Annotated in this window: 46 protein-coding genes and 1 tRNA gene (1 of these 47 cut by a window edge); 43 read left to right on the top strand and 4 right to left on the bottom strand. The window is 65.5% G+C overall.

Annotation, left to right across the window (positions count from 1 at the left end):
• The 43 genes from tuf (CSC78_RS11710) (at position 1) to CSC78_RS11500 (ending at position 35476) form a co-directional block, all read left to right on the top strand.
• Positions 1-1191, top strand: coding sequence for an elongation factor Tu (gene tuf, locus CSC78_RS11710; protein WP_162338029.1), 1191 nt, complete (start codon positions 1-3; stop codon positions 1189-1191).
• 147 nt (positions 1192-1338) lie between these two features.
• A tRNA-Trp gene (locus tag CSC78_RS11705) sits at positions 1339-1414 on the top strand.
• A 60-nt stretch (positions 1415-1474) separates the two neighbouring features.
• Positions 1475-1864 (top strand): preprotein translocase subunit SecE, encoded by a 390-nt coding sequence (gene secE, locus CSC78_RS11700; protein ID WP_162338035.1) that lies wholly within the window; start codon positions 1475-1477, stop codon positions 1862-1864.
• 13 nt (positions 1865-1877) lie between these two features.
• The gene (nusG, locus tag CSC78_RS11695; RefSeq protein WP_162338034.1) at positions 1878-2435 is read left to right on the top strand and encodes a transcription termination/antitermination protein NusG; all 558 of its coding nucleotides are present in this window, start codon (positions 1878-1880) and stop codon (positions 2433-2435) included.
• Positions 2436-2635: 200 nt separating this feature from the next.
• Positions 2636-3064, top strand: coding sequence for a 50S ribosomal protein L11 (gene rplK / locus CSC78_RS11690; protein ID WP_055945202.1), 429 nt, complete (start codon positions 2636-2638; stop codon positions 3062-3064).
• Positions 3065-3067: 3 nt separating this feature from the next.
• Positions 3068-3766 carry a 50S ribosomal protein L1 gene (gene rplA / locus CSC78_RS11685; RefSeq protein WP_055945206.1) on the top strand — a complete coding sequence of 233 codons (699 nt, stop codon included), beginning with the start codon at positions 3068-3070 and terminating at the stop codon, positions 3764-3766.
• A gap of 494 nt (positions 3767-4260) precedes the next feature.
• Positions 4261-4797 carry a 50S ribosomal protein L10 gene (rplJ, locus tag CSC78_RS11680; protein WP_162338039.1) on the top strand — a complete coding sequence of 179 codons (537 nt, stop codon included), beginning with the start codon at positions 4261-4263 and terminating at the stop codon, positions 4795-4797.
• A 60-nt stretch (positions 4798-4857) separates the two neighbouring features.
• Positions 4858-5229 carry a 50S ribosomal protein L7/L12 gene (gene rplL / locus CSC78_RS11675; protein WP_162338033.1) on the top strand — a complete coding sequence of 124 codons (372 nt, stop codon included), beginning with the start codon at positions 4858-4860 and terminating at the stop codon, positions 5227-5229.
• A gap of 315 nt (positions 5230-5544) precedes the next feature.
• Positions 5545-9696 (top strand): DNA-directed RNA polymerase subunit beta, encoded by a 4152-nt coding sequence (gene rpoB, locus CSC78_RS11670; RefSeq protein WP_162338032.1) that lies wholly within the window; start codon positions 5545-5547, stop codon positions 9694-9696.
• A gap of 92 nt (positions 9697-9788) precedes the next feature.
• Positions 9789-14021: a DNA-directed RNA polymerase subunit beta' gene (gene rpoC, locus CSC78_RS11665; protein ID WP_162338031.1), complete on the top strand. Its 4233-nt coding sequence runs from the start codon at positions 9789-9791 to the stop codon at positions 14019-14021.
• Between the two features lie 234 nt (positions 14022-14255).
• A complete protein-coding gene (gene rpsL, locus CSC78_RS11660; protein ID WP_055945224.1) occupies positions 14256-14630 on the top strand; it encodes a 30S ribosomal protein S12 in 375 nt (124 codons plus the stop codon).
• A 12-nt stretch (positions 14631-14642) separates the two neighbouring features.
• Entirely contained in the window at positions 14643-15110 is a 468-nt protein-coding gene (rpsG, locus tag CSC78_RS11655; RefSeq protein ID WP_055945227.1) for a 30S ribosomal protein S7, read from the top strand.
• Positions 15111-15284: 174 nt separating this feature from the next.
• On the top strand, positions 15285-17375 hold the full coding sequence (gene fusA, locus CSC78_RS11650; protein WP_162338030.1) for an elongation factor G: 2091 nt from the start codon (positions 15285-15287) through the stop codon (positions 17373-17375).
• Between the two features lie 74 nt (positions 17376-17449).
• Positions 17450-18640: an elongation factor Tu gene (gene tuf / locus CSC78_RS11645; RefSeq protein ID WP_162338029.1), complete on the top strand. Its 1191-nt coding sequence runs from the start codon at positions 17450-17452 to the stop codon at positions 18638-18640.
• Positions 18641-19204: 564 nt separating this feature from the next.
• A complete protein-coding gene (gene rpsJ, locus CSC78_RS11640) occupies positions 19205-19516 on the top strand; it encodes a 30S ribosomal protein S10 (protein ID WP_027070119.1) in 312 nt (103 codons plus the stop codon).
• An 11-nt stretch (positions 19517-19527) separates the two neighbouring features.
• Positions 19528-20181 (top strand): 50S ribosomal protein L3, encoded by a 654-nt coding sequence (gene rplC, locus CSC78_RS11635; protein WP_162338028.1) that lies wholly within the window; start codon positions 19528-19530, stop codon positions 20179-20181.
• Positions 20182-20192: 11 nt separating this feature from the next.
• Positions 20193-20798 carry a 50S ribosomal protein L4 gene (gene rplD, locus CSC78_RS11630; RefSeq protein ID WP_062352428.1) on the top strand — a complete coding sequence of 202 codons (606 nt, stop codon included), beginning with the start codon at positions 20193-20195 and terminating at the stop codon, positions 20796-20798.
• Positions 20795-21094 carry a 50S ribosomal protein L23 gene (rplW, locus tag CSC78_RS11625; RefSeq protein ID WP_055941273.1) on the top strand — a complete coding sequence of 100 codons (300 nt, stop codon included), beginning with the start codon at positions 20795-20797 and terminating at the stop codon, positions 21092-21094. The genes rplD and rplW overlap by 4 nt, the downstream gene beginning before the upstream one ends.
• Before the next feature lie 11 nt (positions 21095-21105).
• On the top strand, positions 21106-21933 hold the full coding sequence (gene rplB / locus CSC78_RS11620; protein ID WP_162338027.1) for a 50S ribosomal protein L2: 828 nt from the start codon (positions 21106-21108) through the stop codon (positions 21931-21933).
• Positions 21934-21939: 6 nt separating this feature from the next.
• Entirely contained in the window at positions 21940-22215 is a 276-nt protein-coding gene (rpsS, locus tag CSC78_RS11615; protein ID WP_055941277.1) for a 30S ribosomal protein S19, read from the top strand.
• A gap of 12 nt (positions 22216-22227) precedes the next feature.
• On the top strand, positions 22228-22563 hold the full coding sequence (gene rplV / locus CSC78_RS11610) for a 50S ribosomal protein L22 (protein WP_055943295.1): 336 nt from the start codon (positions 22228-22230) through the stop codon (positions 22561-22563).
• A 2-nt stretch (positions 22564-22565) separates the two neighbouring features.
• Positions 22566-23285, top strand: a complete 720-nt coding sequence (rpsC, locus tag CSC78_RS11605) for a 30S ribosomal protein S3 (protein WP_056878821.1) — start codon at positions 22566-22568, stop codon at positions 23283-23285.
• A 6-nt stretch (positions 23286-23291) separates the two neighbouring features.
• Complete coding sequence (rplP, locus tag CSC78_RS11600) at positions 23292-23705, top strand: 50S ribosomal protein L16 (protein WP_055941282.1); 414 nt, start codon at positions 23292-23294, stop codon at positions 23703-23705.
• Entirely contained in the window at positions 23705-23890 is a 186-nt protein-coding gene (rpmC, locus tag CSC78_RS11595; protein WP_055941284.1) for a 50S ribosomal protein L29, read from the top strand. Before rplP ends, rpmC begins: the two co-directional genes overlap by 1 nt.
• A 12-nt stretch (positions 23891-23902) precedes the next feature.
• Positions 23903-24169 (top strand): 30S ribosomal protein S17, encoded by a 267-nt coding sequence (gene rpsQ, locus CSC78_RS11590; RefSeq protein ID WP_055941286.1) that lies wholly within the window; start codon positions 23903-23905, stop codon positions 24167-24169.
• Positions 24170-24183: 14 nt separating this feature from the next.
• Positions 24184-24552, top strand: a complete 369-nt coding sequence (rplN, locus tag CSC78_RS11585; protein WP_013535986.1) for a 50S ribosomal protein L14 — start codon at positions 24184-24186, stop codon at positions 24550-24552.
• A gap of 15 nt (positions 24553-24567) precedes the next feature.
• Positions 24568-24885 carry a 50S ribosomal protein L24 gene (gene rplX, locus CSC78_RS11580; protein WP_162338026.1) on the top strand — a complete coding sequence of 106 codons (318 nt, stop codon included), beginning with the start codon at positions 24568-24570 and terminating at the stop codon, positions 24883-24885.
• An 8-nt stretch (positions 24886-24893) separates the two neighbouring features.
• Complete coding sequence (gene rplE, locus CSC78_RS11575; protein ID WP_055941290.1) at positions 24894-25436, top strand: 50S ribosomal protein L5; 543 nt, start codon at positions 24894-24896, stop codon at positions 25434-25436.
• Between the two features lie 20 nt (positions 25437-25456).
• Positions 25457-25762: a 30S ribosomal protein S14 gene (gene rpsN, locus CSC78_RS11570; protein WP_062352415.1), complete on the top strand. Its 306-nt coding sequence runs from the start codon at positions 25457-25459 to the stop codon at positions 25760-25762.
• Positions 25763-25966: 204 nt separating this feature from the next.
• Positions 25967-26365 carry a 30S ribosomal protein S8 gene (gene rpsH, locus CSC78_RS11565; protein WP_093296356.1) on the top strand — a complete coding sequence of 133 codons (399 nt, stop codon included), beginning with the start codon at positions 25967-25969 and terminating at the stop codon, positions 26363-26365.
• A 16-nt stretch (positions 26366-26381) separates the two neighbouring features.
• Positions 26382-26909: a 50S ribosomal protein L6 gene (gene rplF / locus CSC78_RS11560; RefSeq protein WP_162338025.1), complete on the top strand. Its 528-nt coding sequence runs from the start codon at positions 26382-26384 to the stop codon at positions 26907-26909.
• Positions 26910-26938: 29 nt separating this feature from the next.
• Complete coding sequence (rplR, locus tag CSC78_RS11555) at positions 26939-27295, top strand: 50S ribosomal protein L18 (protein WP_055941298.1); 357 nt, start codon at positions 26939-26941, stop codon at positions 27293-27295.
• A 156-nt stretch (positions 27296-27451) separates the two neighbouring features.
• Positions 27452-27994, top strand: coding sequence for a 30S ribosomal protein S5 (gene rpsE / locus CSC78_RS11550; RefSeq protein ID WP_055941300.1), 543 nt, complete (start codon positions 27452-27454; stop codon positions 27992-27994).
• Positions 27987-28178 carry a 50S ribosomal protein L30 gene (gene rpmD, locus CSC78_RS11545; RefSeq protein ID WP_055941302.1) on the top strand — a complete coding sequence of 64 codons (192 nt, stop codon included), beginning with the start codon at positions 27987-27989 and terminating at the stop codon, positions 28176-28178. Before rpsE ends, rpmD begins: the two co-directional genes overlap by 8 nt.
• Positions 28178-28621 carry a 50S ribosomal protein L15 gene (rplO, locus tag CSC78_RS11540; protein ID WP_082563251.1) on the top strand — a complete coding sequence of 148 codons (444 nt, stop codon included), beginning with the start codon at positions 28178-28180 and terminating at the stop codon, positions 28619-28621. The genes rpmD and rplO overlap by 1 nt, the downstream gene beginning before the upstream one ends.
• Before the next feature lie 7 nt (positions 28622-28628).
• Positions 28629-29990, top strand: a complete 1362-nt coding sequence (gene secY, locus CSC78_RS11535; RefSeq protein ID WP_162338024.1) for a preprotein translocase subunit SecY — start codon at positions 28629-28631, stop codon at positions 29988-29990.
• A gap of 342 nt (positions 29991-30332) precedes the next feature.
• On the top strand, positions 30333-30689 hold the full coding sequence (rpsM, locus tag CSC78_RS11530; RefSeq protein WP_062352394.1) for a 30S ribosomal protein S13: 357 nt from the start codon (positions 30333-30335) through the stop codon (positions 30687-30689).
• A 12-nt stretch (positions 30690-30701) separates the two neighbouring features.
• Complete coding sequence (gene rpsK, locus CSC78_RS11525) at positions 30702-31094, top strand: 30S ribosomal protein S11 (RefSeq protein ID WP_055941307.1); 393 nt, start codon at positions 30702-30704, stop codon at positions 31092-31094.
• 14 nt (positions 31095-31108) lie between these two features.
• A complete protein-coding gene (gene rpsD, locus CSC78_RS11520; RefSeq protein ID WP_056878831.1) occupies positions 31109-31738 on the top strand; it encodes a 30S ribosomal protein S4 in 630 nt (209 codons plus the stop codon).
• A 50-nt stretch (positions 31739-31788) separates the two neighbouring features.
• The gene (locus tag CSC78_RS11515; protein WP_056878832.1) at positions 31789-32787 is read left to right on the top strand and encodes a DNA-directed RNA polymerase subunit alpha; all 999 of its coding nucleotides are present in this window, start codon (positions 31789-31791) and stop codon (positions 32785-32787) included.
• Positions 32788-32979: 192 nt separating this feature from the next.
• The gene (rplQ, locus tag CSC78_RS11510) at positions 32980-33354 is read left to right on the top strand and encodes a 50S ribosomal protein L17 (protein WP_142124587.1); all 375 of its coding nucleotides are present in this window, start codon (positions 32980-32982) and stop codon (positions 33352-33354) included.
• A 160-nt stretch (positions 33355-33514) separates the two neighbouring features.
• A complete protein-coding gene (locus CSC78_RS11505; protein ID WP_162338023.1) occupies positions 33515-34030 on the top strand; it encodes a disulfide bond formation protein B in 516 nt (171 codons plus the stop codon).
• 51 nt (positions 34031-34081) lie between these two features.
• On the top strand, positions 34082-35476 hold the full coding sequence (locus tag CSC78_RS11500) for a class II 3-deoxy-7-phosphoheptulonate synthase (RefSeq protein WP_162338022.1): 1395 nt from the start codon (positions 34082-34084) through the stop codon (positions 35474-35476).
• Positions 35477-35494: 18 nt separating this feature from the next.
• On the opposite strand, the gene CSC78_RS11495 is transcribed toward CSC78_RS11500, so the two are convergent.
• The 4 genes from CSC78_RS11495 to typA all read right to left on the bottom strand — a co-directional run.
• Positions 35495-39007, bottom strand: coding sequence for a bifunctional diguanylate cyclase/phosphodiesterase (locus tag CSC78_RS11495; RefSeq protein WP_162338021.1), 3513 nt, complete (start codon positions 39005-39007; stop codon positions 35495-35497).
• A gap of 102 nt (positions 39008-39109) precedes the next feature.
• The gene (locus tag CSC78_RS11490; protein ID WP_162338020.1) at positions 39110-40708 is read right to left on the bottom strand and encodes an amidase; all 1599 of its coding nucleotides are present in this window, start codon (positions 40706-40708) and stop codon (positions 39110-39112) included.
• Positions 40709-40759: 51 nt separating this feature from the next.
• The gene (locus CSC78_RS11485; protein ID WP_162338019.1) at positions 40760-41230 is read right to left on the bottom strand and encodes a DUF2127 domain-containing protein; all 471 of its coding nucleotides are present in this window, start codon (positions 41228-41230) and stop codon (positions 40760-40762) included.
• Positions 41231-41245: 15 nt separating this feature from the next.
• Positions 41246-41789 carry the end of a translational GTPase TypA gene (typA, locus tag CSC78_RS11480; RefSeq protein ID WP_162338018.1) on the bottom strand. Its footprint extends 1286 nt past the window's final position, so the window shows 544 of its 1830 coding nt (coding positions 1287-1830); its start codon lies off the right edge, out of view; its stop codon occupies positions 41246-41248.

Here is a 41789-nt window from a genome sequence, read left to right as displayed (position 1 = left end):
ATGGCAAAGGGTAAGTTCGAACGCACCAAGCCCCACGTGAACGTGGGCACGATTGGTCACGTTGACCACGGCAAGACGACGCTGACGGCGGCGCTGACGAAGATCGGCGCGGAGCGTTTCGGTGGCGAGTTCAAGGCCTATGACGCGATCGACGCGGCGCCGGAAGAGAAGGCGCGCGGCATCACGATCTCCACGGCCCACGTGGAATACGAATCGGCCTCGCGCCACTACGCGCACGTGGATTGCCCCGGCCACGCCGACTACGTGAAGAACATGATCACCGGTGCGGCCCAGATGGACGGCGCGATCTTGGTGTGCTCGGCCGCCGACGGCCCGATGCCGCAGACCCGCGAGCACATCCTGCTCTCGCGCCAGGTCGGTGTGCCGTACATCGTCGTGTTCCTGAACAAGGCCGACATGGTCGACGACGCCGAGCTGCTCGAGCTGGTCGAAATGGAAGTCCGTGAGCTGCTGAGCAAGTACGAGTTCCCGGGCGACGACACCCCGATCATCTCGGGCTCGGCCCGTCTGGCGCTGGAAGGCGACCAGAGCGAGATCGGCGTGCCGGCGATCCTGAAGCTGGTCGATGCGCTGGACAGCTGGATCCCGACCCCGGAGCGCGACGTCGACAAGCCGTTCCTGATGCCGGTGGAAGACGTGTTCTCGATCTCGGGCCGCGGCACCGTGGTGACCGGCCGTATCGAGCGCGGCGTGATCAAGGTGGGCGAGGAAATCGAGATCGTCGGTATCCGTCCGACCCAGAAGACCACGGTCACGGGCGTGGAAATGTTCCGCAAGCTGCTGGACCAGGGCCAGGCGGGCGACAACGCCGGTCTGCTGCTGCGCGGCACCAAGCGTGACGACGTGGAGCGTGGCCAGGTGCTGGCCAAGCCGGGTTCGATCACCCCGCACACCGAGTTCGAAGCCGAAGTCTACGTGCTGAGCAAGGACGAAGGCGGCCGTCACACGCCGTTCTTCAAGGGCTACCGTCCGCAGTTCTACTTCCGCACGACCGACATCACGGGTGCCGTGACCCTGCCGGAAGGCGTGGAAATGGTCATGCCGGGCGACAACATCAAGATGGTGGTCACCCTGATCAACCCGGTGGCGATGGACGAAGGCCTGCGTTTCGCGATCCGCGAAGGCGGCCGTACCGTCGGCGCCGGCGTGGTGGCCAAGATCATCAAGTGACGTCCTGACCCGGACGGGCCAGCCCGTCCGGCTTCGTCAGGCCGTCATCCCCGCGAATGCGGGGATCCAGTGCCTGGCGAAGCGACAAGGGCGGACCGGAACCTCGGTCCGCCTTCGCCGTCTAAGGGAAGGTTGTAGCAAATCGATACGCCAGTAGCTCAATTGGCAGAGCAGCGGTCTCCAAAACCGCAGGTTGGGGGTTCGAGTCCCTCCTGGCGTGCCACTTCCTTCCCCGCGGAGTCCGGATCCCCGGCACTCCCCAAAGCAAAGAGCGACAACTGACTTGAACAGCAAGGTCGAACAATCCAAAGCCGGTACGCCCGCAGCGGACATCGCCAAGTACGCGCTGGCGCTGGCGCTGGTCGTCGGCGGCCTGGTCGCATGGTGGTGGTTCAATGGCCAGTGGGCCACGCCGGTGCGCGCACTGGCTGTCGTCGCGGGACTGGTGCTGGGTGCGCTGGTGTTCCTGCAGACCGGCAAGGGTCGCGACACGCGCGAGTTCCTGTCCGAATCGCGTTTCGAACTGCGCAAGGTCGTATGGCCGACCCGCGAGGAAGCGACCCGCACGACCTGGGTGGTCGTCATCGTGGTCATCATCCTGAGCCTGATCCTGGCCGCCTTCGATTTCGGCATCCAGAAAGCGATCGAGCTGTTCCTGAATTTTGGTCGTTGAGGAGAGTGCCGCAGTGAAGCGTTGGTATGTCGTCCATGCCTACTCGGGCTTCGAGAAGTCGGTGGCCCAGGCCCTTCGCGACCGCATCGTCCGCGACGAGATGCAGGAAAAGTTCGGCGACGTCCTGGTCCCGACCGAGGAAGTTGTGGAGATGCGCTCCGGCCAGAAGCGCCGTTCCGAGCGCAAGTTCTTCCCGGGCTACGTGCTGGTCCAGATCGAGACCCATGACGAGGGCGGCATCCCGCGGATGGACAGCGAGAGCTGGCATCTGGTGAAGGACACCTCGAAGGTCCTCGGCTTCATCGGCGGTACCGCCGACCGTCCGCTGCCGATCCGCGACGAAGAGGCGGCTGCCATCCTCGACCGCGTCCAGGAAGGCGTCGAGAAGCCCAAGCCCAAGGTCCTGTTCGAGCCGGGCGAGATGGTCCGCGTCACCGACGGTCCGTTCAACGACTTCAACGGCGTGGTCGAGGAAGTCAATTACGAGAAGAGCCGCCTGCGTGTCGCGGTGCTGATCTTCGGTCGTTCCACCCCGGTGGAGCTGGAATTCGGGCAGGTCGAAAAGGCCTGATCCGGCGGCCCGGCGTATTCAGTCGGGACCGTAAAACCCTGATATACTGCGCGGCTCCCTGACGGCGATGCCGGGCAGGAGCCATGGCCGCCCTCGGGTGGCCATTGGCGCGTTCAAGAAAACGCGATGCCGGGACGCGTGATTTTCCCGGTCCGATGGGGAGCCTGAAACCCAGGCGCTAGCACCCGGAGAGCACTCACATGGCAAAGAAAGTTGTCGGTTACATCAAGCTGCAGGTGAAGGCCGGTCAGGCCAACCCCTCGCCGCCGGTCGGTCCTGCGCTGGGTCAGCGCGGCCTGAACATCATGGAATTCTGCAAGGCGTTCAACGCCGCCACGCAGAAGCTGGAGCCGGGCCTGCCGATTCCGGTGGTCATCACGGCCTATTCCGACCGTACCTTCACCTTCATCACGAAGACGCCGCCGGCGTCGATCCTGCTGAAGAAGGCCGTCGGCATCACGTCCGGCTCCAAGCGCCCGAACACCGAGAAGGTGGGCAAGGTCACCCGCAAGCAGCTCGAGGACATCGCCAAGGCGAAGGAACCCGACCTGACCGCGGCCGACCTGGACGCAGCGGTGCGCACGATCGCGGGTTCCGCCCGCTCCATGGGCCTGACGGTAGAGGGTTAAGAGATGGCACAGAACAAGCGACAGAAGGCCATCCTGGCCGCCGTGACCCCCGGCAAGGCGTACGCCATTGACGAGGCCCTGAAGATCATCAAGACCGCGGTCAAGTCCAAGTTCGTCGAGTCCGTCGACGTGGCCGTGCGCCTGGGCGTGGACGCCAAGAAGTCCGACCAGCAGGTGCGCGGTTCGACCGTGCTGCCCGCCGGTACCGGCAAGTCGGTCCGCGTGGCGGTGTTCGCCCCGGCCGGCGCCAAGGCCGACGAAGCCGCCGCCGCTGGCGCCGAAGCCGTCGGCATGGACGACCTGGCCGAGAAGATGCTGGCCGGCGACATCAACTACGACGTGGTCATCGCCACGCCGGACGCGATGCGCGTGGTCGGCAAGCTGGGTACGGTGCTGGGCCCGCGTGGCCTGATGCCGAACCCGAAGGTCGGCACCGTGTCGCCGAACCCGGCCGAGGCGGTCAAGAACGCCAAGTCGGGCCAGGTGCGCTACCGCACCGACAAGGCCGGCATCATCCATTGCACGATCGGCAAGGCCAGCTTCGAAGACGAAGCGCTGAAGTCGAACCTGCAGGCGCTGCTGATCGACCTGGTGAAGGCCAAGCCGGCCACCTCCAAGGGCCAGTACCTGCAGAAGATCTCGGTCAGCTCGACCATGGGCCCCGGCGTCACCGTCGACCAGTCCTCGCTGTCCCTGAAGTGACGAACTGACCCGCGCGCAAAGCGCGCGGCTTTGTCAGTTCGTCATCCCCGCGGCTTTTAGCCGCCGAATGGCTGCTCAAGCGGGGATCCAGCGACTTGAAGTCTGAGTCGCCGGAGAAACAAGAAAGTCGCCGGGTTCCCGCCTTCGCGGGAACGACGGCAAAAATTTTGAGGGCAGTCGCCCAAACCGGGGTTCCGGTGCAAGCGACAGCCGTCAAAGACCGCAGGTGCGGTCAGCGCGCAACGACGACGGGCACGGAGGCTCGTGTTGGCAGGGAATCGCCGTCGTGGCTAGCGGGATCGCTTAATCCACCCCCGAAAGGGAGTGCGCCTGCGCAGATGGTGCCGCCTTCTGGAAGTTTTCTGGTGCTGGCCGCAAGGCCGGCCAGTCAGACAGGCCACCGACGGGACCGCAAGTCCCCGGCATCCAGGATGGACGCCGTCCAGGACCGCGAACGGCAGGAGCCGCGAGCGGAGTCAATAAGTGAGGAGTGTATGGCTCTCAATCTGTCCCAGAAGCAAGAAGTAGTCGCCGAACTGGCAGACGTCGCCGCCAAGGCGCACTCCCTGGTCGCTGCCGAATACGCAGGCACCACGGTCAGCCAAATGACCGCGATGCGCAAGAAGGCCCGCGAGACCGGTGTGTTCTTGAAGGTTGTCAAGAACACGCTGGCCGTGCGTGCCATCGCCGGTACCGAGTTCGAGGTTGTCCAGGACAAGCTCGTCGGTCCGCTGCTGTATGCGTTTTCGACCGAGGAGCCCGGCGCTGCCGGTCGCCTGATCAAGGAATTCGCCAAGGGTAACGACAAGCTGCAGCCGAAGGTCGTTTCCGTGGGTGGCCAGCTGTATCCGGCCAGCCATGTGGACGTCCTGGCGTCGCTGCCGACCCGTGATCAGGCGCTGGCCATGCTGGCCCGCGTGCTGGCCGAACCCGCCTCGATGTTCGCCCGCGCCGTCAAGGCCGTGGCCGACCAGCAGGGTGGTGGCGAAGCGCCGGCGGAAGCCGCTGCCGAAGCCCCGGCCGAAGCCTGAGTTCGACGTCTTTACGGTTCTACGAACCCTAATCCCAGATAATTTCCAAAGGTAAACACAATGTCCCTTTCCAACGAACAGATCGTCGACGCCATTGCCGGCAAGACCCTGATGGAAGTGATGGAGCTGGTCAAGGCCATCGAAGAGAAGTTCGGCGTCTCCGCCGCCGCCCCGGTCGCCGCTGCTGCCGGCCCGGCCGCCGCTGCCGCCCCGGTCGAAGAGCAGACCGAGTTCACCATCGTCCTGAAGGACGCCGGTGCCAAGAAGGTCGACGTCATCAAGGCGGTTCGCGCCATCACCGGCCTGGGCCTGAAGGAAGCCAAGGACCTCACCGAGGCCGGCGGCGTGCTGAAGGAAGGCGTGTCGAAGGAAGACGCCGACAAGTTCAAGAAGGAACTCGAAGCCGCTGGTGCGAGCGTCGAAGTCAAGTAAGTCGTATCCGTCGCCGGTTCACTCAGGCGACAACCCGAGGCCGGGGGCGAAAGCCCCTGGCCTTCGGTCGTTTCAACGGGAGGAGGGAATAGGGAATAGGGAATCGCAAGAGCGCGGCGCCGTCCTGCGCTCGCCATCGATTCTCCATTCCCTATTCCCGATTCCCGCCCAAGCGAGTTTGTAGTTGGAAGTAGCGGCAGAAGGCGTGCTGGTGCCGGCAATACCAGCGACTTCCAACTGGAAATTCCCCCGTTCGAAAGAATGTCCCCCGTGTGGTCGCGGACGCGCGCCCCACGCTGCCAGAGGCACAGTCACATGACGACATATTCGTTCACCGAAAAGAAGCGCATCCGCAAGGATTTCGGCAAGCAGCGGTCGATCCTCGAGGTCCCGTTCCTGTTGGCCATCCAGGTCGACTCCTACCGTGAGTTCCTGCAGGAGCACACCGATCCCGCCAGGCGCGAGGACCGTGGCCTGCACGCTGCGCTGAAGTCGGTCTTCCCGATCGCCAGCTACAGCGGCAACGCCGCGCTGGAGTACGTCGGCTACAAGCTGGGCGAGCCCGTGTTCGATGAGCGCGAGTGCCGCAACCGTGGCCTGAGCTACGGCGCCCCGCTGCGCGTGACCGTGCGCCTGGTGATCTACGACCGCGAGTCGTCGACCAAGGCCATCAAGTACGTGAAGGAGCAGGAGGTCTACTTGGGCGAGATTCCGCTCATGACCGACAACGGCACCTTCATCGTCAACGGCACCGAGCGCGTCATCGTTTCGCAGCTGCACCGTTCGCCGGGCGTGTTCTTCGACCACGACCGCGGCAAGACGCACAGCTCGGGCAAGCTGCTGTACAGCGCCCGCATCATTCCTTACCGCGGCTCCTGGCTGGACTTCGAGTTCGACCCGAAGGACGCGCTGTTCACGCGTATCGACCGCCGCCGCAAGCTGCCGGTCTCGATCCTGCTGCGTGCGCTGGGCTACTCCAACGAGGAGATGCTCAACGAGTTCTTCGACGTCAACACCTTCCACATCCTGCCGGAAGGCGTGCAGCTGGAGCTGGTCGCCGAGCGCCTGCGCGGCGAGACGCTGAACTTCGACCTGGCCGATGGCGACAAGGTCATCGTGGAAGCCGGCAAGCGCATCACCGCGCGCCACGTGAAGCAGCTGGAGCAGTCCGGCATCGCCGCGCTGGCCGTGCCCGATGAGTACCTGGTCGGCCGCATCCTGTCGCACGACGTGATCGACGCCAACACGGGTGAACTGCTGGCCGCCGCCAACGACGAGATCACCGACGACCAGCTGGCCAAGTTCCGCAAGGCCGGCGTGGACGCCGTGGGCACGCTGTGGGTCAACGACCTGGACCGTGGCCCGTACCTGTCCAACACCCTGCGCATCGACCCGACCAAGACCCAGCTGGAAGCGCTGGTCGAGATCTACCGCATGATGCGTCCCGGCGAGCCGCCGACCAAGGATGCCGCGCAGAACCTGTTCCACAACCTGTTCTTCACCTTCGAGCGCTACGACCTGTCGAACGTCGGCCGCATGAAGTTCAACCGTCGCGTGGGCCGCAAGGAAACCACCGGCGAAGCCGTGCTGTACGACAAGAAGTACTTCGGTGCGCGCAATGACGAAGAGGCCAAGCGTCTCGTCGCCACGCTGGGCGAGACCTCGGACATCCTGGACGTCATCAAGGTCCTGACCGAGATCCGCAACGGCCGCGGCACCGTGGACGACATCGACCACCTGGGCAACCGTCGCGTGCGTTCGGTCGGCGAAATGGCCGAGAACGTCTTCCGCGTGGGCCTGGTCCGCGTCGAGCGCGCCGTCAAGGAGCGCCTGTCGATGGCCGAGTCCGAAGGCCTGACGCCGCAGGAACTGATCAATGCCAAGCCGGTGGCCGCCGCGATCAAGGAGTTCTTCGGCTCCTCGCAGCTGTCGCAGTTCATGGACCAGAACAACCCGCTGTCGGAAGTCACGCACAAGCGTCGCGTCTCGGCCCTGGGCCCGGGCGGCCTGACCCGCGAGCGCGCCGGCTTCGAAGTCCGCGACGTGCACCCGACCCATTACGGCCGCGTCTGCACCATCGAGACGCCGGAAGGCCCGAACATCGGCCTGATCAACTCGCTGGCCGTGTACGCGCGCACCAACAGCTACGGCTTCCTCGAGACGCCGTACCGCAAGGTCGTGGACGGCACCATCACCGACGAGATCGAATACCTGTCGGCGATCGAAGAGAACGAGTACGTCATCGCGCAGGCCAACGCGCTGCATGACGCCAAGAGCCGCCTGACCGAGCAGTTCGTGCCGTGCCGCTACCAGGGCGAATCGCTGCTGAAGCCGCCGAGCGAAGTGGACTACATGGACGTCTCGCCCATGCAGACCGTGTCGGTCGCTGCGGCGCTGGTGCCGTTCCTGGAGCACGATGACGCGAACCGCGCACTGATGGGCGCCAACATGCAGCGCCAGGCCGTGCCGACGCTGCGTGCGCAGAAGCCGCTGGTCGGTACCGGCATCGAGCGCGCCGTGGCGCGCGACTCGGGCGTGACCGTGAACGCGCGTCGTGGCGGCGTGGTCGAGCAGATCGACGCCGGCCGCATCGTGGTGAAGGTCAACGAGGTCGAGATCTCCGGCGAAACCGATGCCGGCGTCGACATCTATTCGCTGATCAAGTACACGCGCTCCAACCAGAACACCTGCATCAACCAGCGTCCGCTGGTGAACGTGGGCGACGTGGTCGCGCGCGGCGACGTGCTGGCCGACGGTCCCTCGACCGACATCGGCGAGCTGGCGCTGGGCCAGAACATGCTGATCGCGTTCATGCCGTGGAACGGCTACAACTTCGAAGACTCCATCCTGCTCTCCGAGCGCGTGGTGGAAGAGGATCGCTACACCACGATCCACATCGAAGAGCTGACCTGCGTCGCGCGCGACACCAAGCTGGGACCGGAGGAAATCTCCGCCGACATCCCGAACGTCTCCGAGCAGGCGCTGAACCGCCTCGACGAGAGCGGCGTGGTGTACATCGGCGCGGAAGTGCGCGCCGGCGACATCATGGTCGGCAAGGTCACGCCGAAGGGCGAGAGCCAGCTGACCCCGGAAGAGAAGCTGCTGCGTGCGATCTTCGGCGAGAAGGCTTCGGACGTGAAGGACAGTTCGCTGCGCGTGCCGCCGGGCATGGACGGCACCGTCATCGACGTGCAGGTCTTCACCCGCGACGGCATCGAGAAGGACAAGCGCGCGCGCCAGATCGAGGAAAACGAGATCAAGCGCGTCAAGAAGGACTTCGACGACCAGTTCCGCATCCTCGAAGGCGCCATCTACGCCCGCCTGCGCTCGCAGCTGGTCGGCAAGGTCGCCAACGGTGGTCCGGGTACGCTGAAGAAGGGCGACGCGATTTCCGACGCCTACCTCGACGGCCTGAAGAAGTCCGAGTGGTTCACCCTGCGCATGAAGGACGATGACGCGTCCGACGCCATCGAGCGCGCCCAGATGCAGATCCAGGCGCACGAGAAGGAGTTCGAGCGTCGCTTCGCCGACAAGCGCGGCAAGATCACCGCCGGCGACGACCTCGCCCCGGGCGTGCTGAAGATGGTCAAGGTCTACCTGGCCGTGAAGCGCCGCATCCAGCCGGGCGACAAGATGGCCGGCCGCCACGGCAACAAGGGTGTCGTGTCGACCATCGTGCCCGTCGAGGACATGCCGTACATGGCCACCGGCGAGACCGTGGACATCGTGCTGAACCCGCTGGGCGTGCCGTCGCGCATGAACATCGGCCAGGTGCTGGAAGTGCATCTCGGCTGGGCCGCGAAGGGACTGGGCAAGAAGATCCAGGACATGCTGGACGCCCAGGCCAAGGTCGCCGACCTGCGCAAGTTCCTGACCCAGATCTACAACCACGACCAGAAGCTGGGCGAGGACCGCGTGGACCTGGACCAGTTCAGCGATGCCGAACTGATCGCACTGGCCAGGAACCTGACCGACGGCGTGCCGATGGCCACCCCGGTGTTCGACGGCGCGGCGGAAACCGAGATCAAGCACATGCTCGAACTCGCTGACCTGCCGATCAGCGGGCAGACCCAGCTGTTCGACGGCCGCACCGGCGAGGCGTTCGATCGCCACACCACGGTCGGCTACATGCACATGCTGAAGCTGAACCACCTGGTCGACGACAAGATGCACGCGCGTTCGACCGGTCCGTACTCGCTCGTCACCCAGCAGCCGCTGGGCGGCAAGGCGCAGTTCGGCGGCCAGCGCTTCGGTGAAATGGAAGTCTGGGCGCTGGAAGCCTACGGCGCGGCGCACACCCTGCAGGAAATGCTGACGGTCAAGTCGGACGACGTGCAGGGCCGCAACCAGATGTACAAGAACATCGTCGATGGTGCCCACGAGATGGTCGCGGGCATGCCGGAATCCTTCAACGTGCTGGTGAAGGAAATCCGCTCGCTCGCCATCAACATGGAACTGGAAGACTGACCGACATGGCGCGGCGGCACTGACCTGCCGCTGCGCCGATCGCCCCCGGTCAACCCGCCATCGACAAAGATTCCTCCTGACGGAGAAACACCATGAAAGACCTGCTCAACCTCTTCAACCAGCAGCGCCAGACGCTGGACTTCGACGCGATCAAGATCGCGCTGGCCTCGCCGGACCTGATCCGCTCGTGGTCCTTCGGCGAAGTGAAGAAGCCGGAAACCATCAACTACCGCACCTTCAAGCCGGAACGCGACGGCCTGTTCTGCTCGGCCATCTTCGGCCCGATCAAGGACTACGAGTGCCTGTGCGGCAAGTACAAGCGCATGAAGCACCGCGGCGTGGTCTGCGAGAAGTGCGGCACGGAAGTGACGCTGGCCAAAGTGCGCCGCGAGCGCATGGGCCACATCGACCTGGCCAGCCCGGTCGCGCACATCTGGTTCCTCAAGTCGCTGCCGTCGCGCATCGGCCTGATGCTGGACATGACCCTGCGCGACATCGAGCGCGTGCTGTACTTCGAAGCGTATGTCGTCACCGAGCCGGGCCTGACCTCGCTCGAGCGTCGCCAGCTGCTGACCGAAGAGCAGTTCATGCAGGCGCGCCAGGAACACGGCGACGACTTCGACGCCGCCATGGGCGCCGAGGCCGTCTACGACCTGCTGCGCACGATCGACCTGCAGGCCGAGATGGTCAACCTGCGCGAAGACATCGCCAGCACCGGTTCCGAGACCAAGCTGAAGCGCCTCACCAAGCGCATCAAGCTGATGGAAGCGTTCCTGGAGTCGGGCAACCGTCCGGAGTGGATGGTCATGACCGTCCTGCCGGTGCTGCCGCCGGACCTGCGTCCGCTGGTCCCGCTGGACGGCGGCCGCTTCGCGACCTCCGACCTCAACGACCTGTACCGTCGCGTCATCAACCGCAACAACCGCCTGCGCCGCCTGCTGGAGCTCAATGCGCCGGACATCATCGTGCGCAATGAAAAGCGCATGCTGCAGGAGTCGGTTGACGCCCTGATGGACAACGGCCGTCGCGGCCGCGCCATCACCGGCACCAACAAGCGCCCGCTGAAGTCGCTGGCCGACATGATCAAGGGCAAGCAGGGCCGCTTCCGCCAGAACCTGCTGGGCAAGCGCGTCGACTACTCGGGCCGTTCGGTCATCGTGGTCGGCCCGACCCTGCGCCTGCACGAGTGCGGCCTGCCGAAGAAGATGGCGCTGGAGCTGTTCAAGCCGTTCGTGTTCGCCAAGCTGCAGCGTCGCGGCCTGGCCACCACCATCAAGGCCGCCAAGAAGCTGGTCGAGCGCGAAGAAGCCGACGTCTGGGACATCCTGGAAGAGGTCATCCGCGAGCACCCGGTGCTGCTGAACCGCGCACCGACGCTGCACCGCCTCGGCATCCAGGCGTTCGAGCCGGTGCTGATCGAAGGCAAGGCCATCCAGCTGCACCCGCTGGTCTGTACCGCCTTCAACGCCGACTTCGACGGTGACCAGATGGCCGTGCACGTGCCGCTCTCGCTGGAAGCCCAGCTGGAAGCGCGCGCGCTGATGATGTCGTCCAACAACATCCTGTCGCCGGCCAACGGTGAGCCGATCATCGTGCCGTCGCAGGACGTCGTGCTGGGCCTGTACTACATGACCCGCGCGCTGGAGAACAAGAAGGGCGAGGGCATGGCGTTCGCCAACATCGCCGAGGTCAAGCGCGCCTACGACAACCGCGCCGTCGAGCTGCACGCGAAGGTCAAGGTCCGCATCAGCGGCACCGTGATCGACGAGGAAGGCGGCCGCAGCCAGCAGACCAGCATCGTGGACACCACGATCGGTCGCGCGCTGCTCGCCGAGATCCTGCCGGAAGGCCTGCCGTTCGCGCTGGTCAACACCGAGTTGAACAAGAAGGCCATCAGCCGCCTGATCAACTCCAGCTACCGCATGCTGGGCCTGAAGGACACGGTCGTGTTCGCCGACAAGCTGATGTACACCGGTTTCGCGTACGCCACGCGCGCCGGCGTCTCCATCGGCATCGACGACATGCTGATCCCGGCCGAGAAGAAGGGCATCCTGGGCGAAGCCGAACAGGAAGTGCTGGAGATCCAGGAGCAGTACCAGAGCGGTCTGGTCACCGCCGGCGAGCGCTACAACAAGGTGGTCGACATCTGGTCGCGCACCAACGAGCGCATCGCCAAGGCGATGATGGACACCATCGGTACCGACAAGGTGCAGAACGCCAAGGGCGAGACCATCAACGAGAAGTCGATGAACTCGCTGTACATCATGGCCGACTCCGGCGCCCGTGGTAGCCAGGCGCAGATCCGCCAGCTGGCCGGCATGCGCGGCCTGATGGCCCGTCCCGACGGTTCGATCATCGAGACGCCCATCAAGGCGAACTTCCGCGAAGGTCTGAACGTGCAGGAGTACTTCAACTCCACCCACGGTGCCCGTAAGGGTCTGGCCGATACCGCGCTGAAGACGGCGAACTCCGGTTACCTGACCCGTCGCCTGGTCGACGTGGCGCAGGACGTGGTGATCACCGAGGTCGACTGCGGCACGCAGGAAGGCCTGACCATGACTCCGATCGTGGAAGGCGGCGACGTGGTCGAGCCGCTGCGCGACCGCGTGCTGGGCCGCATCGTGGCCGAGGACGTGTTCCTGCCGGGCAACGACGAGGATCCCATCGTCACCCGCAACACGCTGCTCGACGAGGCGTGGGTGCAGAAGCTGGAAGATGCTGGCGTGCAGGCGTTGAAGGTGCGTTCCACCATCACCTGCGAATCCGACTTCGGTGTCTGCGCGCACTGCTACGGCCGCGACCTGGCCCGTGGCCACATCGTCAACATCGGCGAAGCGGTCGGCGTCATCGCCGCGCAGTCGATCGGCGAGCCCGGCACCCAGCTGACCATGCGTACGTTCCACATCGGTGGTGCGGCATCGCGTGCGGCGGCCGTGGACAACATCACGGTCAAGACGACCGGCTCGATCAAGTTCAACAACCTGAAGTTCGTCGAACACGCGAACGGTAGCCTGGTCGCGGTGTCGCGCTCCGGCGAACTGTCGGTGCTCGATGGCCATGGTCGCGAGCGCGAGCGTTACAAGCTGCCCTACGGCGCCACCATCAACGTCAAGGACGGCGCGCAGATAAACGCTGGTCAGGCCGTGGCGAACTGGGACCCGCACAACCACCCGATCGTGTCGGAAGTGGCCGGCTTCGTGCGCTTCGTGGACTTCGTCGATGGCGTCACCGTCATCGAGAAGACCGACGACCTGACCGGTCTGGCGTCGCGCGAGATCACCGATCCGAAACGCCGCGGCTCGCAGGGCAAGGACCTGCGTCCGATCGTCCGCATCGTGGACAAGGACGGCAAGGACCTGAGCATCCCGGGTACCGACCTGCCGGCGCAGTACCTGCTGCCGCCGCGCTCGATCGTCAACCTGCAGGACGGCGCGCCCGTCGGCGTGGGTGACGTGGTCACCAAGGTGCCGCAGGAAGCGTCGAAGACCCGCGACATCACCGGTGGTCTGCCGCGCGTGGCCGACCTGTTCGAAGCCCGCAAGCCGAAGGACCCGGCCATCCTGGCCGAGCGCTCCGGTGTCATCAGCTTCGGCAAGGACACCAAGGGCAAGCAGCGCCTGATCATCAAGGACACCGATGGTTCGGAACACGAAGAGCTGATCCCGAAGTTCCGCCAGATCATCGTGTTCGAAGGCGAGCACGTGGCCAAGGGCGAAACCATCGTGGACGGCGAGCCGAGCCCGCAGGACATCCTGCGCCTGCTGGGTGTCGAGCCGCTGGCGGCCTACCTGGTCAAGGAAATCCAGGACGTCTATCGCCTGCAGGGCGTGAAGATCAACGACAAGCACATCGAGGTCATCACCCGCCAGATGCTGCGCAAGGTGGAAATCACCGACGCCGGCAACAGCAAGTTCCTGGCCGGCGAGCAGGTCGAGAAGCAGCGCTTCATCGAGGAGAACGCGAAGCTGCTGGCCCGCAACGAGCTGCCCGCGAAGTACGATCCGGTCCTGCTGGGCATCACCAAGGCCTCGCTGGCGACCGAGTCGTTCATCTCTGCAGCCTCGTTCCAGGAGACCACCCGCGTGCTGACCGAGGCGGCCGTCCGCGGCACCCGTGACACGCTGCGCGGCCTGAAGGAAAACGTCATCGTGGGTCGCCTGATCCCGGCCGGTACCGGCCTGGCGTACCACAACCAGCGCCGCCGCAACGCCTCCGGTCTGACCGAGGCCGAGGTGAACGCCCTGTCCGGCGGCACGGCCGAGACCGCTCCGGCGGCCGCGGTCGCCGCCACCGACGACGCCGGCGAGGAGTCCAGCGCCAGCTAAACCGTACGACCTGACGGCCTCCGGGCCGTCCCAGACCACGAAAAGAGGCGCAGGATGCGCCTCGTTTTCGGCCCAGGAAGGGCGGGATCGCAGTCAGTTGGCAGGCACCCACCTCCGTCGCGTTGACGGTCGGGCGGGTTGCCGGCTATACTTTTCCGTCTAGGTGGGCCGTCTTGCGGCCTGCCTTCGTTTTCATGTCAAACAAGGCTCCGGCCTTCACACGAAGAATCCACTATGGCAACCGTCAATCAGCTGGTCCGCAAGCCGCGGCAGGCCCCCACGTACAAGAGCCAGTCGCCCGCGCTGGACAACTGCCCGCAGCGTCGCGGCGTGTGCACCCGCGTCTACACGACGACCCCGAAGAAGCCGAACTCGGCGCTTCGCAAGGTCGCCAAGGTGCGCCTGACCAACCAGGAAGAAATCATCAGCTACATCGGCGGTGAAGGCCACAACCTGCAGGAGCACTCCGTGGTGCTCGTGCGTGGCGGCCGTGTGAAGGACCTGCCGGGCGTGCGCTACCACACCGTGCGCGGCTCGCTCGATGCCTCGGGCGTCGCCAAGCGTCGCCAGGGCCGTTCCAAGTACGGCGCCAAGCGTCCCAAGGCTTAAGGAAAAAGAATCATGTCGCGCAAAGGCTCTGCCCCCCAACGTGAAATCCTGCCGGACCCCAAGCACGGCAGCCAGACGATTGCCCGCTTCATCAACATGGTGATGCTGAGCGGCAAGAAGTCGGTCGCCGAGAAGATCGTCTACGGCGCCATGGACGTCATCGGCGAGAAGAACCCCAACGCCCTCGAGCTGGTCGAGAAGGCGCTGGACAACGTGTCCCCGGCCGTCGAAGTGAAGTCGCGCCGCGTCGGCGGTGCCACCTACCAGGTGCCGGTCGAAGTGCGTTCGTCGCGCCGCATGGCGCTGGCGATGCGCTGGCTGATCGAGTCCGCGCGCAAGCGTGGCGAGAACACCATGCCGCGCAAGCTGGCCGCCGAACTGCTGGATGCCTCCGAGAACCGCGGCGGCGCCATCAAGAAGCGTGAAGAGACCCACCGCATGGCGGAAGCGAACAAGGCGTTCGCGCACTACCGCTGGTAACGGCCTCCGGGCCCTTGCAAGCAAGGGCCTTCGGCACCATCTAAGGTGCCCTTGGGACGCTTCCCGCGTCCCGCCCCGAAGGCCGCCGAAAGGCGGCATTCGGCCATCTGAAGATCCGCCCTCCCGGAAGGCCCCTGCATCCCGCTGGCCCTCCATCAGAAAAGAGAGACTGTCGTGGCTCGCACCACTCCCATCGAGCGTTACCGCAATTTCGGCATCATGGCGCACATCGACGCCGGCAAGACCACCACGTCCGAGCGCATCCTGTTCTACACCGGCGTCAGCCACAAGATCGGTGAAGTGCACGACGGTGCCGCGACCATGGACTGGATGGAGCAGGAGCAGGAGCGCGGCATCACCATCACGTCCGCCGCCACCACGGCGTTCTGGACGGGCATGGACAAGTCCCTGCCGCAGCACCGCTTCAACATCATCGACACCCCCGGCCACGTCGACTTCACCATCGAAGTCGAGCGTTCGCTGCGCGTGCTCGACGGCGCGGTGTTCGTGCTGTGCGCCGTCGGTGGCGTGCAGCCGCAGTCCGAGACCGTGTGGCGCCAGGCCAACAAGTACGCCGTGCCGCGCCTCGCGTTCGTTAACAAGATGGACCGTACCGGTGCCGACTTCTTCAAGGTCGTCGACCAGCTGAAGAACCGCCTGGGTGCGTACCCGGTGCCGATGCAGGTGCCGGTCGGCGCCGAAGACGGCTTCGAGGGCGTCATCGACCTGCTGAAGATGAAGTACATCCACTGGGATGTCGCGTCGCAGGGCACCAAGTTCGAGTACCGCGACATTCCCGCCGAGCTGGCCGACAAGGCCGCGACAGACCGTGCCTTCATGGTCGAAGCGGCTGCGGAAGCCAGCGAAGAGCTGATGGACAAGTACCTCAACGAAGGCGACCTGTCCGAGGCCGAGATCATCGCCGGCCTGCGCGAGCGCACGCTGAAGGTGGAAGTGATTCCGGTCTACTGCGGCTCCGCGTTCAAGAACAAGGGCGTGCAGGCCATGCTCGACGGCGTGATCCAGTTGCTGCCGTCGCCGACCGACCGTCCGCCGGTGCAGGGCATCGACGAGAACGAGAAGGAAGACAGCCGCAAGGCGGGTGACAACGAGCCGTTCTCGGCGCTGGCGTTCAAGATCATGACGGATCCGTTCGTGGGTTCGCTGACGTTCTTCCGCGTCTACTCGGGCGTGCTGAACTCCGGCGACGCCGTGTACAACCCGGTCAAGTCGAAGAAGGAGCGCGTGGGCCGCATCCTGCAGATGCACTCCAACCAGCGCGACGAGATCAAGGAAGTACGCGCCGGCGACATCGCGGCGGCCGTGGGCCTGAAGGACGTCACCACGGGTGACACGCTGTGCTCGCTGGACCACATCATCACCCTGGAGCGCATGGTGTTCCCGGAACCCGTCATCTCGATGGCGGTGGAGCCGAAGACCAAGTCCGACCAGGAAAAGATGGGTCTGGCCCTGGGCCGCCTGGCGCAGGAAGATCCCTCGTTCCGCGTCAAGACGGACGAGGAATCCGGCCAGACGATCATCTCGGGCATGGGCGAGCTGCACCTGGAAATCCTGGTGGACCGCATGAAGCGCGAGTTCAACGTGGAAGCCAACGTCGGCAAGCCGCAGGTGGCCTATCGCGAGACGATCCGCAAGTCGGTCAAGCAGGACGGCAAGTTCGTGCGCCAGTCGGGCGGTCGCGGCCAGTACGGCCACATCGTCATCGAAATGTCGCCGGTCGAGCGTGGCGTGGGCTTCTCGTACGAGAGCGCCATCGTCGGCGGCGTCGTGCCGAAGGAATACGTGGCTGCCGCGGGCAAGGGCATCGAAGACGCCATGAAGAGCGGCCCGCTGGCCGGCTTCCCGGTGGTCGACATCGCCATCAAGGCCGTCGACGGTTCGTTCCATGACGTCGACTCCAACGAAATGGCGTTCAAGGTCGCCGGCTCGATGGCCTTCAAGGAAGCTTTCAGCAAGGCCCAGCCGGTCCTGCTGGAGCCGATGATGAAGGTCGAGATCGTCACCCCGGAAGACTATCTGGGCGACGTGATGGGCGACGTGAGCCGTCGTCGCGGCATCCTGCAGGGTCAGGACGACAGTCCGTCCGGCAAGGTGATCGCCGCGATGGTGCCGCTGGGCGAAATGTTCGGCTACGCCACCACGCTGCGTTCGATGTCGCAGGGTCGTGCCACGTTCTCGATGGAGTTCGACCACTACGCGGAAGCGCCGGCCAACATCGCCGACGCGGTCGTCAAGAAGAACTGAGCAATGGGGCAGGGTATCGCGGTCGCGATGCCCTGCATTCCCGTCACGAATCACGCATAACAAGGTAGAAGACAATGGCAAAGGGTAAGTTCGAACGCACCAAGCCCCACGTGAACGTGGGCACGATTGGTCACGTTGACCACGGCAAGACGACGCTGACGGCGGCGCTGACGAAGATCGGCGCGGAGCGTTTCGGTGGCGAGTTCAAGGCCTATGACGCGATCGACGCGGCGCCGGAAGAGAAGGCGCGCGGCATCACGATCTCCACGGCCCACGTGGAATACGAATCGGCCTCGCGCCACTACGCGCACGTGGATTGCCCCGGCCACGCCGACTACGTGAAGAACATGATCACCGGTGCGGCCCAGATGGACGGCGCGATCTTGGTGTGCTCGGCCGCCGACGGCCCGATGCCGCAGACCCGCGAGCACATCCTGCTCTCGCGCCAGGTCGGTGTGCCGTACATCGTCGTGTTCCTGAACAAGGCCGACATGGTCGACGACGCCGAGCTGCTCGAGCTGGTCGAAATGGAAGTCCGTGAGCTGCTGAGCAAGTACGAGTTCCCGGGCGACGACACCCCGATCATCTCGGGCTCGGCCCGTCTGGCGCTGGAAGGCGACCAGAGCGAAATCGGCGTGCCGGCGATCCTGAAGCTGGTCGATGCGCTGGACAGCTGGATCCCGACCCCGGAGCGCGACGTCGACAAGCCGTTCCTGATGCCGGTGGAAGACGTGTTCTCGATCTCGGGCCGCGGCACCGTGGTGACCGGCCGTATCGAGCGCGGCGTGATCAAGGTGGGCGAGGAAATCGAGATCGTCGGTATCCGTCCGACCCAGAAGACCACGGTCACGGGCGTGGAAATGTTCCGCAAGCTGCTGGACCAGGGCCAGGCGGGCGACAACGCCGGTCTGCTGCTGCGCGGCACCAAGCGTGACGACGTGGAGCGTGGCCAGGTGCTGGCCAAGCCGGGTTCGATCACCCCGCACACCGAGTTCGAAGCCGAAGTCTACGTGCTGAGCAAGGACGAAGGCGGCCGTCACACGCCGTTCTTCAAGGGCTACCGTCCGCAGTTCTACTTCCGCACGACCGACATCACGGGTGCCGTGACCCTGCCGGAAGGCGTGGAAATGGTCATGCCGGGCGACAACATCAAGATGGTGGTCACCCTGATCAACCCGGTGGCGATGGACGAAGGCCTGCGTTTCGCGATCCGCGAAGGCGGCCGTACCGTCGGCGCCGGCGTGGTGGCCAAGATCATCAAGTGACGTCCTGACCCGGACGGGCCAGCCCGTCCGGCTTCGTCAGGCCGTCATCCCCGCGAATGCGGGGATCCAGTGCCTGGCGAAGCGACAAGGGCGGACCGGAACCCCGGTCCGCCACTTTTTTGCAATAAACCCGCGCTTTTCGTCGCGAGATGCTGCAAAACAGCAAAACCTGCGCTATCATGCGCGCCCCTTGACGGCCGCCCGGCCCGAAAGGAATCGCATCCGCCAGCGCCCCCTGGGAGGCCGCTGGTTCCTACCGCGAAAAGAGGTGCAGGAAGCGCCTCGTGTTCGCCAGACACGGAGTGTCGCGTGCCTTCCTGCAAGCCTTCGGGCCGGGCAGGGCATCCCGGTGGTTGACGGGATATGTCACGCGTCCTATACTTTCATGTCTGGGCGGGCCGGTTTACCGGCTCGCCTAGTTTTTCAGGAAGATTCCCCAGCCTATCCGGCGCTTTCCGTCCGTGGAGTCAACGCGGCCGGTGGGGAGCTGGAACAGCTTGGACTAACCGGGGCAAGGCATCCCAGAGGCCGCGCCCGTCGCTCTTTAACGAAGGAACTACCGCAATGGCGGACCAAAAGATCCGAATCCGGCTCAAGGCGTACGATCATCGTCTGATCGATCGCTCGGCCAGCGAGATCGTCGAGACAGCCAAGCGGACCGGCGCGCAAGTGCGCGGCCCGATCCCGCTGCCGACCAAGATCGAGCGCTACACCATCCTGGTTTCCCCGCACGTCGACAAGGACGCGCGTGACCAGTACGAGACCCGCACGCACAAGCGCGTGCTCGACATCGTCGACCCCAACGACAAGACCGTGGACGCGCTGATGAAGCTCGAGCTCGCGGCTGGCGTCGACGTGCAGATCAAGTTGACCTGAGGCCCACGACCATGACCGCGAAGAAATATTCGTTGGGTCTCGTCGGCCGCAAGGCTGGCATGACCCGCGTGTTCACCGAAGACGGCAAGTCCATCCCGGTGACACTGATCGAAGCTACCCCGAACCGCATCACCCAGATCAAGACTCCGGAAACCGACGGCTACAGCGCCGTGCAGGTCGCCGTGGGCGCCCGTCGCGCCTCGCTGATCACCAAGCCGGTCGCCGGTCACTTGGCCAAGGCCAAGGTCGAAGCCGGTCGTGGCCTGTGGGAGCTGCGCGTGGAAGCCGACAAGCTTGGCGACTTCACCGTCGGCGGCGAGATCAAGGCCGACATCTTCGAAGTCGGCCAGATCGTCGACGTCCAGGGCGTCACCAAGGGCAAGGGCTTCCAGGGCACCATCAAGCGCTGGAATTTCCGCATGGGCGACGCCACCCACGGTAACTCGCTGTCGCATCGCGCGCCGGGTTCGCTGGGTCAGCGCCAGACGCCGGGCCGCGTGTTCCCGGGCAAGGAGATGTCCGGCCACATGGGTGCCGTGCAGCAGAGCACGCAGAACCTGGAAGTCGTCCGCGTGGATGCCGAGCGCGGCCTGATCGCCGTTCGCGGCGCCGTGCCGGGCGCCCCGGGTGGCGACGTGATCGTGCGTCCGGCGAGCAAGGGTTGAGGAGAACGACCATGGAACTAGCCATTACAGGTAGCGCCAACAAGCTGTCGGTCTCCGACGACGTGTTCGGCCGCGAATTCAGCGAAGATCTGGTCCACCAGGTCGTCGTTGCCTACCGCAACGCCGGTCGTGCCGGCACCAAGGCGCAGAAGACCCGCGCCGAAGTGAACGGCACCACCAAGAAGTCCAAGAAGCAGAAGGGTGGCGGTGCCCGTCACGGTGCCCTGACCGCGCCGATCTTCGTCGGCGGCGGCGTGACCTTCGCGGCCAAGCCGCGCAGCTTCGCGCAGAAGGTCAACCGCAAGATGTACCGTGCGGCCATCAGCTCCATCCTGTCCGAGCTGAACCGCCAGAACCGCCTGAAGGTCGTGGAAACGTTCGACGTTGACGCCACCAAGACCAGCGCCCTGATCGAGAAGCTGAAGGGCTTCGACCTGGGCAAGCGCCCGCTGATCGTCACCGAGGATGCTTCCGAGCACCTCTACCTGTCCGCCCGCAACCTTCCCTACGTGGAAGTGCGCGACGTGCAGGGGCTGGATCCGGCCGCGCTGGTCGGTGCCGACTCGGTGCTGATCACGGCCGACGCCGTCAAGAAGATCGAGGAGTGGCTGGCATGATCAGCAACGAAAAGATTTTTGCCGTGCTGCGTGCTCCGCGCGTCTCCGAGAAGACCGTGCGCCTGCAGGAACTCTCCAACCAATACGTCTTCGAAGTCTCGAACGATGCCACCAAGGCCGATGTGAAGGCCGCGGTCGAGCAGCTGTTCGACGTCAAGGTCGAGACGGTCAACGTGGTCAACGTCAAGGGCAAGAACAAGTCCTTCCGTAACCGCGCCGGCCGCCGCGGCGACTGGCGCAAGGCGTACGTGCGTCTGGCCGATGGTCAGGCCATCGACGTGTCGGCCAAGGCCTGAGGTAGACCCACATGCCATTGATGAAATTCAAGCCCACCTCCCCCGGTCGCCGTTCGGCGGTCCGCGTGGTGACGCCCGACCTGCACAAGGGTGCTCCGCATGCTGCGCTGCTCGAGAAGCAGAGCAAGTCCGGCGGTCGCAACCACCACGGTCGCATCACCACCCGTCATATCGGCGGTGGCCACAAGCAGCATTACCGCATCATCGACTTCAAGCGCGACAAGGAAGGCATCCCGGCGCGCGTGGAGCGGATCGAATACGATCCCAACCGCACCGCGCACATTGCGCTGCTGTGCTACGTCGATGGCGAGCGTCGCTACATCATCGCCCCGAAGGGCCTGAAGGCCGGTGACCAGGTCATCGCCGGTAGCGATGCGCCGATCAAGGCCGGCAACACGCTGCCGCTGCGCAACATCCCGGTCGGTACGACGATCCACGGCATCGAGCTGAAGCCGGGCAAGGGCGCGCAGATCGCCCGCGCTGCCGGCGCCGCCGTGCAGCTGGTCGCTCGCGAGCAGGGCTTCGCCACGCTGCGTCTTCGCTCCGGCGAAATGCGCAAGGTGCAGGTCGAGTGCCGCGCCACGGTGGGCGAAGTCGGCAACGACGAGCACAGCCTGGAGAAGCTCGGCAAGGCCGGTGCGAAGCGCTGGCGCGGTATCAAGCCGACCGTCCGCGGTGCGGCCATGAACCCGGTCGACCACCCGCACGGTGGTGGTGAAGCCAAGGCCGGCCAGGGTAATCCGCACCCGGTCACCCCGTGGGGTGTGCCGACCAAGGGTTACAAGACGCGCAAGAACAAGCGCACGCAGCAATTCATCGTCCGCGATCGTAGGGGCTAATCGACCATGGCACGTTCACTCAAGAAGGGCCCGTTCGTCGATCACCACCTCGTCAAGAAGGTGGAGGCCGCGGGCGGCAGCAAGAAGCCGATCAAGACCTGGTCGCGCCGTTCGATGATCCTGCCGGAAATGGTGGGTTTCACGATCGCCATCCACAATGGCAAGAACCACGTTCCGGTGCTGGTCAACGAGAACATGGTCGGCCACAAGCTCGGCGAGTTTGCCGTCACCCGTACCTTCAAGGGTCACGGTGGCGACAAGAAAGCCGGCGGCAAGAAGTAAGGAGAGATGACCATGGAAGCGAAAGCCATCCTGCGCACCGCGCGCATCTCCCCCCAGAAGGCCCGCCTGGTCGCTGACCAGGTGCGTGGCCTGCCCGCCGAGCGCGCCGTCAACCTGCTGAAGTTCTCGGACAAGAAGGCTGCCCACCTGATCAAGAAGGTCGTGGAGTCCGCCATCGCCAACGCCGAGAACAACCAGGGCGCCGACGTCGACGAGCTGAAGGTCAAGACCATCATGGTCGACGAAGGTCCGATGCTGAAGCGTTTCATGGCCCGCGCCAAGGGCCGTGGCACCCGCATTCTGAAGCGCACCAGCCACATCACCGTGGTCGTGGGCGAGGGCAAATAAGTATGGGTCACAAAGTTCATCCGACCGGTATCCGCCTGGGCATCGCCAAGGACTGGAATTCCAAGTGGTTCGCCAACAAGCGCGACTACGCCGACTACCTCGCCGCGGACCTCAAGGTGCGCGAGATGCTTCGCAAGAAGCTGGCGCAGGCAGGCATTTCCAAGATCCTGATCGAGCGTCCGGCCAAGACCGCCCGCGTGACCATCCACACCGCCCGTCCGGGCGTGGTGATCGGCAAGCGCGGTGAGGACATCGAGAAGCTGCGCAAGGAAGTGAGCGACCTGATGGGCGTCCCGGCGCACATCAACGTCACCGAAGTGCGCAAGCCCGAGCTGGACGCCCAGCTGGTGGCCGAATCGATCGCGCAGCAGCTCGAACGCCGCATCATGTTCCGCCGCGCCATGAAGCGCGCCGTCGGCAACGCGATGCGCCTGGGTGCCCTGGGCATCAAGGTCAACGTCGCAGGCCGCTTGAACGGTGCGGAAATCGCCCGTTCGGAGTGGTACCGCGAAGGCCGTGTGCCGCTGCACACGCTGCGTGCCGACATCGATTACGGTTTTGCCGAGGCGAAGACCACCTACGGCATCATCGGCATCAAGGTGTGGGTCTACAAGGGCGAGATCTTCGATTTCAGCCAGGTGGGTCAGGAGAAGCAGGACGACGCGCGCCCCGAGCGCAGCGAACGTCCGTCGCGCCCGGCTCGTGACCGCGACGCGAGGTAATCAGTCATGTTGCAACCCAAGCGAACCAAATACCGCAAGATGCACAAGGGCCGTAACGAAGGCCTGAGCTGGAGCGGCAACCTCGTTAGTTTCGGCGAGTACGGCCTGAAGGCCACGGCGCACGGTCAGCTGACCGCGCGCCAGATCGAAGCGGCCCGCCGCTCGATCAGTCGCTACGTCAAGCGCGGCGGCAAGATGTGGATCCGTGTGTTCCCCGACAAGCCGATCACCAAGAAGCCCATCGAAGTCCGCATGGGTTCGGGTAAGGGCAACGTCGAATACTGGGTCGCCCAGATCCAGCCGGGCCGCATGATCTATGAAATCGAAGGCGTCAGCGAGGACATCGCGCGTGAGGCGTTCCGCCTGGCCGCGGCCAAGCTGTCGGTCACCACCACTTTCGTGACCCGGACGGTGCGCTAATGGAACTCAAGCAACTCCGCGAGAAATCGGCTGACGAGCTGAAGGCCCACCTGACCGAGCTGCGCAAGGAGCAATTCTCCCTGCGCATGCAGAAGGTGACCGGCCAGCTGCCGAAGACGCATGAAACCCGCCGGGTCCGCCGCGAGATCGCTCGCGTGAAGACCCTGCTGGGCAGCCAGAAGTAAGGAGCGACCAAGATGAGCGATAACAAAGACAAAGCGCAACGCACCATCGAAGGCCGCGTCGTCAGCAACAAGATGGACAAGACGGTTACCATCCTGGTGGAGCGTCAGGTCAAGCACGCCCTGTACGGCAAGTACATCAAGCGTTCCACCAAGCTGCACGCGCACGACGCGGACAACAGCTGCAAGGAAGGCGACGTGGTGCGCGTGACCGAGATCGCCCCGATGTCCAAGACCAAGAACTGGCGCGTGGTGGAAATCATCACCCGCGCGGCCGAATAAAGGAGATCTGACTCATGATCCAGATGCAGAGCTACCTTGACGCGGCCGACAACTCCGGTGCCAAAGAACTGATGTGCATCAAGGTGCTGGGCGGCTCGAAGCGCCGCTATGCCGGCATCGGCGACATCATCAAGGTGACCGTCAAGGACGCCATCCCGCGTGGCAAGGTCAAGAAGGGCGAAGTCTACGACGCCGTGGTCGTGCGTACCCGCAAGGGCGTCCGTCGTCCCGACGGTTCGCTGATCCGCTTCGATGGCAACGCCGCCGTCCTGCTGAACAACAAGCAGGAGCCGATCGGCACCCGCATCTTCGGGCCCGTGACCCGCGAGCTGCGTTCCGAGAAGTTCATGAAGATCGTTTCGCTCGCGCCTGAAGTGCTCTGAGCGGAGGACATAGAAATGGCTAACCGTATCAAGAAGGGCGACCAGGTCGTCGTCACCGCCGGCAAGGACAAGGGCAAGAAGGGCGACGTGGTGCGCGTGGATGGCGACCGCGTGGTCGTCTCCAACGTCAATGTCGTCAAGCGCCACACCAAGCCGAACCCGCAGGCAGGTATCGCGGGTGGCGTGGTGGAGAGCGAGCGCTCGATCCACATCTCCAATGTCGCGCTGTTCAACCCGGCAACGGGCAAGGGCGAGCGTATCGGTTTCAAGGTGCTGGAGGATGGACGCAAACTGCGTGTGTTCCGCTCCAGCGGTGAGGCGCTCGACGCCTGAGGAATGACATGACCACTCGTCTCGAAAAAATCTACAAGGAAGAAGTGGCGCCGGCTCTGATGAAGAAGTTCGGCTACACCAATCCGATGGAAGTGCCGAAGATCACCAAGATCACCATCAACATGGGTGTGGGTGAAGCGGCGACCAACAAGAAGATCCTGGAGAACGCCGTGGCCGACCTGGCCAAGATCACCGGCCAGAAGCCGATCACGACCAAGTCCCGCGTGTCGGTGGCTTCGTTCAAGATCCGCGACGGCTGGCCGATCGGCTGCAAGGTCACCCTGCGTCGCGCCAAGATGTACGAATTCCTGGATCGCCTGATCAGCATTTCGCTGCCGCGCGTCCGCGACTTCCGTGGCGTGTCCGGCCGTTCGTTCGACGGCCGCGGCAACTACAACATGGGCGTGAAGGAACAGATCATCTTCCCGGAAATCGACTTCGACGCCGTCGATGCGATCCGCGGTATGGATATCGCCATCACGACGACCGCCAAGAACGACGCCGAAGCCAAGGCGCTGCTCGAAGCGTTCAAGTTCCCGTTCCGCAACTGATTCGCTAGGAAAACGACATCATGGCAAAGACCTCGATGGTCAACCGCGACATCAAGCGGGAAAAGCTGGCCAAGCAGTACGCCGCCAAGCGCGACGCGCTGAAGAAGATCATCTCCAGCCAGAACGCTTCGTACGAAGAGAAGGCCGACGCGGTCGTCAAGCTGCAGAAGCTGCCGCGCGACTCCTCGCCGAGCCGCCAGCGCAACCGCTGCGAGCTGTCCGGTCGTTCGCGTGGCGTGTACCGCAAGTTCGGCCTGGGCCGCAACATGCTGCGCAAGGCCACCATGAACGGCGACGTCCCCGGCCTGCGCAAGGCCAGCTGGTAAGGACGCCGGGGGCGCCCGTCCAGGGTTCCCCTCAGGTTTCAAGGACAAGTCCGGCACGCGCCGGACTTGTTGTTGTACAATGTTCGGCTCCCGCGGCTTGGCCGGGGGAGGGCTGGTGAACCGGCCGCCCGCCTGGGGGTTTCCAGGGACAACACAAGATTTTCGCGAAAGCGGATATCGGTGCTACTCATAAGGCAGACTCTCATGAGCATGACTGATCCCATCGCCGACATGCTGGTGCGCATTCGCAATGCCGCCGCTGTTGGCAAGCCGACGGTGAAGATGCCGTCCTCCAAGATCAAGACCTCGATCGCCAACGTCCTCAAGGCGGAAGGCTATGTCGGCGACGTCCGCGTGACGAAGACCGAGAACAACAAGGCCGAGCTCGAGATCGTCCTGAAGTACTTCGAAGGCAAGCCCGTCATCGAGAAGCTGAGCCGCGTGTCCCGTTCGGGCCTGCGCCAGTACCGTGGCAAGGCCGAACTGCCCAAGGTCCTCGGTGGCCTCGGCGTCGCCATCATTTCCACTTCCAAGGGCATCATGACCGATGCGCAGGCCCGTGCGGCCGGCGTTGGTGGTGAAGTCCTGTGCTTCGTGGCCTAAGCGAAGGAGCCCAGACATGTCCCGCGTAGCCAAGAAGCCGATCAGTCTCCCGAAGGGCGTCGAACTGAATGCCCAGGGTGAAACCCTCAACGTCAAGGGCCCGAAGGGCACCCTGTCCATCGCCAAGCCGGCAGGCGTCGAACTCAACGTCGACAACGGCACGGTGAACCTGTCGCCGGTCACCCCGGCCGACGACGCCATCACCGGCACCATCCGCGCGATCCTGGCCAACATGGTCAAGGGCGTGTCGGAAGGCTTCGAGCGCAAGCTCGAGCTGGTCGGCGTGGGTTACCGCGCCGCGATGCAGGGCAAGGACCTGAACCTGTCGCTGGGTTTCTCCCACCCGATCCTGTTCAAGACGCCGGAAGGCATCACCATTGCCACCCCGACCCAGACCGAAATCCTGGTGCAGGGTGCCGACAAGCAGCGCGTTGGTGAAGTCGCCGCCAAGATCCGCGGTTTCCGTCCGCCGGAACCCTACAAGGGCAAGGGCGTGAAGTACTCCGACGAAACCATCATCCGCAAGGAAGCGAAGAAGGCCTAACCGGGCTTTCGGCTTCGAGGAACCAGATCATGAGCATCAAGAACACCGCCCGCCTGCGCCGCGCCAAGTCGACCCGTGCGCACATCCGCGAACTCGGCGTGCCGCGCCTGTCGGTGCTGCGTACCGGCCAGCACATCTACGCCCAGCTGTTCACCGCCGATGGCTCCAAGGTCATCGCGTCGGCCAACACGCTGCAGGCCGATGTGAAGGATGGCCTGAAGAACGGCAAGAACAGCGATGCTGCTGCCCGCGTGGGCAAGGTCATCGCCGAGCGCGCCAAGGCCGAAGGCATCGAGAAGATCGCGTTCGACCGTTCGGGCTACCGTTACCACGGCCGCATCAAGGCCCTGGCTGACGCCGCCCGCGAAGGCGGCCTGCAGTTCTGATATTGAAAGGCATGGGGGCGACCCCATGCCTTGTCCTGCCGGCGCGGGCTGCGCCGGGCGCGATCCTTCTTCTGCATCGATCGTTGCATCACTGCTCCACACCACAACCATAAGCGGCCACGCCGTACATACCTCAATAACCAAGGAATTCAAGCAATGGCAGAAGAGCGTCAGCCGCGGGGTCGCGATCGCGACCGTAATCGCGAAGAGAAAGTCGACGACGGCATGATCGAGAAGCTGGTCGCGGTCAACCGCGTCAGCAAGACCGTCAAGGGCGGTCGCCAGTTCACCTTCACCGCACTGACGGTGGTGGGTGACGGCAACGGCAAGATCGGTTTCGGCTACGGCAAGGCGCGCGAAGTGCCGGTCGCCATCCAGAAGTCGATGGAATATGCCCGCAAGGGCATGTTGAATGTCGATCTGAACAACGGCACGTTGTGGCACCCGGTGAAGGCCGGCCACGGTGCGGCCCGCGTGTTCATGCAGCCGGCTTCGGAAGGTACGGGTGTCATCGCCGGCGGTGCCATGCGCGCCGTGCTGGAAGCGGTGGGCGTGAAGAACGTGCTGGCCAAGGCCGTCGGTTCGCGCAACCCGATCAACCTGGTCCGCGCCACGCTGAAGGGCCTGAGCGACATGCAGTCGCCCACCCGCATCGCGGCCAAGCGCGGCAAGAAGGTGGAGGAACTCCTCAATGGCTAATGAGTCCAACAAGACCGTCAAGGTGCGCCTGGTGCGCGGCCTGCGTGGTTCCCAGTCGCGCCACCGCCTGTCGGTGAAGGCGCTGGGCCTGAACAAGCTCAACGATGTGCGTGAACTGAAGGACAGCCCGCAGGTGCGCGGCCTGATCGCCAAGGTTCACTACCTCGTCAAGGTCGAGGAGTAATCAACATGCGTCTCAACACACTGAAGCCCGCCGACGGCGCACGCACCGAACGCACCCGCGTCGGTCGCGGTATCGGTTCCGGCCTGGGCAAGACCGCCGGTCGCGGCCACAAGGGTTCGTTCGCGCGCGCCGGCAAGGGCAAGATCAAGGCGAAGTTCGAAGGCGGCCAGATGCCGCTGATCAAGCGTCTGCCGAAGGTCGGCTTCCGCTCCAAGCTGAAGCTGGATTGCGCCGAAGTGCTGTCGTACCAGTTGGAGAAGCTGGAAGCCGGCGAGATCGATTTCGCCGCGCTGCGTGCCGCCAAGCTGGTGCCCAGCACCGCCAAGCGCGCCAAGATCGTCAAGAAGGGCGAACTGACCAAGAAGTTCGTGCTGAAGGGCGTGGCCGCCACGGCCGGCGCCAAGGCCGCCATCGAGGCTGCCGGCGGCAGCGTGCAGGAGTAACGGACGCATGGCGCAGGGTAATGCCGCCGGTGCGCTGGCAGGCGCAGGCAAGTTCACCGAACTCCGCCAGCGCCTGCTGTTCGTGCTGGGTGCGCTGATCGTCTACCGGATCGGCTGTTTCATTCCGGTCCCGGGCGTCAATCCCGATGCCATGCTTGCGATGATGCAGGCGCAGGGCGGCGGCATCGTGGACATGTTCAACATGTTCTCGGGCGGCGCCCTGCACCGTTTCAGCATCTTCGCGCTGAACGTCATGCCCTACATCTCGGCGTCGATCGTGATGCAGCTGGGCGTGCACATCTTCCCCAGCCTGAAGGCGCTGCAGAAGGAAGGCGAGTCCGGTCGCCGCAAGATCACCCAGTACTCGCGCATCGGCGCCGTGCTGCTGGCGATCGTGCAAGGCGGCAGCATCGCCACCGCGCTGCAGAACCAGGTCGCGCCGGGCGGCATGCCGGTGGTGTATGCGCCGGGCATGGGCTTCGTGCTGACCGCGGTGGTCGCGCTGACCGCCGGCACCATCTTCCTGATGTGGCTGGGCGAGCAGGTGACCGAGCGCGGCATCGGCAACGGCGTCTCGCTGATCATCTTCGCGGGCATCGTCGCCGGCTTGCCTGGCGCGGTCATCCAGACCGTCGGCGCCTTCCGCGACGGCACGCTGAGCTTCATCTCGCTGCTGATCATCGCGGTGGTGGTGTTGGGCTTCACGTTCCTGGTGGTGTTCGTCGAGCGCGGCCAGCGACGCATCACGGTGAATTACGCGCGCCGCCAGGGCGGCCGTAACGCGTACATGAACCAGACGTCGTTCCTGCCGCTGAAGCTCAACATGGCCGGCGTGATCCCGCCGATCTTCGCCTCCAGCATCCTGGCCTTCCCGGCCACGCTGGCGATGTGGTCCGGTCAGAACAGTGGCGCGACCACGTGGCTGCAGCGCATTTCGAATGCGCTCGCCCCGGGTGAGCCGCTGCACATGATCGTGTTCGCTGCGATGATCATCGGTTTCGCGTTCTTCTACACGGCGCTGGTGTTCAACTCGCAGGAAACCGCCGAGAACCTGAAGAAGTCGGGCGCGCTGATTCCGGGTATCCGTCCGGGCAAAGCCACGGCGGACTACGTCGATGGCGTGCTGACGCGCCTGACGGCGATCGGTTCGATGTACCTGGTGGCGGTCTGCCTGTTGCCGGAAGTGATGCGCACGCAGCTGGGCACCTCGTTCTACTTCGGTGGCACGTCGCTGCTGATCGTGGTGGTGGTGGTGATGGACTTCATCGCGCAGATCCAGGCGCACCTGATGTCCCACCAGTACGAGAGCCTGTTGAAGAAGGCCAATCTGAAGGGTGGTTCGCGGGGCGGTCTTGCCCCCCGCGGCTGAGGTATAATCGCGGGCTTCCCGCACCAGTCCGGCCGTCAGGGCCGGCTGACTTAGATGGGCGGCCCCCGCAGCGATCCGGTGCGGGGGTGAGAACCAGCCAGTCCCTGCGCCAGAGTAGCGCGGGCGGGGCAGGGCAGGGGGAAACCCCGGTCCTGCGCCAGGCAGGTTCCGGCGCCGGAGCATGGGCACACTCCCCATGCCGGTCCGAAGTCGGCACTGCCGGCACGGGCTTCCCGTAAACACCGGATCTTGTTAGAATTTCCAGTTCACTCTGCCTGTCTGCGCGAATCCCGCCCGGGACGACCGTACACGGGCCAATACTCACAGTTGGAGAGCCGCGTCATGGCGCGTATTGCAGGTGTCAACCTGCCTGCCCAGAAGCATGTCTGGGTCGGTTTGCAAAGCATTTTCGGCATTGGCCGTACCCGTTCCAAGAAGGTCTGCGAAGCCGCCGGCGTCGCCTCGACCACCAAGATCCGCGACCTGTCCGAGCCGGAGGTCGAGCGCCTGCGCGCCGAAGTCGGCAAGTACGTGGTCGAGGGCGACCTGCGCCGTGAAGTCGGCATCGCGATCAAGCGCCTGATGGACCTGGGTTGCTATCGCGGTCTGCGCCACCGTCGCGGCCTGCCGCTGCGTGGCCAGCGCACCCGCACCAATGCCCGCACCCGCAAGGGTCCGCGCAAAGCCATCAAGAAGTAAGGGGCGACCATCATGGCCAAGCCAGCTGCTGCCAAAGTCAAGAAGAAGATCAAGCGCGTCATCACCGACGGCGTCGCCCACGTCCACGCTTCTTTCAACAACACCATCGTCACCATCACCGACCGCCAGGGCAACGCGCTCTCGTGGGCGACCTCGGGTGGTGCCGGTTTCCGCGGTTCCCGCAAGTCCACGCCGTTCGCGGCGCAGGTCGCTGCCGAAAAGGCCGGCCGTGCAGCCCTGGACTACGGCGTGAAGTCGCTGGAAGTCCGCATCAAGGGCCCGGGTCCGGGTCGTGAGTCGGCCGTGCGTTCGTTGAACAACGTGGGCTACAAGATCACCAACATCATCGACGTGACGCCGATCCCGCACAACGGGTGCCGTCCGCCGAAAAAGCGTCGCGTCTAAGGGGGCGATAAGAAATGGCTCGTTATATCGGTCCTACCTGTAAGCTCGCGCGCCGCGAAGGCGCCGACCTGTCGCTCAAGAGCCCGGCCCGTGCGCTGGACTCGAAGTGCAAGCTGGAGCAGAAGCCCGGCCAGCACGGCGCCACCGCCCGCAAGGGCAAGCTGTCCGACTACGCTACCCAGCTGCGCGAGAAGCAGAAGGTCAAGCGTATCTACGGCCTGCTGGAGCGCCAGTTCCGCAACTACTACAAGAAGGCCTCGACCAAGAAGGGCAACACCGGCGAGAACCTGCTGCAGCTGCTGGAAACCCGCCTCGACAACGTCATCTACCGCATGGGCTTTGCCGTGACCCGTCCGGCCGCCCGCCAGCTGGTCTCGCACCGTGGCGTGCTGGTCAACGGCAAGCCGGTGAACCTGCCTTCGTACCAGATCAAGGCCGGTGACGCGATCGCGCTGTCGGAGAAGGCGCAGAAGCAGCTCCGCGTGCAGGAGTCGCTGACGGTCGCCGAGCAGCTCGACCTGAACCCGTCGTGGGTCGAAGTCGATGCGAAGAAGTTCAGCGGCGTGTTCAAGGCGGTTCCGGCGCGTTCGGACCTGCCCGCCGACATCAACGAAGCGCTGATCGTCGAGTTGTACTCGAAGTAATTCATTCACGCACCCCCGGGCGACCGGGGGACCGCAGGAGACAAAGCAACATGACGGGTATTACTCAGCAAGTGCTGCGCCCCCGCGGCCCGCAGATCGAGCGCCTGACCGGCAATCGCGCGAAAGTGGTCATCGAACCGCTGGAGCGTGGTTACGGCCATACGCTCGGCAACGCGTTGCGCCGCGTGCTGCTGTCGTCGATCCCCGGCTTCGCGATCACCGAAGTCGAGATCGATGGCGTGCTGCACGAATACAGCACCATCGAAGGCATGCAGGAAGACGTGCTGGAAGTGCTGTTGAACCTGAAGGATGTGGCCATCCGCATCCACAGCGGCGACTCCTCCACGCTGAGCCTGGCCAAGCAGGGCCCGGGCGTGGTCACCGCCGGCGACATCAAGACCGACCACAACGTCGAAATCCTGAATCCGGAACTGGTCATCTGCAACCTGACCAAGGACACGGCGCTGAACATGCGCCTGAAGATCGAGCGTGGGTTCGGCTACCAGCCGGCCGCCGCCCGTCGTCGTCCGGACGAAGAGACCCGTGCGATCGGTCGCCTGGTGCTGGACGCCTCGTTCTCGCCGGTCCGTCGCGTCGCGTACGCGGTGGAAGCCGCGCGCGTCGAGCAGCGCACCGACCTGGACAAGCTGGTCCTGGACATCGAAACCAACGGCACGATCGATGCCGAGGAAGCCGTGCGCACCGCCGCCGACATCCTCAGCGACCAGCTGTCGGTGTTCGGTGACTTCACGCACCGCGACCGCGGCGCGCCGAAGCAGGCCGCCAGCGGCGTGGATCCGGTGCTGCTGCGCCCGATCGACGACCTGGAGCTGACCGTGCGTTCGGCCAACTGCCTGAAGGCCGAGAGCATTTACTACATCGGCGACCTGATCCAGAAGACGGAAGTCGAACTGCTCAAGACCCCGAACCTCGGCAAGAAGTCGCTGACCGAGATCAAGGAAGTCCTGGCGCAGCGCGGCCTGTCCCTGGGCATGAAGCTGGAGAACTGGCCGCCGGCCGGCGTCGCCCAGCACGGCATGCTCGGCTGATGATGTAGCAAGGAACTCCCGCGTTCGCGCGGGAGTTCTGCCGTTCCAAACGCAACACCTCGTCGACAGGCCACAAGGCCCGCGACGCTCCGGTCAGGGATGGCCGGTCCGGACCACCCGCAGTCCCCTGTTCCACCGCCTGGATGGCGACAGCGAAATCCAACGACCCACCATTCATCAGGAATCCAACCCATGCGCCACCAGAAAGCCGGTCGCAAGTTCAACCGCACCAGCGCCCATCGCGAAGCGATGTTCCGCAACATGGCCGCCTCGCTCATCAAGCACGGCCTGATCAAGACCACCCTGCCGAAGGCCAAGGAACTGCGCCGCGTTGCCGAGCCGCTGATCACCCTCGGCAAGATCGATGGCGTGGCCAACCGCCGCCTGGCGTTCTCGCGCCTGCGCGACAAGGAAGCCGTCGGCACGCTGTTCACCACCCTCGGCCCGCGCTACCAGTCGCGCCCGGGTGGTTACCTGCGCATCCTGAAGTGCGGCTTCCGTGCCGGCGACAACGCCCCGATGGCGTACGTCGAGCTGGTCGACCGTCCGGAAGCAGCGGCCGAGTAAGCCTCGCCTCCCGCAGACACCAAGAGCCCCGGCCAACGCCGGGGTTTTTGTTTTCCGGCGGCACGATGGAGAGGGAGCCGGATGCGGCAAACCGCCACGGGGTGACGTATGGGCCGTGACGCATGGATAATGCGGGCACGACCTCACGCTACCGGTGCCGATGAATCCTCTTCGCTGGAGTTTCCGCGCACAGTGCTTCCTGGGTTTCGCGATCTGCGCGGGCCTGCTGGGTTATGCGCTCTACGTGCAGTTCGTGCACCAGCTTGAGCCGTGCCCGTTCTGCATCTTCCAGCGCCTGGCCTTCGCGGCGACCGGCGTGCTGTTCCTGCTCGGCGCCCTGCATGGCCCACGACGTCCAGGCGGGCGCAGGATGTACGGCGTGCTCGCCTTCCTCGGCGCGGCGACCGGTATCGGCATCGCCGGCAAGCACGTGTGGGTCCAGTTGTATCCGCCATTGATGCCGAGCTGCGGTCCGGGCTGGGACTACATGATCGAGAACAACACCTGGCTCGGCGTCGTGCAGAAGGTGCTGGCGGCCAAGGGCGACTGCAGCACGGTCGACTGGAGTTTCCTCGGCCTGACCATGCCCATGTGGAGCCTGGTGTGGTTCATGCTGCTGGCAGTCTGGGCGCTCTGGATCGGCTTTCGCGCGCGCAGGACCTCGACCTTCCGCTGATTTGACGCGGCGCACCAATCTGGCACGATGGTGGGCCCAAAGGAGTCCACCATGAATCCGTCCGACCGCAACCTGCGCGCTGTCTCCCTGCCGCCCCAATGGGCGCCGGACAGCTGGCGCGCGCGGCCGGCGATGCAGATGCCCACCTATCCGGACGCCGAGGCGCTGGAGTCCGCGCTGGGCGAGTTGCGACAGCTGCCGCCGCTGGTGACCTCGTGGGAGATCTTCTCGCTGAAGAAGCAACTGGCCGAGGCACAGGAAGGCAAGCGCTTCCTGCTGCAGGGCGGCGACTGTGCGGAGAACTTCAGCGATTGCGAGTCCGGGCTGATCTCCAACCGGCTGAAGGTTCTGCTGCAGATGAGCCTGGTGCTCGTGCACGGCCTGCGCCTGCCGGTCGTCCGTGTGGGCCGTTTCGCCGGGCAGTACGCCAAGCCGCGTTCGGCGGATACCGAGACCCGCGATGGCGTGTCGCTGCCCAGCTACCGCGGCGACGTGGTCAATGCGCCGGCGTTCACCGCCGAGGCGCGTGTGCCCGACCCGCGCCGCATGATCAAGGCGCATGCACGCTCGGCCATGACGATGAACTTCGTACGTGCGCTGATCGATGGCGGGTTCGCCGACCTGCACCATCCCGAATACTGGAACCTCAACTGGGTCGGCTATTCGCCGCTGGCGAACGAGTACCAGCAGATGGTCGCGTCCATCGGCGATGCGGTGAGGTTCATGGAGACCCTGTCGGGCTCCGAAGTGCACAACCTCAACCGGATCGACTTCTACACCTCGCATGAAGCGCTGCTGCTGCCATACGAAGAGGCGCTGACCCGCGAAGTGCCGCGCCAGTGGGGCTGGTTCAACCTCAGCACGCACTATCCGTGGATCGGCATGCGCACCGCCGCCGTCGACGGCGCGCACGTGGAGTACCTGCGCGGCGTGCGCAATCCCATCGCGATCAAGGTCGGTCCGTCGGTCACGCCGGACCAGCTGCTGCGCCTGATCGACGTGCTGAATCCGGAGGACGAAGGTGGGCGCCTGACCTTCATCCACCGCATGGGCGCGGCACAGATCGCCGACAAGCTGCCGCCGCTGCTCGACGCGGTGCGCCGCGACGGCCGGCGCGTGCTGTGGGTCTGCGACCCGATGCACGGCAACACCGAGAGCACCAGCAACGGGTTCAAGACGCGCCGCTTCGACAACGTGCGCAGCGAGGTCGAGCAGTCGTTCGACCTGCATGCCGCCGCCGGAACGCGCCTGGGTGGCGTGCACCTGGAACTGACCGGTGAGGACGTCACCGAATGCACCGGTGGCGCGCGCGAGTTGACCGATGCGGATCTGGAGCGGGCCTACCGCTCGACCGTCGATCCACGGCTGAACTACGAGCAGTCGCTGGAGATCGCGATGAGCATCGTGCACAAGCAGAACCAGCTGGCCGCGCCCGCCGCGCGCTGACCGGTCGGCGCGGCGCGGTTACCGCGCCGTGTCCTCGGTGACGTTCTGCGGGATGTTCCAGGTCGTGCCGCGGGCATAGAGTTTCGCGAATTCGGTCGCCGGCAGGGGTTTGCTGAAGTAGTTGCCCTGCAGTTCGTCGCAGCCGTTGGTCGCAAGCCAGGCCGCCTGTTCCAGCGTTTCCACGCCTTCGGCGATCGTGCGGCATTGCAGCTGTGCGGCGAGACTGATGATCGCGCGCGTGATCGCGGCCTGGTTGGGTTCGGACACGTCGCGGACGAACGACTGGTCGATCTTCAGCACGTTGAAGCCGTAGTTGCCCAGGTAGCTGAGGCTGGAAAAGCCGGTGCCGAAATCGTCGATGGCGATGCGCACGCCCAGGGCCTTCAGCGCACGCAGTGTGCGGTCGGTGCGCTGCACGTCGCGCATCAGCGTGGTCTCGGTGACCTCAAGCTCGAGGAATTCGGCCGGAAGCCCGCTGTCCTGCAGCGCTTCCACCACGGTGTCGACGAGGTCGTCCGTATCGAAGTTCGCGGCGGCGATGTTGACGGAGACGCGGATCGGCGGCAGGCCGGACTGCTGCCAGATCCGGTTCTGCCGGCAGGCGGCGCGGATCGCCCACTGGTCGATGTCGACGATGAGGTTGGTCTCCTCGGCGATCGGCAGGAATTCGCCCGGCAGCATCAGGCGGTCGCCGCGCTGCCAGCGGGCCAGGCCTTCGACGCCGACGATGCGGCCGCTGACCCGGTCGACCTGCGGCTGGTAGTGCAGCGAGAGATCGCCGTTGCGCAGGCTGCGGCGCAGGCTGTTCTCCAGTTCGATGCGCGCGTCCACGCTGGAGGCCAGTTCGCGCGTGTAGAAGCGCGTGGCGTTGCGGCCGTTGCGCTTGGCCAGGTACATGGCGGCGTCGGCGCGCATCATCAGTGTGGCGGCATCGTAGCCGTCCTCGGGGAACAGGCTGATGCCGATGCTGAAGGCCTGGTGCAGTTCGTGCGAGGCGACCGTGTACGGCGTGCCGCCGAGGGCGAGCAGCCGGTCGGCGATCTGCAGCACGCCGTCGCGCGTCAGGATGTCGGGCAGCAGCACCACGAACTCGTCGCCGCCGGTGCGGTACACGCTGCCGAGGTTGCCGATGTTGCGCTGGATCCGGCGCGCCACCTGCTGCAGCAGCTCGTCGCCGGTGTGGTGGCCGAGCGCGTCGTTGACGTGCTTGAAGAGGTCCAGGTCGAGGAACAGCACCGCGATGCCGTTGCCGTGGTTGGTCGCATGGGTGATGGCCTGGCCCAGTCGCTCGTTGAGTTGCAGGCGGTTCGGCAGGCCGGTCAGCGCGTCGTGGTGGGCAAGGTACGTCATGCGCGAGCTGAGGGCGCGCGATTCGGTGATGTCGCGCAGGACCATCACCGTGCCGACCATGCGTTCGTCCCGGTCGTGGATGGCGGACAGCGAACGTTCCACCAGCATGCGGCTGCCGTCGCGGCGCACCAGTTGCAGGTCGCCCGGCAGGCCGGTCGGATGCAGGTCTTCGTCGTCCCCCTCCGGCAACGCGATGCGGGCCAGCGGCGCCACCTGGTCCAGCGGTTCGCCCAGCGCCTGTTCCAGGCTCCAGCCGCACAGCGCTTCCGCGGTCGGGTTCATGTACGTCACGCGGCTCGCCACGTCCACGGTGATGACGGCCTCGCTGATGGAGGTCAGCGTGACTTCGGCCAGTTCGTTGGCGTCGTGCAGTGCATGCTCGAGGCGGGCTTTCTCGGTGACGTCGACCGACATCACGAAGAAGCCGGAGACGTTGCCCGTGTCGTCGATGTCGGGCGTATAGAAACTGTGCATCCGCCGCATGCCGTCGGCGGTGGAGAAGCTGCTCTCGAACTCGCCCTCGCGCCCGGCGAGCGCCGCCTCGACATGCGGCGTGCGCCGCTGGTGGGCCTCTTCGCCGAACAGTTCGCGCATGGTCACGCCCGGGCGTGGCGGCGTCCGCCACCGGACCTGTTCGGCGAAGGCGCGGTTGTGGAAGACCAGGCGCTGCCGCGTATCGAACTGCGCGATCAGCGCAGGCAAGCGGTCGGTGACGCGTTTCAGGTGGTCGCGGGCCATCGCCAGTTCGCGACGCGCGCTGACCTGTTCGCTGACATCGTTTCCCATCAGGTACCAGCCGGCGATTTTCCGGCCGGACGCGACATCGGGCACCAGGTACAGGTGGACCGCGCGCGCGGGCTGGCCCAGGTCGGTTTCCCAGGCGATCCAGTGATCCGGGGTGCAGTCGTGCATCGCACGCTTGAGGGAGGCGAGGAAGCCGGGGGCATCGGCATGCACGTCGTCCACGTGGCGATCGTTCCAGCCTTCGGACGACCCCGACCACGCGCGGCAGGCGCGATTGGCGAAGCCGTAGCGGCCGTTGCCGTCGATGTAGGCGATCAGGGCAGGCAGGTGGTCGGCCACAGCGTCCAGCAGCGCGCGGCTGCGGCGCTCCGTGCGCGCGAGGTTGCGCAACAGCAGGAACAGCAAGACGCCAAGACCGATACCGCCCGCCGTCAGCAGGACGATGGATGTCAATCCCGGCATCGCGTCGCGCAGCGGAGGCGACCGCAGGACCAGGCGCCATTCGCTTCCCAGCAGCCGCAGGTCGCGCTGCGCAGTGAACGCGGGCTGCCACCCGCCGCCATGGCGGGCCTTAAGCGTCCCGGTCTCGAAGATCGGAGCGTCGCCACGGTCGTGGGCGAGCAACTGCAGGTCGAACTCTCCGCCACCCGGCCCGACCGCGTCCTCCATCACGCGCTGCCAGCCGAAGCCCGCGGTGGCGAAGCCGCGCAGCAGGCGTCGCCGTGCCTCCACGCCATCGCGCGCGCCGACCGGATCGGCATAGACCGGCGCATACAGCAGGAACCCCGCAAGCCCCGTGCTGCCCCTGGTCGCATCGCCGAGCGCCACCAGCGGTGCGGAGGCCAGTTCGCCGCTGTCGCGCGCCGACTCGATGGCGCTGCGCCGCGCAGCTTCCGCCATCACGTCCTTGCCCAGCAGTGGACGCATGCCCGGGGCGGCCGGATAGAGCAGGTCGATCACGACGTATTCGGCCCGATCGCCAGCGGGGTGGATGGCGAACGCATCGCCGTAGCGGGCGCGCTGCGCGGTGACGTACGCATCGCGCTCTTCCAGCCGTACGCGGCGCGCGAAGCCTAACCCATGCACGCCGGCATGGCGGGTGGGTACCTTCAGTTTCTCGACGAAGGCCAGGAAGTCGTCCTGCCCGATGTCCTCGCGTCCCTCAAGCACCGCGGCGGCGGCACGCACGGTGTCTTCGTACGCGTTCATGTGCGTGGCGACCGCCGTGGCCACCGCGTCCGCTCGGGCGTCGAACTGCGCACGGGCGTGTTCCCGTGCCTGCTGCCAGGCCGTGGCACCGGCCCACAGGGAAAGCAGGCTGGCGATGACCAGGACGCCCCATGCCAGCGAATTCAGGTTGCGCTGCCGCAGGCGGGCGGTGGACTCCAATCCACTGAACGCCCGCAGTTCCGATGCCCGGTCCGCGCCTGACTCCACGCGTGCGATCCCCGCCTGCTGGTTGGCTGCTATGACGCCACGAACGGGAAGCGCCTGCAAGCGCTTCCTCGCGCAAAATGACTCACATTTTCCGGCTGGACATCAGCGCCGGGGCGTGCGCGGCGGCAGCGTGGGCCAGTACTCCGGTGGCTTGCGCGCGCGGGTGCGTTGTTCGTAGTCGTACCCCAGCGCGATCAGCTGCGCCTCGCTCCACGCCGGTCCGATGAACACGACGCCGAGCGGCAGGCCATCGCTGTGGCCCATCGGGATAGTGAGGCTGGGATAGCCGGCCACTGCCGCGGCACCGTAGCCCGCACCGGGGAAGTGGTCCCCCGCCTTGTGGTCGGTCAGCCAGGCCGGACCGGTGGTCGGCGCGATCAGTGCGACCAGTTGCTGCGCCTTGAGCGCGGCATCGATGCCTTCCGGGCCGGCAAGCCGGCGCGCGCGGCTGCGGGCGGCGATGTACTCCGCTTCGCCCAGCCCGCCCTTGGCGTTGGCCTGTTCGAACAGCTCCTGGCCGAAGAACGGCATCTCGGAGACGCGGTACTGCTCGTTGTAGCCGATCAGCTGCGACAGCGTCGTGAGCGGGGCCTTGCGCTCCGTCAGGTACCGCTCCACGCCGTGCTTGAACTCGTACAGCATCAGCTGCAGTTCGTCCGCATTCCATTGGCCGTCGGTGGGAATCTCCGCATCCACGACGACCGCGCCGGCTTCGCGCATCACCTGGATCGCGCCTTCCAGTGCGGCAGCGGCGTCGGGGTGGATCGCCGCCTTGCTGCGCAGCACGCCGATGCGGGCGCCTTTCAGCGCGCCTGGCTTCAGGCGTGCGCTGTAGTCGAGCGCGGTATTCCAGCTCGCCTGGGTGGTGGCGGCGTCGGCGGCATCGCGTCCGGCCAGCGCGGCCAGCAGCAGGGCCGCGTCCGATACGCTGCGGGCGATGGGGCCTGCCGTGTCCTGGCTGTGCGAGATCGGCAGGATGCCTTGCCGGCTGATCAGGCCCACCGTCGGCTTCAGTCCCACCACGCCGTTGATGGCGGCCGGGCAGACGATGCTGCCGTCGGTTTCGGTGCCCACGCTGATCGTGACGAGGTTGGCCGATACCGCGACCGCGCTGCCCGAGCTGGAACCGCAGGGATTGCGGTCCAGGGCGTAGGGGTTGCGGGTCTGGCCGCCGCGCCCGCTCCAGCCCGAGGTGGAATGCGTGGAACGGAAGTTGGCCCACTCGCTCAGGTTGGTCTTGCCGAGGATGACCGCGCCGGCCTCGCGCAGCCGGCGGACCAGGAAGGCGTCCTGGCCCGGACGGAAATCCTTCAGCGCCAGCGAGCCGGCGGAAGTGGCCATCGGCACCGCGTCGATGTTGTCCTTCAGCAGCACCGGGATGCCATGCAGCGGTCCGCGCACGGTATTGGCGCGCCGCTCGACGTCGCGCAGCGCGGCCTCCTTCAGGGCATCGGGATTGAGTTCGATGACGGCGTTGAGCTGCGGCCCCGCCTTGTCGACCGCGGCGATGCGGTCCAGGTAGGCCTGCGTGAGCTTGCGGCTGTCCAGTTCGCCCGACTGCATGCGCGACTGCAGGTCGGCGATGTCGAGCTCGGCGTAGATGAAGTCGGTCGGCGCGGGTGCCGTCGCGGCCGGTGGCGTCGCCGGCTGGCAGGCGACCAGGGCGAGCGTCAGGCAGAACGGCAGCAGGAGTCGACGCATGCAGTCACCTTCGCGGGGTTGCCGCAGGCTACGCAGCGGCCGGGCCGTGCGTCAAATGGTCTTGCGGCGGCGGATGTCGCGCCACAGGACCCAGACGATCACCAGGTTGACGACGAGCAGCGCCGCGGTGGGCCAGCCGGGATGGCGGTACAGCGCATCGACCTCCAGCGGCAGGTAGGCCGCCGAGCCGATGCAGCCCAGCCACGACGCCCAGGCGCGGGCGCGCCACAGGCCCCAGGCTTCCAGCAGGCGCATGCCGGCGTAGACCACGATGATCAGCACCGCGACGTGGACGGACTCGGGATTGATCTTGTCCAGCCATTGGCCCATCACGCCGGGGCCGGCGCTGGGAACGAAGCGGCTGACGATCGCCTGCACGCTCTCGCGCAGGCGATCCGGGCCCAGCGCCAGCAGTCCGCCGGCGAGGGCCAGGGCCAGCACGCCCTTGGCGCCCTCGAACAGGGCGATGGCGTGCAGGCCGGGATGCGCCCTGGGATCCGGGTTGTACGCGGACGTCTCCAAGGCGCGGTGCTGCGGTCAGGCGGCGCGCGAGGCGCGCTTGCGATCGCTTTCGGTCAGGAACTTCTTGCGCAGGCGGATTTCCTTCGGCGTGATCTCGACCAGTTCGTCGTCGTCGATGAAGTCCAGCGCCTGTTCCAGCGAGAACTTGATCGCCGGCGTCAGCTGGATGGCATCGTCCTTGCCCGAGGCGCGCATGTTGGTCAGCGGCTTGGTCTTGATCGCGTTGACGGTCAGGTCGTTGTCCTTGGAGTGGATGCCGATCAGCTGGCCTTCGTAGACGTTGTCGCCTTCGGCGGCGAACAGCTTGCCGCGCTCCTGCAGCGGGCCCAGCGAATAGGCCGGCGTGGCGCCCGGCGCATTGGCGATCATCACGCCGTTCAGGCGCTTGGCGATGGCGCCCTGTTCCTTCGGACCGTAGTGGTCGAACACGTGGAACAGCAGGCCCGAGCCCTGCGTCAGCGTCTTGAACTCGTTCTGGAAGCCGATCAGGCCACGCGCCGGGATCTGGTAGTCCAGGCGCACGCGGCCCTTGCCGTCCGGCTCCATGTTCTTCAGCTGG

Origin of the sequence: Pseudoxanthomonas japonensis (assembly GCF_010093445.1) — a bacterium.
GTDB lineage: Bacteria > Pseudomonadota > Gammaproteobacteria > Xanthomonadales > Xanthomonadaceae > Pseudoxanthomonas_A > Pseudoxanthomonas_A japonensis.
Note: the sequence above shows the minus strand (reverse complement) of the source record. Positions and strands in the feature narration are given on the sequence as shown.

Excerpts from the sequence above, each read along its gene's own strand:
- tuf (WP_162338029.1), top strand. The coding sequence starts at position 1 with ATGGCAAAGGGTAAGTTCGAACGCACCAAGCCCCACGTGAACGTGGGC.
- rplK (WP_055945202.1), top strand. The coding sequence starts at position 2,636 with ATGGCAAAGAAAGTTGTCGGTTACATCAAGCTGCAGGTGAAGGCCGGT.
- rplA (WP_055945206.1), top strand. The coding sequence starts at position 3,068 with ATGGCACAGAACAAGCGACAGAAGGCCATCCTGGCCGCCGTGACCCCC.
- rplJ (WP_162338039.1), top strand. The coding sequence starts at position 4,261 with ATGGCTCTCAATCTGTCCCAGAAGCAAGAAGTAGTCGCCGAACTGGCA.
- rplL (WP_162338033.1), top strand. The coding sequence starts at position 4,858 with ATGTCCCTTTCCAACGAACAGATCGTCGACGCCATTGCCGGCAAGACC.
- rpoB (WP_162338032.1), top strand. The coding sequence starts at position 5,545 with ATGACGACATATTCGTTCACCGAAAAGAAGCGCATCCGCAAGGATTTC.
- rpoC (WP_162338031.1), top strand. The coding sequence starts at position 9,789 with ATGAAAGACCTGCTCAACCTCTTCAACCAGCAGCGCCAGACGCTGGAC.
- rpsL (WP_055945224.1), top strand. The coding sequence starts at position 14,256 with ATGGCAACCGTCAATCAGCTGGTCCGCAAGCCGCGGCAGGCCCCCACG.
- rpsG (WP_055945227.1), top strand. The coding sequence starts at position 14,643 with ATGTCGCGCAAAGGCTCTGCCCCCCAACGTGAAATCCTGCCGGACCCC.
- tuf (WP_162338029.1), top strand. The coding sequence starts at position 17,450 with ATGGCAAAGGGTAAGTTCGAACGCACCAAGCCCCACGTGAACGTGGGC.
- rpsJ (WP_027070119.1), top strand. The coding sequence starts at position 19,205 with ATGGCGGACCAAAAGATCCGAATCCGGCTCAAGGCGTACGATCATCGT.
- rplC (WP_162338028.1), top strand. The coding sequence starts at position 19,528 with ATGACCGCGAAGAAATATTCGTTGGGTCTCGTCGGCCGCAAGGCTGGC.
- rplD (WP_062352428.1), top strand. The coding sequence starts at position 20,193 with ATGGAACTAGCCATTACAGGTAGCGCCAACAAGCTGTCGGTCTCCGAC.
- rplW (WP_055941273.1), top strand. The coding sequence starts at position 20,795 with ATGATCAGCAACGAAAAGATTTTTGCCGTGCTGCGTGCTCCGCGCGTC.
- rplB (WP_162338027.1), top strand. The coding sequence starts at position 21,106 with ATGCCATTGATGAAATTCAAGCCCACCTCCCCCGGTCGCCGTTCGGCG.
- rpsS (WP_055941277.1), top strand. The coding sequence starts at position 21,940 with ATGGCACGTTCACTCAAGAAGGGCCCGTTCGTCGATCACCACCTCGTC.
- rplV (WP_055943295.1), top strand. The coding sequence starts at position 22,228 with ATGGAAGCGAAAGCCATCCTGCGCACCGCGCGCATCTCCCCCCAGAAG.
- rpsC (WP_056878821.1), top strand. The coding sequence starts at position 22,566 with ATGGGTCACAAAGTTCATCCGACCGGTATCCGCCTGGGCATCGCCAAG.
- rplP (WP_055941282.1), top strand. The coding sequence starts at position 23,292 with ATGTTGCAACCCAAGCGAACCAAATACCGCAAGATGCACAAGGGCCGT.
- rpmC (WP_055941284.1), top strand. The coding sequence starts at position 23,705 with ATGGAACTCAAGCAACTCCGCGAGAAATCGGCTGACGAGCTGAAGGCC.
- rpsQ (WP_055941286.1), top strand. The coding sequence starts at position 23,903 with ATGAGCGATAACAAAGACAAAGCGCAACGCACCATCGAAGGCCGCGTC.
- rplN (WP_013535986.1), top strand. The coding sequence starts at position 24,184 with ATGATCCAGATGCAGAGCTACCTTGACGCGGCCGACAACTCCGGTGCC.
- rplX (WP_162338026.1), top strand. The coding sequence starts at position 24,568 with ATGGCTAACCGTATCAAGAAGGGCGACCAGGTCGTCGTCACCGCCGGC.
- rplE (WP_055941290.1), top strand. The coding sequence starts at position 24,894 with ATGACCACTCGTCTCGAAAAAATCTACAAGGAAGAAGTGGCGCCGGCT.
- rpsN (WP_062352415.1), top strand. The coding sequence starts at position 25,457 with ATGGCAAAGACCTCGATGGTCAACCGCGACATCAAGCGGGAAAAGCTG.
- rpsH (WP_093296356.1), top strand. The coding sequence starts at position 25,967 with ATGAGCATGACTGATCCCATCGCCGACATGCTGGTGCGCATTCGCAAT.
- rplF (WP_162338025.1), top strand. The coding sequence starts at position 26,382 with ATGTCCCGCGTAGCCAAGAAGCCGATCAGTCTCCCGAAGGGCGTCGAA.
- rplR (WP_055941298.1), top strand. The coding sequence starts at position 26,939 with ATGAGCATCAAGAACACCGCCCGCCTGCGCCGCGCCAAGTCGACCCGT.
- rpsE (WP_055941300.1), top strand. The coding sequence starts at position 27,452 with ATGGCAGAAGAGCGTCAGCCGCGGGGTCGCGATCGCGACCGTAATCGC.
- rpmD (WP_055941302.1), top strand. The coding sequence starts at position 27,987 with ATGGCTAATGAGTCCAACAAGACCGTCAAGGTGCGCCTGGTGCGCGGC.
- secY (WP_162338024.1), top strand. The coding sequence starts at position 28,629 with ATGGCGCAGGGTAATGCCGCCGGTGCGCTGGCAGGCGCAGGCAAGTTC.
- rpsM (WP_062352394.1), top strand. The coding sequence starts at position 30,333 with ATGGCGCGTATTGCAGGTGTCAACCTGCCTGCCCAGAAGCATGTCTGG.
- rpsK (WP_055941307.1), top strand. The coding sequence starts at position 30,702 with ATGGCCAAGCCAGCTGCTGCCAAAGTCAAGAAGAAGATCAAGCGCGTC.
- rpsD (WP_056878831.1), top strand. The coding sequence starts at position 31,109 with ATGGCTCGTTATATCGGTCCTACCTGTAAGCTCGCGCGCCGCGAAGGC.
- CSC78_RS11515 (WP_056878832.1), top strand. The coding sequence starts at position 31,789 with ATGACGGGTATTACTCAGCAAGTGCTGCGCCCCCGCGGCCCGCAGATC.
- rplQ (WP_142124587.1), top strand. The coding sequence starts at position 32,980 with ATGCGCCACCAGAAAGCCGGTCGCAAGTTCAACCGCACCAGCGCCCAT.
- CSC78_RS11505 (WP_162338023.1), top strand. The coding sequence starts at position 33,515 with ATGAATCCTCTTCGCTGGAGTTTCCGCGCACAGTGCTTCCTGGGTTTC.
- CSC78_RS11500 (WP_162338022.1), top strand. The coding sequence starts at position 34,082 with ATGAATCCGTCCGACCGCAACCTGCGCGCTGTCTCCCTGCCGCCCCAA.
- CSC78_RS11490 (WP_162338020.1), bottom strand. The coding sequence starts at position 40,708 with ATGCGTCGACTCCTGCTGCCGTTCTGCCTGACGCTCGCCCTGGTCGCC.